The organism is Paenibacillus sp. A14, assembly GCF_036864815.1.
Taxonomy (GTDB): domain Bacteria; phylum Bacillota; class Bacilli; order Paenibacillales; family Paenibacillaceae; genus Fontibacillus; species Fontibacillus sanfengchensis.
This window is the reverse complement of sequence record NZ_JBAGJD010000009.1, coordinates 1-57,671: the sequence shown is the minus strand read 5'-3', so window position 1 is coordinate 57,671 and position 57,671 is coordinate 1. Positions and strand designations below refer to the sequence as shown.

41 protein-coding genes (1 of these 41 running past the window's edge) are annotated in these 57,671 nt (G+C 53.4%); 5 read left to right on the top strand and 36 right to left on the bottom strand.

Annotation, left to right across the window (positions count from 1 at the left end):
• From V4U88_RS20805 to V4U88_RS20665, 29 genes are all read right to left on the bottom strand, one after another.
• A protein-coding gene (locus V4U88_RS20805) for a hypothetical protein (RefSeq protein ID WP_334075172.1) crosses the window boundary here: on the bottom strand, positions 1-1,749 show its 5' portion. Its footprint begins 981 nt before the window's first position; 1,749 of the gene's 2,730 nt are visible here — the first part of the coding sequence; it begins with the start codon at positions 1,747-1,749; its stop codon lies beyond the left edge, outside the window.
• Positions 1,746-4,517, bottom strand: a complete 2,772-nt coding sequence (locus tag V4U88_RS20800) for a hypothetical protein (protein WP_334075171.1) — start codon at positions 4,515-4,517, stop codon at positions 1,746-1,748. The genes V4U88_RS20805 and V4U88_RS20800 overlap by 4 nt, the downstream gene beginning before the upstream one ends.
• A gap of 295 nt (positions 4,518-4,812) precedes the next feature.
• A complete protein-coding gene (locus tag V4U88_RS20795; protein WP_334075170.1) occupies positions 4,813-5,514 on the bottom strand; it encodes an ATP-grasp domain-containing protein in 702 nt (233 codons plus the stop codon).
• 205 nt (positions 5,515-5,719) lie between these two features.
• Positions 5,720-6,532, bottom strand: coding sequence for a 5-deoxy-glucuronate isomerase (iolB, locus tag V4U88_RS20790; protein ID WP_334075169.1), 813 nt, complete (start codon positions 6,530-6,532; stop codon positions 5,720-5,722).
• A gap of 25 nt (positions 6,533-6,557) precedes the next feature.
• Complete coding sequence (iolG, locus tag V4U88_RS20785) at positions 6,558-7,583, bottom strand: inositol 2-dehydrogenase (protein WP_334075168.1); 1,026 nt, start codon at positions 7,581-7,583, stop codon at positions 6,558-6,560.
• 30 nt (positions 7,584-7,613) lie between these two features.
• On the bottom strand, positions 7,614-8,510 hold the full coding sequence (gene iolE, locus V4U88_RS20780) for a myo-inosose-2 dehydratase (protein WP_334075167.1): 897 nt from the start codon (positions 8,508-8,510) through the stop codon (positions 7,614-7,616).
• Between the two features lie 29 nt (positions 8,511-8,539).
• Complete coding sequence (iolD, locus tag V4U88_RS20775) at positions 8,540-10,417, bottom strand: 3D-(3,5/4)-trihydroxycyclohexane-1,2-dione acylhydrolase (decyclizing) (RefSeq protein WP_334075166.1); 1,878 nt, start codon at positions 10,415-10,417, stop codon at positions 8,540-8,542.
• Positions 10,418-10,435: 18 nt separating this feature from the next.
• Positions 10,436-12,718: a glycoside hydrolase family 88/105 protein gene (locus tag V4U88_RS20770; protein ID WP_334075165.1), complete on the bottom strand. Its 2,283-nt coding sequence runs from the start codon at positions 12,716-12,718 to the stop codon at positions 10,436-10,438.
• 116 nt (positions 12,719-12,834) lie between these two features.
• Positions 12,835-14,592 carry a hypothetical protein gene (locus V4U88_RS20765; RefSeq protein ID WP_334075164.1) on the bottom strand — a complete coding sequence of 586 codons (1,758 nt, stop codon included), beginning with the start codon at positions 14,590-14,592 and terminating at the stop codon, positions 12,835-12,837.
• Positions 14,593-14,641: 49 nt separating this feature from the next.
• Complete coding sequence (locus V4U88_RS20760; protein ID WP_334075163.1) at positions 14,642-15,319, bottom strand: hypothetical protein; 678 nt, start codon at positions 15,317-15,319, stop codon at positions 14,642-14,644.
• Positions 15,319-16,281 carry a sugar phosphate isomerase/epimerase family protein gene (locus V4U88_RS20755; RefSeq protein ID WP_334075162.1) on the bottom strand — a complete coding sequence of 321 codons (963 nt, stop codon included), beginning with the start codon at positions 16,279-16,281 and terminating at the stop codon, positions 15,319-15,321. The genes V4U88_RS20760 and V4U88_RS20755 overlap by 1 nt, the downstream gene beginning before the upstream one ends.
• A 24-nt stretch (positions 16,282-16,305) precedes the next feature.
• On the bottom strand, positions 16,306-17,178 hold the full coding sequence (locus tag V4U88_RS20750) for a carbohydrate ABC transporter permease (protein ID WP_334075161.1): 873 nt from the start codon (positions 17,176-17,178) through the stop codon (positions 16,306-16,308).
• A 28-nt stretch (positions 17,179-17,206) separates the two neighbouring features.
• Complete coding sequence (locus V4U88_RS20745; RefSeq protein ID WP_334075160.1) at positions 17,207-18,109, bottom strand: ABC transporter permease; 903 nt, start codon at positions 18,107-18,109, stop codon at positions 17,207-17,209.
• A gap of 89 nt (positions 18,110-18,198) precedes the next feature.
• Positions 18,199-19,797 (bottom strand): extracellular solute-binding protein, encoded by a 1,599-nt coding sequence (locus V4U88_RS20740; protein ID WP_334075159.1) that lies wholly within the window; start codon positions 19,795-19,797, stop codon positions 18,199-18,201.
• Between the two features lie 683 nt (positions 19,798-20,480).
• A complete protein-coding gene (locus V4U88_RS20735; RefSeq protein WP_334075158.1) occupies positions 20,481-22,721 on the bottom strand; it encodes a helix-turn-helix domain-containing protein in 2,241 nt (746 codons plus the stop codon).
• A 604-nt stretch (positions 22,722-23,325) separates the two neighbouring features.
• Entirely contained in the window at positions 23,326-24,672 is a 1,347-nt protein-coding gene (locus V4U88_RS20730) for an McrC family protein (protein WP_334075157.1), read from the bottom strand.
• Between the two features lie 9 nt (positions 24,673-24,681).
• Positions 24,682-26,592 carry an AAA family ATPase gene (locus V4U88_RS20725; RefSeq protein ID WP_334075156.1) on the bottom strand — a complete coding sequence of 637 codons (1,911 nt, stop codon included), beginning with the start codon at positions 26,590-26,592 and terminating at the stop codon, positions 24,682-24,684.
• Between the two features lie 206 nt (positions 26,593-26,798).
• On the bottom strand, positions 26,799-27,611 hold the full coding sequence (locus tag V4U88_RS20720) for an alpha/beta hydrolase (RefSeq protein ID WP_334075155.1): 813 nt from the start codon (positions 27,609-27,611) through the stop codon (positions 26,799-26,801).
• A gap of 375 nt (positions 27,612-27,986) precedes the next feature.
• Positions 27,987-28,916, bottom strand: coding sequence for a glycoside hydrolase family 43 protein (locus tag V4U88_RS20715; protein WP_334075154.1), 930 nt, complete (start codon positions 28,914-28,916; stop codon positions 27,987-27,989).
• Between the two features lie 53 nt (positions 28,917-28,969).
• The gene (locus V4U88_RS20710) at positions 28,970-30,133 is read right to left on the bottom strand and encodes a GntR family transcriptional regulator (protein ID WP_334075153.1); all 1,164 of its coding nucleotides are present in this window, start codon (positions 30,131-30,133) and stop codon (positions 28,970-28,972) included.
• A 112-nt stretch (positions 30,134-30,245) separates the two neighbouring features.
• Positions 30,246-31,865: an extracellular solute-binding protein gene (locus tag V4U88_RS20705; protein ID WP_334075152.1), complete on the bottom strand. Its 1,620-nt coding sequence runs from the start codon at positions 31,863-31,865 to the stop codon at positions 30,246-30,248.
• A gap of 58 nt (positions 31,866-31,923) precedes the next feature.
• Entirely contained in the window at positions 31,924-32,820 is an 897-nt protein-coding gene (locus V4U88_RS20700) for a carbohydrate ABC transporter permease (protein ID WP_334075151.1), read from the bottom strand.
• Between the two features lie 28 nt (positions 32,821-32,848).
• Positions 32,849-33,760 (bottom strand): ABC transporter permease, encoded by a 912-nt coding sequence (locus V4U88_RS20695; protein ID WP_334075150.1) that lies wholly within the window; start codon positions 33,758-33,760, stop codon positions 32,849-32,851.
• Between the two features lie 307 nt (positions 33,761-34,067).
• On the bottom strand, positions 34,068-34,826 hold the full coding sequence (locus tag V4U88_RS20690) for a GLUG motif-containing protein (RefSeq protein WP_334075313.1): 759 nt from the start codon (positions 34,824-34,826) through the stop codon (positions 34,068-34,070).
• Positions 34,827-35,703: 877 nt separating this feature from the next.
• A complete protein-coding gene (locus V4U88_RS20685) occupies positions 35,704-36,771 on the bottom strand; it encodes a Gfo/Idh/MocA family oxidoreductase (RefSeq protein WP_334075149.1) in 1,068 nt (355 codons plus the stop codon).
• A 37-nt stretch (positions 36,772-36,808) separates the two neighbouring features.
• A complete protein-coding gene (locus tag V4U88_RS20680) occupies positions 36,809-37,891 on the bottom strand; it encodes a Gfo/Idh/MocA family protein (protein WP_334075148.1) in 1,083 nt (360 codons plus the stop codon).
• A 27-nt stretch (positions 37,892-37,918) separates the two neighbouring features.
• Positions 37,919-38,851, bottom strand: a complete 933-nt coding sequence (locus V4U88_RS20675; protein ID WP_334075147.1) for a helix-turn-helix domain-containing protein — start codon at positions 38,849-38,851, stop codon at positions 37,919-37,921.
• Positions 38,848-39,858: a Gfo/Idh/MocA family protein gene (locus V4U88_RS20670; protein WP_334075146.1), complete on the bottom strand. Its 1,011-nt coding sequence runs from the start codon at positions 39,856-39,858 to the stop codon at positions 38,848-38,850. The genes V4U88_RS20675 and V4U88_RS20670 overlap by 4 nt, the downstream gene beginning before the upstream one ends.
• A 140-nt stretch (positions 39,859-39,998) precedes the next feature.
• The gene (locus V4U88_RS20665; protein ID WP_334075145.1) at positions 39,999-40,826 is read right to left on the bottom strand and encodes an AraC family transcriptional regulator; all 828 of its coding nucleotides are present in this window, start codon (positions 40,824-40,826) and stop codon (positions 39,999-40,001) included.
• A gap of 184 nt (positions 40,827-41,010) precedes the next feature.
• On the opposite strand from V4U88_RS20665, the gene V4U88_RS20660 reads away from it, so the two are divergent.
• The 4 genes from V4U88_RS20660 (at position 41,011) to V4U88_RS20645 (ending at position 45,484) form a co-directional block, all read left to right on the top strand.
• Positions 41,011-42,180: a Gfo/Idh/MocA family protein gene (locus V4U88_RS20660; protein ID WP_334075312.1), complete on the top strand. Its 1,170-nt coding sequence runs from the start codon at positions 41,011-41,013 to the stop codon at positions 42,178-42,180.
• Between the two features lie 858 nt (positions 42,181-43,038).
• Positions 43,039-43,287 carry a hypothetical protein gene (locus tag V4U88_RS20655; RefSeq protein WP_334075144.1) on the top strand — a complete coding sequence of 83 codons (249 nt, stop codon included), beginning with the start codon at positions 43,039-43,041 and terminating at the stop codon, positions 43,285-43,287.
• Between the two features lie 98 nt (positions 43,288-43,385).
• Positions 43,386-44,465 carry a Gfo/Idh/MocA family protein gene (locus tag V4U88_RS20650; RefSeq protein WP_334075311.1) on the top strand — a complete coding sequence of 360 codons (1,080 nt, stop codon included), beginning with the start codon at positions 43,386-43,388 and terminating at the stop codon, positions 44,463-44,465.
• On the top strand, positions 44,462-45,484 hold the full coding sequence (locus tag V4U88_RS20645; RefSeq protein ID WP_334075143.1) for a Gfo/Idh/MocA family protein: 1,023 nt from the start codon (positions 44,462-44,464) through the stop codon (positions 45,482-45,484). Before V4U88_RS20650 ends, V4U88_RS20645 begins: the two co-directional genes overlap by 4 nt.
• A 102-nt stretch (positions 45,485-45,586) precedes the next feature.
• Here the strand turns inward: V4U88_RS20645 and V4U88_RS20640 are convergent, their stop codons facing one another.
• From V4U88_RS20640 to V4U88_RS20625, 4 genes are all read right to left on the bottom strand, one after another.
• A complete protein-coding gene (locus V4U88_RS20640; protein ID WP_334075142.1) occupies positions 45,587-46,090 on the bottom strand; it encodes an S-layer homology domain-containing protein in 504 nt (167 codons plus the stop codon).
• 210 nt (positions 46,091-46,300) lie between these two features.
• Positions 46,301-48,331, bottom strand: a complete 2,031-nt coding sequence (locus V4U88_RS20635) for a methyl-accepting chemotaxis protein (protein ID WP_334075141.1) — start codon at positions 48,329-48,331, stop codon at positions 46,301-46,303.
• A 195-nt stretch (positions 48,332-48,526) separates the two neighbouring features.
• Complete coding sequence (locus tag V4U88_RS20630; RefSeq protein ID WP_334075140.1) at positions 48,527-50,170, bottom strand: MDR family MFS transporter; 1,644 nt, start codon at positions 50,168-50,170, stop codon at positions 48,527-48,529.
• A 14-nt stretch (positions 50,171-50,184) separates the two neighbouring features.
• Positions 50,185-50,646 carry a MarR family winged helix-turn-helix transcriptional regulator gene (locus V4U88_RS20625; RefSeq protein WP_334075139.1) on the bottom strand — a complete coding sequence of 154 codons (462 nt, stop codon included), beginning with the start codon at positions 50,644-50,646 and terminating at the stop codon, positions 50,185-50,187.
• A 937-nt stretch (positions 50,647-51,583) separates the two neighbouring features.
• On the opposite strand from V4U88_RS20625, the gene V4U88_RS20620 reads away from it, so the two are divergent.
• Positions 51,584-51,925: a cupin domain-containing protein gene (locus tag V4U88_RS20620; RefSeq protein WP_334075138.1), complete on the top strand. Its 342-nt coding sequence runs from the start codon at positions 51,584-51,586 to the stop codon at positions 51,923-51,925.
• Positions 51,926-52,032: 107 nt separating this feature from the next.
• Here the strand turns inward: V4U88_RS20620 and V4U88_RS20615 are convergent, their stop codons facing one another.
• From V4U88_RS20615 to V4U88_RS20605, 3 genes are all read right to left on the bottom strand, one after another.
• Positions 52,033-52,989, bottom strand: coding sequence for a 3'-5' exoribonuclease YhaM family protein (locus V4U88_RS20615; protein WP_334075137.1), 957 nt, complete (start codon positions 52,987-52,989; stop codon positions 52,033-52,035).
• A gap of 83 nt (positions 52,990-53,072) precedes the next feature.
• Positions 53,073-55,535, bottom strand: a complete 2,463-nt coding sequence (locus V4U88_RS20610; protein ID WP_334075136.1) for a transglutaminase domain-containing protein — start codon at positions 55,533-55,535, stop codon at positions 53,073-53,075.
• Positions 55,536-55,992: 457 nt separating this feature from the next.
• Positions 55,993-57,671: WIAG-tail domain (locus V4U88_RS20605; RefSeq protein ID WP_334075135.1), on the bottom strand; the 1,679-nt coding region annotated here is incomplete at its 5' end.

Here is a 57,671-nt window from a genome sequence, read left to right as displayed (position 1 = left end):
CCGTGCCTCCTCAAATACAGGCGCAAATACTTGAACAGGCGTGTGGTTCTCTAAGCTCGCCGCATCCAGGCCAACAATAAAGTTTGTAGCCATGGGAACATTTTTACGCAGTTGTTGTATCACCTGTACTTGTTTGATGTAGGTTTCTTGATGTCCACCGAAATGAAGCCTTTTTAGAGTATGGTCACGCGCATCATCGAATCCTAAACTATCCTTATCCAAATTGTCTGGACGCTTAATCAAGTGATACACAATGCCTAACAAGGGAAATTCCGAATTAGGATCAATATTCACTTTGTAGTCCTCAATCAAAATTTGTTTGTACGACTCCAGAATGTGAAGCAGTTTCTTCCGGTTCTTAGCTTCACTATTTAATATTGATATCCGGAGTTCGATCTTTCGCAAGTATCTGTTTTGAAAAAGTGTTCGTAACATAATCGTAAAATACGCTTGATCTGCTATAATTCCATCCGTTGCTCGATCAAAGTATCCTCTAAAAAAATCCAAACCATGCAGAAGTGTAGGTTGTGTTACTTGCTGATAAAATTCATTCTTTATAGAGATATACATAAAGAATATTCGGAAGAACTGTTCAAAGTGGCCTGAAGAACCAACTTTGTCCTCTAAATTTCGTTTGTATGCCATAACTTGATGTAAAAAAATATTTTCTCCGTAAGTCTTAATATATTGATATTCGGGGAAAATCCAGCCGATAAAGTCCGAATGCTTTTCTTTCGTATTACTCATAAACGCGATCTCTAAGCGCTCAATGGCTTCCTGGAGCTGATCCAATGGGGCAAATTGACTGTCCGGATGATCATATAGATCAAGCAGAAGTTTGCATGTTTCAGGCTCACTTCCAAAGTTGGCTTTTATCCATTCATACAATGATTGGGAATATTCCGCTTGAGTATCCTTTAAATACTGAGACATCACCAAACGCAGTAGCCGTGCTGTCCATATATATTTTTGCACCTCTGGAGAGACAGCCAAATGATTAGTTTTAAACTTTTTGAAATACTCCGATGGGTAAAATCCATTCATTAACATTTGCCACAGAATTGAGAAATTGAATGCCGCTGAAGCATGTATATGGTTCTCCGCCACCCCTCTTGCAAGGATGTCGTCTAACGGCGCGTCCGCAAGATTGATGTGCTGGTAAAATTCATGAAGCTGTATTGGATCATGGATGTTATTCTTAGAGTGATGCACAGCGATCAATAGATCGACCGGAATAAATCGACTAAACGCATGGAAAAAGAGTACCTTTTCCTGGCCCTTAAATTGCTCCATAAAATTTATGAATTTCCACTGTTTGTCCTTATTCGCATCATTCTTCCAATACTTGAAGATGACATCACCGTCGCGGTAAGACAGAAGCGCATCCGCGAATTCTTCTAATATTTGAAAATAATGCTGGTACAGCTTTTTTTCGATAAAATGAACTCTGGATTCTGAATTTGCCGATTTGAATCCGCAGCTTTCAGCCTCTTTTTCACTGCATAACATGGGATAAAACTTTTGCATCATGAGATTAATCTCATCCACACTATTGGGCGCAGCTTTAGTAAGAATCTCCTTATATAGCTTGCTGCGAATGCTGTTAATCGCATTCTCCCGCTTTTTATTGGCTAGGGTTCCGGTTCCCGTATAATCTAAAGCCTCCACAAGATCCTGCTGACCGTAAAATTTAAGATTTTGAATAGGAAACAATGAGATGTTAATCAGTAGGTTAATTTTGGATATCATTCTACTTCACCGCTGGTTTCCTGTTGTTCTTCAGCCTCATCTAATCGTAATCCAAATTCACGAAGTTCGATCTCGGTTTGGCCCTTAATATTATTAAAGGCCTCATCCAGTTTCGTCCTAATCTTGGCCTTTGCATTTTCATAGACCCGATCATTAGAAAACTCCTGAGCTCTCGTATTATATTGATAATATAGACTCAAAATGAGCTCATCATTACCAGTAAAAAACAGGTTCTCTTCAGAATCGTTCGAATTGCCTTCAGCTATGATTGAAGTGTATCGCAAAGAATTATATAAATTTCTGGCTTCGCTTCGGCCGTACCACGCACGGTTATTTGAAGCTAACGCCAATAAACAATTTGTTACTATTTTATAATTCTCTAAATTTAGATGAATATATTCATTATTTCGATTAAGATATTCCCCGACAACATTTTTACACTCATAATAAATAGTTCTACTTTCTCCAGACTGTCCACTCAGAAATTCTTGATATACCTTGTCTATTGAATATGTCATTTTAATCTGCACCGTAATATTTAGCTTCTGAAGCTTGTCAAAAATATATCTACTAAATTTTACCATATTCGTCCCGATGGTTTGGGTCACACTCTTTGAAAATTCAATCGTCGGGTTCTCAGATAATTTTTTTGCAATGGACACCAAAGCTTTTGCCAAAGATTGATTTTGATCCCTTCTTGTAACTGTTAAAGTACTAACCATATCACCATGATATTTAGCATTATATTCCTCGCGTTGTCTTTTTCTGATTTCGGTAAGATTATTAATGAACAACGTCCTTCTAATTTCCTCGTCTCTTATTCCGCCTTGAGTTTTCTGAAAATTGAAATTACGTAGCACTTCGTCAAAAATGCGCTCGGTTACTTCATACTCCGAGGGTACGTTGCACAGATCGTGTAAAATATTGAGCGCTTTGTTGATTTCGAGACTCTTTTCATTCTGTGCTTTATAGTAAAGTGGCTCAAATATGGATGGATACTGCTCTAGTAATTGAGCTACACTCTCCACTACAAACTGATCCTTGTCCCTTTTATAATCACCTTTGTACTCATACTCATAATAGTAAGGATCATGTACAGAACTTGAAAGGTACTCTATCATCAACATTGCCTCTGGAATATCAGTATGTAGAACTATTCCCCGCATCAAATAATATAGTCTGTACGCATAATTAGGAATTTCTTTCCTTCTATTAACTCGGATAAACTTCTCAAACAAACTGTTTTTAAAAGCTGCAAAAGCATCATAATCATATCTCACTCTAGACAATAACTTCTTCACAATTTCTGCGATTAAGAAGATTTGTAGCTCCAGACTTTCTTCATCTTTATCCTTGTCCTTTTTCGCTCCCCAAGCAGAGTAATTTATGTAAGTGGAATTCTCATCACTTCCCCACTGCAAAAATTGCTCAAACAGCCACTGCTGGTGCTTGACCAATTTCGTATTTGAAAGAATTAGCGTATCTACAAGTGCCTTAACAGGTCTGAATAAATCTGTCTTACTAACCTCAATGTCATTTAATAACTGCACCAAATTATAATAGGCATGCACAAGCCCACGCGGTCTCTCGTCAAATACTGTGTAGCTCTTTTTTATTGGTAAATATCGATCTCGTTCATTCTTACTGTTGGTGTTAACATAGTTGAAGATTGACCGTTCCCCCATTAACTGAGCCATCCGATCCAGCAAATTATACTGACCGAATGAAAAGTATGGAATCGTTTCCGTATTCCAATTCACCAACTGATGCCTTCTGGCTGAAGGAATGATTTTCTTCAAGTATTCATGTGCCAGTTCCGACTTGCGCTTCATAATAGTAAGTAGCTCCGTTGTTTCTTCGCCCGATCTATTGTAAGGATAATCTAGAGCTTTTAATGAATCATACGGATTTAAGCCAATGTTTTGTAAAGGCTCATCTGCAAGTAACGCCAGCGTAAGCGATTCTAATAGAATATCATAATCTCCTGACAGTACAGTAACAATATTGGGGTGATCCGTATACTGCAGTACGGCCTCCATCAACTCTCTTGTTTTGGAAGTCTGGAGGTCAATGTCATCAACAAAAATAAAGATTAATATCGGTTCATTAGGTGTGTCCAATGCCTGTTTTACGCGAATAATTTCATCAATCAGTTCATTGAATTTCCTTTTGAAGGCAGTGTCCGGACTAAGCACACGTGAAGAGTTTTTTACATAAACGGCCAGGTCCTCATAATGCTGGGTAAGAATATTTCGATAATGATTTTCGGTATATAGGTAGTATTCAATCGTATCATTGATTAACTGCTTCAATTTATTATTTGGCTTATAGATCCCCGCATTATAGTAATCAGCCAATTCATCGATCAATTTCTCTCGTTCTTCATCCTTAAGTCTTCCTTTCTTTAAGGTTTCTAACAAATCCTCTCCCTCTTTTTTCAAAAAACCAACAATCGATCCGATGATTTTCGTATTCTCACCAAAATTATCTGGTTCAATCAAGGGGAATAGGATGCTAGATTTGCTATTCAAATCACTTTTCAAGGTAAAAAGAGCAGATGACTTCCCTGCACCTCTAGGCCCGAATATGCCAATTGTATTGTTATAGACTTGCTTTCTGGAATCTCGATCACTGTTACAATCTTTTAAATGTTTCATTGATTCTCTGATATCTTTTATTTGACTCACCATAATGTCATAAGTTGGCATGATCTTTGAGATTTGATCGCCTAAAGCTCTCGCTCCCAGAATTATTTCTTCTTGCTGCATTGCATTCATCCTTCCCCGTTTTAACATAGTGTCCAATAAGAAATACAAGCAGATCTCTCACACCTAACTTTTGACACAGATTGTTTGATGATAAAGACCTATTGACCTTTTTAAATATCTACATATAGATACACAATTCTACAATAACCCCCTGAATCCTTCCAAAGCTCGTGCTATACAATCTTCAGTGATTTCTAGATTAATAAAGATAAGTGGATTGCATAAACTAAAAAACACCGCGTCCTCTCAGTTGAGTTCGCAGTGCTTTATTCATTTAAGAAACAGGCGAACACCTTCAAAAATCACATTCATCCGCCGTATTCGTTAATTCGGCCCATCTTGCCGCCAGCAGTTTCGCATAGTCCACGCTTAACAAGCCGTAATGCCCCAGCGCATACCCATCATTAACTTCAATCAATAAGGTTTCCCCCCGATCCGTCAATCCAATATCGACAGCGTATCCACGGGGAGCGGACTTGAATTGGGCGACCATGTTTTGAACGGCTCGATGATCAAAATGCAGCCTCCAGTCTCCTCTGTACCTGCGAACATCCAAAATCTGCCCATACCTCACGAAGCATCTCCACTCCGCTTGAAATTTGACGACTTCCGAGCACCATACTTCGGGATCCTCACCAAAAGACCCGCTTCCGACCAGATCCCTTGTGCTTCTGACCACAACACCGGTAAATTTCTTATCTTCGACCGGCTTAACGAATACGTTCCAATTTTCCGGATGATTAGCAATCGTGCTCAGCCTTGATTTCCATACTTTTCTGCCTAAATAAACCGCTAATTCTTCGGGGTAATCTATCTCGGGTGCGGCAATATCGTATTTACGGAGCATGGATCTGACGTCATCGACATAACCAACCACGATGTCTTCCTTTTGATGATCGGACAATTCACTTACATCTTGAAAATAACGTAGTTCAAAGCCCATTTGCTTAAATCCGTCATAAGCGGCATAAAAATTAGATAACAGCAAAGCGTACACTATTGCACCACCTAACCAATTGGCCTAAATTAGCCTATTTAGAACGAGTCAAATGTATCCAAATTATAACATAGGATAAAATCTCGTCCATCGGTCAAGACCAATAGCGGCCTGCCGCAACCATAGCATTCCGAAGGACACAACAAAGTGCCCGCCAAAAGCAGGCACTCTGAACAAGCATTCTAACAAACAAACTATAGATATTTCAGCGTCTCTGCCCCATCAGCCAGGCATGCCCCGGATCATTGTAAAACTTCCAAGTCCGGCGCGGGCCCGCCATAACGTTAAGATAGTAGACTTCGTAGCCGGGCGGCGCGGAAACGGGATGATAGCCCTTCGGCACCAACACCGTTTGCGCGTCCCGAACCGTCAGCGTTTCGTCGATCGAAAGGTCCTCCGTGTAAATCCGCTGCACGGCAAATCCCTGCTCGGGAGCGATCCGAAAGTAATAGGTTTCTTCGAGCAGCGATTCTTCCGGAAGAGCGTCGCGGTCATGCTTGTGGGGCGGGTAGCTGGACCAGTGGCCGCCGGGGGTGAACACTTCGACAACGAGCAGACTGTCGGCCGGCTCCTGCTCCGGCAGGATGTTGTGAACCAGCCGGCCCATACTGCCGCTGCCCCGGTGCTCCACGCCCACCGCTTCGGGCGCAATCAACCGGGGCGGCAGCGTCCCCCGGCCAGGCGCCCGGCATACCGCCAGTTCCAGCTCGGTCAACGCGCCGACAGTAAATCGGGTGCCGGAAGGGACATAGACGGAGTAAGGAGGAGTTTTCTCGAACACACTCATCCGCCGCCCGATTCCCGTCCACACTTCATCTCCGGCACTCACGTCCGCTTTACCGCTGAGAAGGACGACGCAAGCTTCCTGGTCCCCGCTTTCTTGACTCAGGGTCTGGCCGGGACGCAGCCGGTACACTTCGAAGCCCACATACTTCCATTGTGCCGATTCCGGAGTCACGGACAGAATGCATCCGGATTCATCCGGTTTCCGAGCAGCCGAGATCAAATATTGCGACATGCTTCCACCTCCGCTATGGATGTTGTTATTCCGCCAGTTCCAGTTCGCTGAGCAGCACCGGACGACCGAGCCGGGCCGAGCGTTTGGCGGCATGGGCGATCCGTTCGGCCTGAAGCCCGTCAAACCCGTCGACTTCCACCGGGCTCCCCGTACGGATGCTATCCATAAACCCCCGAATCTCTTCCAAGAAAGCCTCCTTGTATCGCTCCAGAAAAAAGTAAAGGGGCTTCTCGCGGACAACGCCTTCTCCATGGCTGATCACCACGGAATTCGGAAAATCATTGTCCGCCGTAACGCTTCCGCCTGATCCAAAAACCTCCACGCGTTGGTCATATCCGTACACGGCGCGGCGGCTGTTGTCGATCACCCCGATCGCCCCGTTTTTGAAGCGCAGCGTCGTGATCGCCGTGTCCACATCGCCGCACTCGGCAAACATCGGGTCCACCAATACCGCGCCTTTGGCGTAAACCTCCTCGACTTCGCTGCCCGCCAGGTAGCGCGCCATATCGAAGTCATGGATCGCCATGTCCATGAACAGCCCTCCCGAACGCCGGATATAATCCGCGGCGGGCGGAGACGGGTCGCGCGAGGTGATTTTGACGATCTGCGGCTCGCCGATCCGGCCTTCCCGCACCAGCTCGCGAACCCGCTTGAAATTATGGTCAAACCGGCGGTTAAACCCGATTTGCATCCGGACTCCGGCGCACCGCACCGCCTCCAACGCCTCCTGGGTCCGCTGTAAATCCATGCTGACCGGCTTCTCGCAAAAAATATGCTTCCCCGCGGCGGCTGCCGCCAAGGTCAGAGGCACATGGGTATCCGTCGGCGAGCAAATGAACACGGCATCGATCTCCGGATCCCCGATCACCTCCCCGCTGTCGGTCGTGATCCGTCGGATTCCCCGCTTGGCGGCCCAAGCTTCCAGTTCCCCGCCGGCTAACGGATCGCTGATCGCCGCCACCTCCACGTCATCCAGCCGCAGTAAATTTTCCGCATGAATTTTACCAATCCGGCCGGCTCCGATAATCCCCACTTTTACCGCTTTCTCCATCCTGATTCCTCCCGTTCTCTCTCCTGCGGTTCAAAGAGAATAAAGATATTCTATCGCCCGTTTGGCGTAATCATATGGATGGTGCGTTGCCGGATCCTGCTCTCCCTCCAGCATGGCCCAGCCTTGATAACCGCGACTTCCCAGTTCCTGGACAATCGGGGCGAAATCGATGCACCCATCTCCCGGGACGGTAAAAACGCCCCGGCGAATGCAGGTGATAAAATCGCAGCCTTCTTCCCGGGCGGCCGCAAGCACTCCGGGACGGACATCCTTCAAGTGAACGTAAGCCACGCGCTCGTAATAGGTGCGCAGCAATTCAAGCGGATCGGCCCCGCCGTAAAAAGCATGGCCGGTATCAAACAGCAGGTAGACCAGATTCGGATCGGTCGTCTCCATCAACCTTTCGATTTCATGAGGCCTTTCCACCGCGGTGCCGGCATGATGATGATAGGCCAGCTTGAGGCCGAAGCTTTGGGCGATTCTCCCCGCTTCGTTCATCCCCTCGGCCAGATGCTTCCAGCCTTCGTCGTCCAGGCCCCGCTGCGGAGCCCCGCCCGCGCCGCCTCCTCCCAAAGCATCGGCAAAAAAAGAACCTCCCGTCTCGCAGGTACTGATCACCCTACTGCCGAAGCCGGCCAGAAAATCCGCATGCCGCCGGTAGGCTTCCAGCTCCGCCGCTCGCCGGGACGGATCGGAGAACCGCACCGATTTCCATTGGGACACGAGCTGAATACCGCGGGAATCCAGTTCCCGGCGCAGCACCGCCGGATCCCGGGGATATTTGCGGCCCATTTCCGTCCCCTTCAACCCCAGAGCCTGCATGTCGTCCAAGATTTGTTCATAGGAAGTATCCGCGCCATGCTCTGCGACATCTTCGCCTACCCAGTTAATGGGATGGGCGCCCAGCTTAAAACTCCATTTTTCCATTGGATAACCTGCTCCTTTACGATCGAATTTTAGAAAGGCCGGGCTTCTCCGGTTCTTTGCAGCATGCGCCGGTGGGCCGCGTTGACCTCGTTCGAGGTGGAATGCTCCGGCACGCCGACCCGCCACCAGGACTCGTATCCCCCGGTATGGGTTCCCGGCAGAACGGAAATCGCGATCAGCGTGGTGACCTCCTCTTCCTTGGCGAGCTTCAGCGCGGCTTCCAGTTCCTCCGCCGTTGTCGCGCTGTAGGCCTTCACGCCAAGACTCCGGGCATGGGCCGCGAAATCGAAGCTCAGATAATCCCCGCTCAAGCTTTCCGTTTCCGGGCTGCGGTAGCGGAATTCGTTGCCGAAGCCGCCGCTGCCGTTTTCCCGTTGCAGGTTGTGAATGCATTGATATCCATGGTTGTCAAAAAGCAATATGGTGATCTTCCGCCGCTCCTGCAGGCTCGTGATCATCTCCGAATGCAGCATCAAGTAACTGCCGTCACCCACCAAGGCATAGACGTCCCGGCCGGGCTCCGCCAAGGCGACGCCGAACGCGCCGCTCACCTCGTATCCCATGGTCGAAAAGCCGTATTCCATATGGTAGGTTTTCGGGTGGACGGAGCGCCACAGCCGCTGCAGGTCTCCCGGCAAACTGCCCGCCGCGTTTACGATGACCGCTTCCGGATCGATCGTCTGGTTGATGATGCCGAGCGCCCGGGTCTGCGACAAGCCTCCCTCCGTTTCGTCCGCGTACAGCCGGTCCACCTCCGCGTCCCACTCCGCTTTAAGTCTCGCCAGCTCATCGGGGTCATAGCCGCTCCGATAAGCCTTGGCGGAAAGAGCCGCCTTAAGCGCGGGCAGGCTTTCCTTGGCATCGGCGATCAAAGGCAAGCCGTCCAGCTTGATCCCGTCGGCCCCCTGAACATTCAGGTTCAAAAAAGACGCCTGCGGATTGCGGAACAGCCACTTGGACGCGGTGGTAAAATCGGAATACCGGGTGCCGACGCCGATGATCAGATCCGCATCCCGGGCGAGCAAATTGGCCGCCTTGGTGCCGAGCACGCCGATGCCGCCGACGCTTAAAGGATGGCGCCAGCTCATGGCGCTTTTGCCGGCCTGCGTTTCCCCGACGGGGATGCCGAAGGCTTCGGCAAAGTCGGTCAGCTCCCGGATCGCCCCCGCATAGTGAACGCCGCCACCGGCGATGATCAGCGGGCGGCGGGCGGCCGCGATCCTCCCGGCGGCCCGCTTCAGGCTTGAGGCCGCGGGAGGGCGGCGGTCCGGCACATGCACCCGCTTCGCGAAGAAGGAAGCCGGATAGTCGTACGCTTCCGCCTGCACATCCTGGGGCAGCGCCAGCGTCACCGCTCCGGTCTCCGCCGGGTCCGTCAGCACCCGCATAGCCTGGAGGGCGGCCGCCATCAGCTGCTCGGGCCGGGTAATCCGGTCCCAATAGCGGCTGACCGGCTTGAAGGCGTCCGTGGCGGAGACGGTGTAATCGCTGCCCACCTCCATTTGCTGGAGCACCGGATCCGGCTGGCGGCAGGCGAAATGATCTCCGGGCAGGAGCAGCACCGGAATCCGGTTGACGGTGGCCGCCGCCGCGGCCGTCACCATATTTAGCGATCCGGGCCCGATGGACGCGGTACAGGCAAAAATCTGCCGCCGGTTGGTCTGTTTGGCAAAAGCGGCGGCGGCATGCACCATGCCCTGCTCGTTTTTCCCCTGGATGAAGACAAGCCGTCCGTTTCCCTGCTCCAATGCTTCGCCCAGGCCGGTCACGTTGCCGTGGCCGAAGATGCCCATCACGCCTTTAAAAAAAGGAACTTCCTCCCCGTCCGCCTCAAGGTACTGGTTCTCCATAAACTTCAGCAAGGCTTGAGCCATCGTCAAGCGCAGCGTTCCCGTTTGCTCAGACATCGCGCTTCATCTCCTTTTTCACTTTTCATCCGCGGACGCGCCGCGTTCATCCCGAAGCGGAAGGGCCAGGCATTCCTTCATCTTCCCGACCTCCACGCCGGCCAGCATCATAATGCCGATACCATGGTTGTCGTTGATCACGGTCCTTAAATCATATTTGTAATAATCCGGGGTAAAAGAGTACCTCGACCCGCTGCACACGCCATGGACGTTGCCTTGACGGTCGATAGCCTCCCGCACCAGTCCCCGCCAGGCCCGGATGGCGGCTTCGCCGTAACCGTCTCTCGGCAGCCAGCCGAAACGGACGCCCCGGGCGAAAGCGTAGGCGAACATCGCCGTACAGGAGGCTTCTTCATAAGCATCCTCCTCGGTCAGCACCTGCCGCCACAGCCCGGATTCGCCCTGCAAGGCGGCGATGCCGCCGCACAGCTCGCCGAAGAAGTCCAGCAGTTCCGCCCGGTCCTTATGCTCCGGAGGCAGCGCCTCCAAAATTTCGGAAAGGGAAAACACCGTCCACCCGTTGCCCCTTCCCCAGGGAATATGGGTGGCTTTGCCCACCTTAAAATCAAACACATGGGACATAACCCTCGGCTCCGGCATAAACAGATACCGGCGGAACAGCAAAAACTGACGGGCGGCCTCGTCAAGGCAGGCCGGGTCGTCCGCCGCCCGGGCGTAGCGGGCCAGAAACGGGCCGCTCATGTACAGATCATCCGCCCACATCGTGTTTGCGGCATATTCGCCGGGGCACAGCCGGTAGAAGGCCCCGTCGTCCCTTCGTTCCAGCCGGTTTTTGATGAAATCGGCAATGGCGCGGGCGATGCGGAGAAAGTCCGGTGCCGGGCAGCGCTTATAAGCCTCCAGCATAGCCGAGCCGAAGGAGCCGCAGTTATCCAGCATCCGGATCAGCACCAGTTGATGATTGACGGACGGAAAACCGTAGATTTCTTTGTCCCATAGCGCATAGTCGTAAAAATCGGTGCAGGCCGTAATATGCCGGTAAGCATAATCCACGATATCCTTCCGCTCCAGCGTTTCCGCCGCGCGAAGCAAGCCATACATGGTCACGCCCAGGGGATAATCCCAGCGTCCGAAGTTGGTGGCGGAGCCGGTCGTCCACTTGTTGCTGAGCATGGCGTTTTCGTAGAAGGGCCGCACCGCGCACCCGGGCGCGTCCAGCGACCAGTACACCTTGCCATGCGCCCCTTCGCCGCCGTTCGCATGCTCGAACAGCCGCCGCAAAGAAGCAGCCTTCGCGGGGGCGGCCGTCACATCGGGAGCGAGCGGGCCGGCATAGAGCCAAGGGCCTCGGCTCCCGCGAACCCCGGCGGGCAGCGTCAGCGGGATCGGCCCCCGGGTACCGCTCAGATCGAGCTCGAATCCCCAGCCCGCTTCCGAAGAAGCGGTCTGCACCAACACCTCGCCGCCCCCTTCCCCAAGCGTCACTTCTTCCCGAAAGGTGCCCGCCTGCTCCATGCGGAGGACAGGGGTTCCGTCCAGCCAGAGGGTGGTCGCGCCCCAAACCCGGCCTTCCCATACCGTTCTCTCGCCCGGCAGGGCCCCGCCCAGTCGGCTCCAGGCCAGAGCCGACACGGGCTTCCCCGCGTCCGGGCTGCCAAAGAGCCGCTCACAATTGGGGCGCGCCAAGCGATCCGCGCTCCACTCTCCCGCGGGGAGCCAGCGGAGCCCGCTGCTCTTCTCGGATCGCCGGTAATCGGGAAACGCCCCGTTTCCCTGCTCTCCGAAGAGCGGCACGGCGGTGGGCTCGGAATACAGCCAGCCCGCCTCTTCCTTGCGCTCGGCGAAGGGGGCCAACACCTGGAGGATGCGGACCTTTGCCTCCTCCGCCCCAAACCGGCAGCCGAAGCCGGCTTCGGTACGGCGGGCCTCGATCAGCAGCGTGTTCCAGCCCCGCCTCAGCGTCAGCGGCACGACCGCCTTCGCCTGCGGATCGAGTTCATCCACCGCGCTCGAACGGTACAGCAGCCGTTCGTTCACGTACAACCCGATCGGCCCGAGCGGCATGATTCCCGTATCCAGCGAGCGCTCGTCGTCGCTCCACACCAGCCCGAAGACGTAAGCGTAATCGCCCTGTCCGGCCTCGGGCAGGCGTGCCGTCAGGTCCATGTCATACATGCCGTCTCCGGTCTGCAAAATGCCGTTCCGGCGAAATCCCCGGAAGGCGAACGGGAGCGGCGGATTCGCGCCGATGTAACGTCCGGCGAGGACGGGCAGAATATTCTCCGGATCTTCCCCCAACCAATAGCCGATGCTTTCCCGCGGTTCCATGTAGTCCGCCATCGTTTCATTTTCCCTCCATCTCTTTATCCGTTTGTCGCATTAAGCCGACAGTGACAAGGCGGATTTACCGCTTGAACCCGTCCAACCTGATACTGCCCACCGTTCCCGTTTTCCCCTCACTTTTCCCCTTTCGTTTCCGGCGAAAGCGTAAGGACGATCGTCTTCTCGAAGGGAGTCATCACATTGACGAGCAGGGTTTTGCAGTGAGGGGGGAGACCCGCTTCGCGGACGCCGGTCGATAAATGCGCCAGTTCTCCGCCCGTCAGTTCCACCCAGTCCCCTTCGCATTCGTACCGGGCGGTGCCCCCGCTCCACAGCAAGGTATCGCTGCCGTTATCCTGAAATTCCCCGGCGACGAACTCGCCTTCGCTGCCGAATACAAGCGATATTTGGGTCATGACATCCATCGGCTCCGCGCATGCGACCTTAAGCTCCCAGCCGCGATCCGTACGGAGCGCCTCCACCGTCATGCGGATTTTCTGCTCATGGGTGATGAGCCGGCTGTGATGGGGCAGGAGATACCACGGGCTGACCGGCTCTCTGGACCTGGCGGGGAGCAGCGTCTCCGCAACCGGTCCGTAATAGCCTTTCTTCTGTTCCCCTTCGAGCTTGTAGCCGTTTTCCAGCACGGTCATTTCCTGCATCGGAATGTAGCCGGGGTAGAAGTAGGAGGCGATCTGAACCGCCAGAATCCGGACTTTGCCGTGACGGAGCGCAAAGAACGAAGGGGTCTCCGTCATCAGCGTCACGCTGGTATCGCCGTCCCGGTAGCGGGCCACTGGTGCGCCAAATTCGGTATGCAGCCGGCTGTGGAAGATGCGGCCGTTATGTCCTGCCGCCTCCATCCCGGCCAGATAGTCGGCACGCAGAAACTCGCCGTTCAGCAGCTTTTCGTAACGGGTCGGAATCAGGGCCGGCTCCACGGCAGGTTGCCTTAATTCGGGCTCCAGCATCATCCGGACCAGCACATTGGTGGACACTACGCCGGGCCCCGTGAGGGCGTCCCCCGCCAGCCGGGCCATGCCGGCAAACACCGGATCGCGGTCCAGATGGGCCAGAATCGCATAAGGCAGATAGTACGGCGACAAATCATGATATTGGCCCAAATCCTGACGTCCCGAATAATCCGTGACGATTTCCCCGGACGGATGAACGAGGTAGGTCATCATCCGCAAATTCCGGCGGACCGGCTCAAGCAGTTCGGGACGCTGCAGAAGACGGGACGCGTGGATCAGCATAAGATCGCTGACCGCGCTGTAAATGCCGTTGCTCCGCTCGGTCCATTCGCCGTCCGGCGTGATGTCCATCCCTTCCGCCAGCCACTGGTCGGCCCGCTGCACGGCTTCTTCGAGGCCGAAGATGTCATGAAGAAATCCCAAAGCGGCGCACAATACCCAGCGATGATTCGGGGTGTGGCAGCCTCCGGTCAGCAGAACCGGTACTGTCCGCTCCAGGAACAGCTTCATTCGTTCCACAACGGGGGCCAGCGGCTCCCAGGCAGAGGCATCTCTGGCAAGCAATTGAACCAACTGCGCGTAGCCGACAACGACAAAGGCCGTATCCGGCGGGGAATGGGAGTTGGTCCAGCCCGGAGAAATCGAGCCGTCCTCGTGCTGAAGCCGCAGCACGAATTCCGCCGCCAGCTTGAGCCGCTCCAGCAGCTCCTCATCCCGGTAAAAGGCGGAATCGGGATTGACCAAAGCCGCCCCCAAAAAGGCCATGACCGTCGGTGTTCCCGTCGTATGGTTGACCCAAGCGATGCCTGTCGCCGGATCGATCGTTCCGCCGTAATAGCGGCTTTCCGGTTCCAATATTTGACGGGCCTTTCCTTCCTCCGCCCAGGCATCGTTCACAGCCACCAGTTTTTCGTACATCCTGCTCACTTCCCCCATGTTTAGTTCAGCGGATCATCCAACACCGGTGTTACCATCCGCGGATCAAGGCCAATTCTTTCCGCATGCGCTCGGGAATCTCCGCATACAATCGCTCCCACGGGACGAACCGCTCCGCTTCCTGTTCCCAGCGAAATTCCTCATATTCCCGGGAAGGCCGGAAGCGGAACCTTTGCAGATGCTCCCGAACCCGGCAGTCGGTTTCATCGTCCTTCCGGGTCAATCCGGCAAACATGTCCCCATAGATGACGCCGTCCGCCCCCGCTTCTTCCATCGCGCAGCGCTCGAAATCCGGCAGCCGTTCAAACCGCTCCGCTAGCGGCGCCATCGCGTGCTTACCGGGCTGCACATACAGCGTCACCCGGCCATGGCTTACATTGGAGCGGTCGGGTCGAAGCGCCTTCAGGTATTTCCCGTGAAAGCTGGCTTCCGCATCCACAACCTCGCCTTCCTTACCGATGTAAATCCAGACATGCTCCAGGTCATAGAGGTGCTGGATGTCGTAATCATAGTAAATCGCGTATTCGAGCACGCTTTGCACCTTCCGGTCCGCGAATGCCATGCGGCGCCGGAAAGAAGGGGAATCCTCTTCCGCTTCAAATTTCGTCACCCCGATCCGCACGGGGAAGAAGGGCTCCCGTTTATCCATTAGCAGCAGGGGCGCATACCATAAGGCGCTCTCGCGAACGAACGCATCCGATATCCGCATTACGTCAAACTCCCGTCGCCTTCGCCGGATATCTTGCTTAGGATCAGCTCATGGCTCTCGTGAATTTCATCCGGCCGGCAGGCCGCTTTCAGCTCATACACTTTGACCTTGGCCTTTTCGATCATGGGCAGAAAGCGGTCAAAAGCGTGCATATCCTTGCTTTGCACATAAGGGCACCAATGGTCGGAAAGACCGATCGTTTCGTGAATATGGACCCCCAGGATGGAATCCATCAACCCGTCCATTTCCTTGTCATTGTCGTACAGGCCCAAACGTTCCATCATGGTGGCGTGCCCGATGTCGTACCACAAGTACACCGGCGCGCCCTTCAATCTTCCGATGATCGTCTTTGCTTCCTGTAAACTTGGTATCTGATTCGGGCGGGAGCGGGTTTCGATGCCGAAGCCCACCTTGTAGCCCTTGGCCGCGATCCGGTCGCACGCTTCCTCCAGACTGCGGCAGATTTGATCCACATAACGGCCGCTCCCCGCCTGTCGCCGTTCCATCATCTCCCGCCACTTGGTCCGGTACATTTCGGAGTCTCTCCCCGACTCGTTGTACAATCTTTCCAGTTCTTTGATCGTCTCATGTGCCATAGGCACCTCTCCGGGATGGACGACGACCGCCTGCGCGCCGTAGCGATGGGCATACTCCGCGGACCGTACCAACAGCTCGATGGCCCGCTGCCGTTTGTCTTCCTCCTCGAACCCGAGCAGTACGGAATCCGTGCCGTAGTCCGGATCGGGGACATGGGGGAACGTGTTGTGCACGCTGGATACGCCGATTTCCCCCCGCTCGATCATCGGTTCGATCGTCGCAAGCATCTCCCGGGTTACGTTGTAATTCAGCTCGATATAGTGAAAGCCGAGCTCCCCGATTTCACGGACCATGTCCCGTCCAACCGTATGCCTTTTGATATTCCAGCTGGTCGAAAATGAATACGTTCCTTTATCGTTCTGCATTGCCTATCCTCCCTTCCGTTGCTTCTACCCTTTCACCGCGCCGAGCATGACGCCGCTGACGAAGTACTTTTGCAGCCAGGGATAAACCAGCAGAATCGGCACGGTGGCGAACACCACGCTGGCCGCCTTGAGGCTTTCCGGGGTCAGCGCCGTTCTGTTCGAGCCTTCCATCTGGGTCAATTCCGTGACCATGTTGTTCTGTACCATTTGGTACAGCTTTAGTTGAATCGGATAGAGGTCCGGATTGTTGATATACATCAGGGAATCCTGGAACCCGTTCCAGCGGCCGACGGCGTAGAAGAGCGCTAATGTCGCCATCACCGGCATGGAAAGGGGGAGCACGATTTTAATCAGCGTGTGCAAATGGGAACTCCCGTCGATTTCCGCGGATTCCTCCAGACTTGGCGGAATATTGTTGAAGAAGGAAATGAGAATAATCAGGTTAAACGGACTGATAAGCCCCGGCAAAATCAGCGACCACACCGAGTTGATCATGTGGAGATCGCGAATCAGGAGGTATTCGGGAATGATGCCGCCGCTGAAAAACATCGTGATAATGATCAGATACATGAAAAAGCGGCGACCCTTGAGATTCCCTTTCGTCAGCGGATAGGCGGCGGCGACCGAAAACACCATGCAGAGCAGCGTGGTCGCCACGGTCAGGATGATCGTAAACCCGAGAGAACGGATCATCGATACATCGGAGAACACTTTGCTGTAAGCCTCCCAGTTGAACTCGATGGGAAACAGCGTCACTTCGCCCGAAGTGATCGCCCGGTTCGAACTCAAGGAAATCGCAATAATATGCAGGAATGGAGCAAGGCAAAGCATGACGAAAATAAAAACACAAACGGTTAAAAAGGCCTCGAACATGCGGTTGGATGCGCGTTCGCTCACGAAAAATCAACTCCTTTCCCTAACAGGTCTACATGATGCCGTCTCCGGTCAGTTTCTTGGAAATGTAGTTGGAGCCGAGAATAAAGACAAGACCCACAACCGCCTGGAACAGACCGACTACGGTGGCCAGCGTGTACTGCCCCGATTCGAGGCCCACCCGGTAAACGAAGGTACTGAGTACGTCGGAATACTCCCGGACCGCCACGTTGCCGATAATATAGGGACGATCGAAGCCGATGCTGATCATTTTGCCCAGGTTGAGAATCAACAACGTCACGATGGTCGGCTTGATGGAGGGCAGGGTGATGTTCCAAATCCGCTTCAACCGTCCCGCTCCATCGACTTCCGCCGCTTCAAACAGCTCCTTGTTGACGCCGGTCAGGGCGGCAAGGTACAGGATGGTCCCCCAACCGGCGCTCTGCCAGACGCCCGTGAACAAATAGGTGAGCAGCCAGGGATTTTTCTCGGTAAGAAAAGGAATCGGATCGAGGCCCATGTTCATCAGCAGGTTATTGATCATGCCGGATTGGTTGCCGAACAGTTGGTAAACAATCCCCCCGATGATGACCCAGGAAATAAAATGGGGGATGTACAGAATGGTCTGCGAGATTTTTTTGAACCAGACCGATCTCATTTCAAACAGCATGATCGCCAGGAGGATCGGCGCCGGAAAAGATACGATCAGATCGAGAAAATTCAGCATGAACGTGTTTCGCAAGGTCACGTAAAAATCCGGCATGGCGAAGACCTGGCGGAAGGCGTCAAAGCCGATCCATTCGCTGCCCGCGATCCCCTGAAACAAATTAAAATCTTTAAAAGCGATTTGAACGCCGTACATCGGCCCGTAGCGGAATATCAGAAAATAAACGATCGGCAGCAACAGCAGCGCGTACAGCTGCCAATATCGCTTGATATAAGCTGATCCTTTCAACTTGGTCCCCTCCTGTCCGGAAAAAAGGAAGGGCGCAAAGGCATGACATGAGTCTTTACGCCCCGACATTCGTCATTTCCAGCTTCCGGCTATTTCAGCTCTTTGAGCGCCTCCTCAAGCTCTTTTTGCAGTTCGGCACCGCCTTTGGCCATGAAGTCTTTCATTTCCTGCTCATAGACCTGCTCGAATTCCTCCGGTTTGCACATCGTGCTTTTTACGATAATCACGTTCAATTTATCGAGCAGGGCGGTGCCGTACTTCGCTTCCGCTTCAATCGGTTTGCCGAAAGCGATCGGGCCGATCGTGTCCTGGTTGGCGATATCGATCGATTGCCGCAGCATCTCCTGGTTGCGTTCCGGGAAGCCGAAAATCCAGGCTTTTTCGTTGGTCTTCACATCGCCGAAGTTTTTCCCGTTGGAGATAATCGCCATGTCGCCGCCGTTGTAAATCCGGTCCACCGCTTCCTGGGGCGCATCAGGCTTCATAACCGGAATGCCGTCCACCAGTTCATAGTTCTCGCCTTCCACCCCGCTGTACATATGAACCAGGTTGTCTCCGGACGCCATCCAGTCGAGATATTTAATCGCTTCTACGGCGCGTTTGCTGCTTTTCGGAATCATGATGTAGAGGCCGTTGGAAGCATAGCGGGATTTGGCGTGCTTGCCTTCCGCATTGGTATAGGCGTCGATGGCGGCGAGTTTGCTACCGCTTACATTTTTCAGCAGGTTGTCAAGAATCCCTTCGTCATAGAAAATACGGTCCACATCGTCGGAGAAAAAGCCCACATTGCCGTTCTGGATATCCTTGACCAGTTGGCTCTTGTCTTCGTCCAAGCTGAAGTCCTTGCTGATCAACCCTTCGTTGTACAGTTTGTTCATAAATTTCATGGCATCCTTAAAGCCTTCGTGAAAAGGCATCTCATACCGCTGCGGGTAAGTCAAATCGCCCTTCACCGGCTTGATGAAGGAGTAAATCAACGGTTCGTACTGGGCGGGAGCCAGCGCCATCCCCATCGGGATGACTTTGCCGCCCACTTTGCCGGGGTCCTTCTCCTTAAACGCTTTCAAAGTGTTGTACAATTCCTCCGTCGTTTGCGGAGCCGGCAGGTTCAGGGCGTCGAGCCAATCCTGACGTATATAGGAAGCATAACGCCCGGTGATGGCCCGCTTGCCCGGAATCGCGTACATCTTGCCGTCCAGTTTGCCGTATTGCAGGGTTTCCTCGCCGAGGAATTTCTTCAGATTCGGACCGTGCTCATCGAGCAAAGGACCGACCTCCGTCAACCCGCCCTGCTGGGCATACCGGTAAAATACGCTGGAATCATAGACGAATACGATGTCCGGCACATCGGATGCGCTGGCCATCAGAACGTTCAGCTTGGTGACTTCCTCCGATCGTTGAATTGGGACGAACTGCACGTCGATGTTGTTCGGATCGCCGAATTCCTTTTGCACGAATTGAGTCAGATAATTGTTGGTAATCGTGTGAGGCGCGGGCGAATTCCCCCGATCGAACACTTCCACTTTCAAAGTAACTCTCTTGCCTGACTCCGCCGCGCCATTCTTTGAAGACGCTTCTCCTTCGGCGGATTTGGAGGAACAGCCCGCTAGCAGGGAGACCGTCATCGCCGTGGCCATCGCTAATGCCAGCGCCCTTGAAAGTACCCCTTTTCTTGCCTTTACTGCCATAATCCCATCTCCTTTGCAAGTGCTTTGTAAAGTGTGTCTTCTTCGTTCCCGGTAGGCTACTTATGATGCTTAAGCGGTGTTGTATCACGCTGAATCGCCCGCACCCTTACCGCTTCCTTGGGATGGCCCTAGTATGTCACACCGAAAGTTCCGGTGACAATAAACCAGTTTCGGATGGGAAAATCGGCGATATTTCTTCCTTTCGGATTGCGGCTGACCTTTCTCCGAGGCTAAACCGTTTTCAAAAATCACGGCCGGCGCTTCGTTAACCGAATTCAATAAACCGTTTTCGCGATAAGCCGATCCCACCGGAAATGCCCGGCCGAAACAGACAAACCCGCAGCGTGCCGCCTCCCTTCCCGGGCAGGTATCTTACCGGCATACTGCGGGTTATCTTTTGGCGCTGCCGACGGCAGCGTATACAAAAAAGACTGCTTTTTGTATTCTAACGGTCGTCACAGCCGTTATTTGCCCTGAAAACGACAACTTCTAAGCCTAACGGTCGTCACGGCGCTTATTTTGCATAATCATAGCTATTTGGCTGGGAGAGAAGGAAGATAACGGCGTTTACGACCGTTAGATTTTTGAAAGACTTCGTTTTCGCAAAATAGCGGCTGACACAACCGTTAGAATTCCGCCGCGAGCGGGTACCGGCCTGAACGCCTGCACCTTGATTCTTGCCCTCATTCCCGGGTCAGCGTAAAACGCTTGATCCTGCGGTAATCTCCCGGGGTCATGCCGACAATCCGTTTGAACACTCTGCCGAAGGTGATGGAATTGGCATAGCCCACCTTCCGGGCGATTTCCTGCAGCGGGTCTTCCGTTTCCAACAACAGTTTTTCCGCTTCTTTCATGCGCAGTTCCATCAGAAAATCGACGAATTTCATCTCGAATTCCGTTTTGAACAAATAGCTGGCGTATTTTCCGGAGACTTGAAAACGATCGCTGAGATGTTTGAGCGACAAATCGGGATTCGTAAAATTTTCCTCAATGTATTGTTTCATTTCGCACACCATCGCCCGGTAGCTTTTGGTTTCGCTGACCGATACATAGGTCCGAAACACGTCCGTGAGGTCCCCGAACAACAGCGCCTTCAATTGGCCGATGGACTCGGCCTCCTTCAGCGCCTGCTGGCGCTTCGCGGCTTTCTCCCCGGCGAATTCCCGCTGCAGTTCCTCCGACATCACGGCCACTTCCCTGCCGAGCATCTGCAGAAGCGCCTGAATCAACGAGCGGATATCGTCATCCTTCATAAAATCGGACTGGAAGGAGTCGAAGATCTCCTCAAGCCGAAGCCGCCAATTCCCGCTGGACATCCGAAATTCCCGCACAAAATCGGCGATCATCTGCATATACTTGTACGTCTCGATCAGATCGGTCCGGGCGCTCTCCCCGCCCGTCATAATGATGCTCTCGCCTACGAGGAGCTTATGCTGCAGCGCGGCCTCCGCTGCTCTGTACGAATCCCGTATCGCTTCCGGGCCTTCGGCCATCGAGCCGATGCCGAAGCTTAAGGAAATGCGCAAATGCTTCTCCACCCAATCCCGGCAGTCGTCGGCGACGATCCGCATCTTCTCCCGCATTTCGGCGTCGCTGGCGGTCACCGGAAAGATAATGGCCACCCGGTTCGTGGTTACCCATTCCGCCCAGCCCTGCAGCTCCGCGTTTCGCGCGAGATCCTGATAAACATTCATGAGCGCGAATTTTAAAGTGTTCTGATCTCCTTTGGAATAGGTGTTCTGAAAAACGGCGTCATACCGGTTAATTTCCGCGATCACCACCGCAAATCTGGCCCTTTGGGGAATCCCGGAGAGCGGACCGAGCTCCTCCATCCGTTGAAGAATGCAGTCCATCCGTTCTCCCTGCAGAATATCCATGAATAATCGGCTCCGCTGCAGGAGCAGGTTTTCCTTGTGCTGCTTTTCATAATCCAGCGTATGATTGATCAGACTCTCCAGGGTGTTCTCGATCAGCTTCATTTCGTCCCGGATGAATCCGCTTTCAGCATTGCGGAGCTGCAGCGATTCGATGCGGTTCATCATCACCTGAATCGGCTTGTAGTTTTTCCGGGTGATATAGATGATGTAAACGACTGCGCCCGTTACCGTAATCAACCCGAGAATGACCCAGATATACGAGATCACGGATACCCAACCGAACAGATTTCCGTCCTTGATACCGCTTACAAATGTCCAGCCCAACGTCTCCGAATGGATCGTGTTGAGGACTTTGCCTCCCCCCCGGCTTTCACCGTTTGCATGCGCGTTGTAAATCGTGTTGCCCTGCCGGTCCCGGATTTCCACAAAGGAAATTTGACCATCCACCATTTCGTCCACAACCCGTTCGATCCCGCTTATTTTCACATTGATAAAAAGAACGCCTTGCGAACCGAAAGGAAGCGGCATCCGCTTGTACATGGAAATGACGCGAACGGGCGTCTTGTCAAACATATCCTTGTATTCCCGGACCGGCATCCAGCCCTGCTCCTGTTGTCCGGACAAAACCTTTTCCACCCACGCCTTATCCGCGAAGGTCTGCAACTCGTTCAGTCCATTCTGGGTAAGAATGCTTTGGTCCGCTTGGCGGTACAGATAGATCGACTTAATGAAATCGGGATTGCCGGACAGCTTGCGAAGGCTGGCTGCAACCGCATACATCGAAGTGGTGTCGCCGACGTCTCTGTTGAAATATTCCTTGTAGCCGGGATTGCTTTCCACTTCTTTCAAAACACCCATCTCAATTTCCCTTAAAGTCCGCTGCAGGCTTTCCACGAGATAGTTGTTCGTAATCCGGTCCGCCTTCTTGGTCTCCGCGCGGGAGATTTCATTCACGAACAGAAAGGCGATAAAAATCAAAATCGTTACGGTAATCAGGAAAATAGGAAAGTAAGATAAGAGGAGACGACGATACCAAGTGCGAGACAACAGCTTCACTCCCTTATGATTCGTCTTGATTCACGGAAGAGGCTATAATGCGCCGATCTGTGGCCGAAATGGGCCAGCCTATCAAGCAGGGGCTTTTAGTTAAGCTAAAATACCACGTCCTTTAAGGTTAGTCAAGATTGCGGAAAGGCCCCGATCCGAGGCAAAATAACGAAACGGCGCCGCTATCGGGCTAGAAATCAAGAAAATCCGGTTGCTGAATACAGAACCGGATTCCCGCGTATTTCTATTTCATTCATGACCCAACTTTCCGTTAGGTTAGGTTGAACTAAAGAATTGGCGTTGGTAGATATTAGGCCACACGTCGGAGTCTACACCATTAACGGGAAAATTTCCTGTTAATATACCGTTCTTGGCTCTTCGATCGGATTTAGCTGGAAAAGCTCCATCTATTTTGCGGCCTTATTGCCGATATACACAATTTCAGGCAAATTAGCGGGAGGTTTTCCAGCTAATTCGCCTCCGCAGCCACATACGCACCAAGTTAGCGGGAAGAATTCCCGTTATTTCGAACCAAATCGTTAGTTGCAGGTCAAGAGTGTGATAAGAACCCTTTACACCGCTGTCTAATATGCAAATCAATAGTTCAACCTATATAACTTAAAACCCAATGCCGCAGCTCTTCAGCCAACTCGCCCACGCAGTCCGTACCCAAACCCAAATCCAAAAACACAACCCTTACCTCCACACCGTCCCCGCTGTCGTATACGACAGGCGATTCAAGCTCCGAAATACGGGGGACTCCGGGATACAAAAGATAGACCCTGCCCGCTCCGTATTTTTTTCCGTAGGCATAGGCCTGGTACATATCCGCTTGTGAAATGCCATAATCCTTGACTCGGGAAAGGATCTTCCACTTCGTATCAAGCACGGCGACCCCGGCGGGTCCTTGCACAACGATGTCCGGTTTCAGTTGAAACCTCGCCGGAGTTTGAAAAAGGCGGTAGGACCGATCCTGGGACTTGACCCTGATTTCGGGATGGGAAAGTCTTTTTTTAAGCTGCTTGGCCACGTAACGTTCATATATGTTTTCCATCGGAAAAAGGAGAGCGTATGCGTTATTTTCGCCTTTAAACGGCGTAAAGCTCAGACCGGACAAGAATAAGCGGCACCACTCCAGCAGCGTCCGGTATTCCTGTGTCGTTCGATCCATCGATATGCCCGCCCAGTCCCGCTCCGGCTGTTCGGATTTCTTGACCTGATCGAAGGCGGCCGACAGGATATGGAGATCCTTCCGATTTCTAGGGATGCTGCTTATTTTCATCAACAACTCGATTGTCGTTTTGACCAGTCGGTTTTCCGGCCGATCGACGCTGAATTCATCGAATTCGATATAGAAGCGCTCCTTGTGGGCGGCATTATGCTTGATATGCTCGGCAAATCGGAGCTTCCCTTTATAAAACGTTTCATTGTCCCGATGCTCCCGGTAATCCGATTTCAATCCGTGCTTCACCAGGATTACCGCCTCGTCGATAAACATCCGGATAAACAAGTCAAGAATGTGGTTCTTTCCTGCGTCGAGATCCGTATGGCGGAACACCTTCCCCGGAATATCGCCGACTGATTTTAACATGTGAAGGAAAATTCGCTTGGTTTGCAGCATCGAAATTTCTTCATTTCCGGTGTACACCTTGGGCAAAATTTCAATCCGGGTCCCCTCCGACATGGCGATGACACCGACGTAGTTTTTGGCGCTGATGATTTTACCGATTCCTTTCCTGCTTGCCACGGTCATCAGTTCCAGAGCCTCGGTCCCCTTCCCGTCTGCCCGATTTTCCAAAATAAAGCGCTCAAGCCGGTCAAATACGGACTCGTCTATGCATTGGTAGCCATAAGCCGCCCCCGCCGGATTTCGGCATAAGGTTCCGTACTCCTTCAGCGTAATGTCGGAGCCTTTTCGATTCTTATCGGTTAGATTCGTCCTCGCGTTCATGGGAACAACCTATTCCTGACCGCTGGAGCCGTAAATTTTCCGGTAAGCGCCGATTCGCCGAAACGCATGGGGATTTGTTCGGTAAGTCACGCTATCCTCCAGATCGGTCTCGCTCAGATCGCCGAACAGCTCGACCATGTTGACAGGGTTTACATGAATAAACTGATCTGTTTCCGGTTTGTTGTTGTCCCCCAGCACCAGGCGTATCTTCTCATAATCATCGTAGAAGTATTCCTGAAGCAACGGAATAATCGTATGCTCAAACAAATGCGCCAGTTTTTCCAATGTAGAGTCGCTGTTCAAACCTATAAAGTAGGCATGTCCAATCCTATGCTCCCGGTCGTATAATGCTTCGATGCGTCGGTTTATCGTATCCAGCATCCGACTCAGGTTCAGCATCTCCCCGTCAATCACTATGGCGGCCAGACACCCCGGATCAGGCATCATTTCGGCAAAAGAGAAACGCCGGCGCAGCGCCGTATCCAAGCGGGCGATCGAACGGTCGGCCGTATTCATGGTCGCCAGCAGATAGACGTTGCCGGGCACTCCGAAAAGTTTTTGCGAGTACGGGAGTTTTAGCCTTAATTCCTCCGGCATGCCGATTCGTTTCGTCGGCTCGATCAAGGTAATCAACTCGCCGAAAATTTTGGAGATATTGCCCCGGTTAATCTCATCGATAATAAAGACATAGTTATCGGTGTTCTGCCGGATCACGGAAGGAAGCTGCCCTTTCTTATGCTTCTGCAAAATCGCCATGACATCCGCCAGCGTAATCCGGTTCAGGCGATAAACGGACCCGAGCGTCATCACCGTGTTTCCGTTTAATTCCATAATGTTCTCCCGGATATCCTTGACCAGCCAGTTTACCTTCCGGGACCGCTTGTAATCCTCCATCTCCTCCAACCATTCGTAACCCCCGGTAACCACGCCAATCGCATCGATCGTCTCCTCGTCGTGCAGGACCAGCACGATATCCCCCGCCCGCATCTCCGTCATAAACCGGGCAAGAATCATCCTGCCCCCATGCCTGCTATAGTCCGTTTCTTCATTGACCGTTTCACCGTAAGAATCCCATCCAATGCGGATTCTTCCATTGTCGAAGCAATCCCGTTTGACGGGGTTCTCTTTGGAGCCGCCCAGGGATACCTTCCATACGGTCGGATCTTTCCGGATTCCGTAATCGTTGCTGGACATGACGATAGGCTCCTGTGCCGCTTCACAGAAACGCTTGAACACGCCGGGTGTAATTTCGTAAGCCACGTCCCCGGGTTCTGCGGACCCGTCGTCTTCTTGGGACAGCATTTTCGGTTTGATGCCTTCGATAAACTCCTCATATCCGTAGGATTGATGGAATGTTGTAAATTCAATTTGTCCTTTAGCCTTGTAGGCCTCGTACCTCTGCTTGATTTGCCGATAGCCGTCCGACTCCGATTCCTGCAGAACGGCGGACAGCGGCTTATTTTCGATGATCGCCACCGAATAAAGAACCGTATGGTAGGTTTTCCCGGTACCTGGAGGACCGTACAGAATGATATTTTTGTCAAGTGACAGCTCCGTTTCCGAGTTCTTTATCGCTGCGTCACCGTTTTCTGAAATAGCCCTGTTCTCCTGATCCCGCAGAAACGCTTCGTATAGAGAAAGTCCATATTGAAAAGCCCGGTTTCCCGCCTTTTTATTGACTTCGGCAAAATTCTCCGCCTGCTCCATCATGATTCGCATGCTCTGGAACCGATCTGCATCGGCGATCTCAAACACATCGACAGTTTCCAGTTCAAGGCCCGTTAATCTGGAAGGAGCTGTCGTCAGGGCGGAGACATAGGAGATCACCGTATTTTCGGAGTACGCCTGCCCGTTGTCCCGCTTCTTTCGTCTTAACCAATCGGTATATTCCTTTTTGCGCCATTTGGCTTGTTCGTTCATTCCGATTCACCTTTCACTAGCAAGTCATAACCAACGTACCATTTTTCGACACAAACTCCGGTTCTTCCTGCCTCTGACCCGGGAACTGACAGCAGCTCTGCCGGTAATTCCGCCGTTTGCCTTGGGAGGCCAGATGCCAAACTCCATAAAAGAACCGCCAGGGAATTTCACCTGACGGTCTAACGTTTTGATGGTCTTCAAACAACTCAATACTCAAACCCAAACTGCTCCCCAAGCCATTCCAGGCAAAGCGGAAACCAGGTAGCCAAATGCGGATCCGGGCTGCCCACCTCCGTGGTACACATCGACATCCCGTGGCGGCCCCTCTGATAAATGTGGCATTCAAACGGCACGCGCGCGCGTTGCAGTGCGGCGGCGAATTGCAGGGAATTCTCCACCGGCACAGTAGCATCTTCCACCGTGTGCCACAAAAAAGCCGGCGGCGTGGAAGAGTTAACATGTTGTTCGAGCGAAAACACCGCCTCTCTTTCCGCTTCGCTCAACCCGGAGCTCAGCCGTTCGATCGACCCGCGGTGTGCAAATTCGCCGGCCGAAAGGACCGGGTAGCACAGCACCATAGCGTCAGGTCTGCCTTGGCCGCTGTGGAGATCGGCCCGCTGTTTCAGCTTGGGATGATCCCACAACGTCCCAGCAGCCGCCGCGACATACCCGCCGGCCGAAAAGCCGCAGACGGCGATTTTATCGGGAAGAATGCTCCATTCGGCCGCATTTTCCCGAATCGTCCGGATCGCGAGAGAAATGTCCACCAGCGGCCGCAAATCGTCCGCTTCGTCCCTAATAGAATAGTATAGAGTAAGTACATTATAGCCTTTCGCAAAAAATGCTGTAGCCGGCGGATCCGCTTCCCGAGGAGATAGAATCTCGAAACCGCCGCCGGGACAGACCACGACGCAAGGACGCTCGACGCGGTTCCCCATGCTTTCCTTCTCGATATCATGCAAGTATCCGACCAGTCTGGCCCGGCTGCCGGGATTCGGGTTCAATTCTATGATTCTCATATATCGATTCCCCTTCGCTAAGTTATTTGCTTCAATTATACTCCAATACTGCTACCTTATGGGTAGAAGAAGAGAACCTGAAGATAGAGGAGGAAGGCGCAAACGAATTAAGCAGAAGTTGTTTTCTAGAATCGTTGAACCGCCGAGCATGGTGGACATTTACCGGGAAATCCTCCCGGTAATTTTGGCTAAACGGCCTGCAAGCCGCGATTACCTGGAAAAACTCCAGTTATTTTGCGCCGCAAACCCATTTTGCCGACTAAAGGGTGAAATTAGCGGGAGCTTTTCCCGCTAATTCGACTCCCGGAGGCGAGACCGCCAGAATTAACGGGAGGTTATCCCGTTAATTCTCGAAGAGCCGGCCTGCTACCCCTCCTAACCCTCCGGCCGCCGTGCTAATCTCCTCGGCCCGACCCCCTCGAAGGTCAGGCGGACCGGCCGGATTCTTCCCGCCTCGTCGAATTCCATCTTCTCCAGGCAAACCACGCGGTGGTTGGCCGCGGTTTCCCCCAACGGCCGCCGGTGATAGACGATATACCACTCATCCGTTCCGGGGATCTGGAGATAGCCGTGATGGCCCGCGCCGGTCGCAACGCCCGGGTCCTGGGACAATATCTTCTCGATGCGCTCAAAGGGACCGAGCGGTGATTCGGAGAACGCATAGGCGACGGAATAATCCGGACCGCCCCAACCGCCCTCCGACCAGGAGAAATAGTACAACCCGTCCCGCTTGAACATACAGGGGCCCTCCACATAGCCCTCCGGCGTGACCTCCTTGAAAACCTCGCCGTCTTCGTGCGTCCCCAGGCTGATCAGGTCGGCCTCCAGCTTGACGACGTTGCAATGTCCCCAGCCGCCATAATACAAATAAGGCGACCCGTCATCATCGATAAAAATATGCGGATCGATCGGCTGCGCCCCATGCACGAACCGATCGATCAACGGCCGGCCGAGCGGGTCCCGGTATGGACCTTCCGGCCGGTCGGCGACCGCCACGCCGATGCCGCCATGCTCGCGATCATTTTGGATATCGTTCGCCGCGAAGTAAAGGTAATACTTTCCCCGATGCTCGATAGGCGAAGGCGCCCACACCGCCCGCCGCGCCCACGGGACGCCCGATAAATCCAGAACCCGCGCGGCCTTGTGCCAGGTCACCAGATCGTCGGAGCAGAATGCGTCAAAAAACGTCTGTTCCTCATACACCGCCGAATACGTGGGGAAGATCCAGTACCGGTTTCCGAAAATCCGCGCCTCGGGATCCGCATACCATCCCGGAAACAGCGGGTTGCCTGTTTGGAAGCTCATCTTGCAGTTCCACCTCTCCAACTTGCTTGAATATAACTCACGCTCCCGACATGCTATTCCGCCTCCGCAAGCTGCGGCGTATCCGGCGCATCCGTCCCTTCAGACCGAGCCTCCGGGGCCGTCCCGGCAGCCGACTCCCGGCGGACCAGCTTGACGGGCACCGTCATCTTATCCCGGCAAGCAGTCCCTTGTTCCAGCCAAGCCACGACCATTTCGGCCGCCCTGCGGCCGATCTCGTAAAAGTTTTGCTCCACCGTCGTGAGCGGTACCGCCACATGCTCCGCCAGCGCATGGTTATCGTAGCCGATGATCGACAGGTCCTGCGGTACCCGAAGCCCCGCGTCCAGACAGCTGTTGAGCAGGCTGGCCGCAACCAGGTCGTTCTCCGTCTGCACGGCCGTGATCCCCTCGCTTATGTACAATTGCAGCAGTTCCTCAAAAAAGCGCTCCCGCCCCCGCTCCTCGATCATCATCCGCGCATCCAGGTGGACAAAGCGGCTATCCACAGGAATTCCCCCGTCTTTCAGCGCCTGACAATAACCGAAATAGCGGTCAAGCACCGATGAAGTCAATTCAATGGACACGCTGGACAGAAATCCGATGCGGCGGTGGCCAAGCGCAATCAGATGGGAGACCGCCTGATAGGCGCCGTCAAAATTATCCGAGACCACGCTGCCGATCGAGAGGCTTTCAAAGCTCTTGTCGATTGTCACAAGCGGGTAATCCTCCAGAGCTAGCTTATGAAGGACATCGAAATGGCTGGGCGTCCGCGGGTAATAGATGATCGCCGCAACCCCGCGGCGCGGCAGCTCCTCCAGAAGCTTTCGCTCCTTGCTGTTGTCATAATTGCTCTGATGCACGCTCAAGAAATAGCCATGCCGGTTCAACCAATCGGAGGCCCCGCGGATATACCCCATCGCCCCGCGATCGTCTTCCTCCGGCAGAATCAGCGACACCATCTTTCCGACCCGGTCTCCCTGCTGCTCGGCATGAAGCCGGCTTAGCGGCTTGACGAAGCTTCCGCTTCCCTGAATCCGGTAGATGTAACCCAGCTTCTCCAGCTCTTCCAGCGCCCGCCGGCTGGTCACGCGGCTGACCCCGAACCGTTCGGTAAGCTCGGCTTCCGTCGGCAGCTGCTCATCCGGCCTGTATGCCCCCGAGGCGATCTTCGCCTTCATTTCCTCTACGATTTTACTGTACAGCGTTCCTCTCATCATCCTTCTCCGTTCCATTTCCCATGATTAGCCTGCTATTGCTCATTTTAACATATTTTGCGTGCCGGGTTGGACCCCCGAAGGCTTCCTCCGGGAGCCGCCCAAGTAAGCCCATCTACTTCACGGTTTTATAGCGCTCATACTGACTTTTCTTGATTTCCAGATATTTTTGCGCGCCCATCCGGTCCAGCGTACTGACATAGTTGTCCCAATCGGCTTCCAGATTGGCTTTGCCGGTGATGAACTTGACCCGCATTTCCGTAATGTACTTGTTGATATCGGTCAAAATCGCGCTCTGCTCCTTGCTCTCCTCCGGCGTCGGGACGAAGGACGGCCAGATTTCCTCCGGCAGGAACTTCTCCAGCTCCGCGGAATTCGTTTTGAAATCCTCGTTCACGGTCTTGCCTTTGGCCGCGGAGCGAAGATCCGCCGGCGGTTCGACATAGGGATAATACCCGCCGTAGACATTATCCACGTACTGAAAGGCTCCCAACTGCTGTCCGCCTTCGTATTTCCGGATCTCGTCGATGTATGCCGGCTTGCCGTCCACCATATTGTACGTTTCTCCCTCGATTCCGAAGAAGCCGAACATCGAGCCTTCTTCCCCGTAAAAATAATCCACCCATTGGATCGTCTCTTCCGGGTGCGGATTCGCCTTCGTGATCGTGAAGGACGAAGTGCCTCTCGTCATCGGATCCATCCAGCTCACGACCTGATCGCCGCCCGGCCCCGCGAGCACATTGATGCCGACAAAGTTTTTGGGCCCGGCATTTCCGATATAAGCAGGATCGCCCCAGGAGAAGGCGCCCACTTTGTCATTCGCCGCGTCGCTTACCCATTTGGCGTATTCGTACTCGGAGTAATTGAGCAGCGGCAGCGTTCCGTCCTCATACAGCTGTCTCAAGTATTGCAGCACCTCCTTGTACTTCGGGTCGTTGAAGATCAGCTTCATCGCCCCGTCCTTATCCTTGTAAACCCAGTTTTCCGCCGCTTTGAGCCCGCCGTTCCCCATGCCGAAGCTGCCGAACAGCTGGCGTTCGAACATGCTGTTGATCGTGCCGGATGGCATGATCCAGCCCATCTCGTCATCCGCGTCTCCGTTGCCGTTCGCATCCTGCTCCTTAAAAGCCAGCAGCACCTGCCTCAGTTCCTCGGTCGTTTTCGGCAGTTCGAGCCCGAGGCGGTCCAGCCAGGTTTTGTTAATATAGAGCCGAATGGACCGGTAAGGCAGCGCGCTGTCGATATAGGGCAGCGAATAAATATGCCCGTCCGGCATCGTCAGCGTTTTTTTCACTTCGGGATAATCCTGAAACAGCTTCTTCAGGTTGGGGGCGTGCTGTTCGATCAGGCCTTCCAACGGCACGAAAATCCCCTGCTCTCCATACCGGATAAGTTCATCATTACTGAAACCGAGCTGGTAGAACGCGTCGGGAAGATTGTTGGAGCCGAGGATCACGTTTTTGCGCTCCGTCACGCTGGCGCCCGGGATTTCCTCCCATTCGATGCGGACACCGGTTTTCTCCTCGTATTTTTTCCACATCCACAGTTCCTTTGAAGGTGGGCGGACATCGTTATAGCTGATCCGCGTAAATTTCAGCGTTACGAGCCCGTCCGTTTGGCCTTCTTCCCCCCGGTTGCCGGCCGTTTGTCCACCGCCACCGCCGCTGCAGCCCGCCAAGCCGGCCGTAACAGCCAGCAGGAAGGCCAACAGCACCACGAGCTTTCTCTTCATCATTCATCCCCTCTTTCTCCAGTTCATTTCGTCGATGTATATCAACCCCAGCTGTTTAAGTTCAGCCTTTAATGGCACCGACCAGAATCCCTTTTTCAAAAAATTTCGAAAGCAGCGGATACAACACCAGCAGCGGAAGCGAGGAAACCACGACCACGGCATACTTGATCCCTTCCTGTACCATCATCCGGTCCGCATACCCGTCGTCGATGGCGATCGCGGTCATTTGCTGAAAATCGTTCTGAATCAGAATTTCCCGCAGAATAAGCTGGAGGGGATACAGCTCACGGTCCGAAAGATAGATCATGGCGTCGAAGTAAGAATTCCAGTGGCCGACCCCGTAGAACAACAGCATCACGGCGAGGATCGGCGTCGACAGCGGCAAGACGATCTTGTACAGGAGCCGATAGTCGCTGCAGCCGTCCACGTACGCGCTCTCTTCCAGCTCGACGGGAATTTGCGTCTGAAAAAAAGTCCGCATAATGATCAGGTTATAGGCGCTGATCGCCCCCGGCAGAACCAGGGCCCACATCGTGTTCACGATGCCGAGCGATTGATTGACCAGATAGCTAGGAATCAGGCCGCCGCTAAAAAACATCGTGAAGGTGAACAGAAACGTGAAGATATTTTTTCCGAAGAATCTCCGCCGCGACAGCGGATAAGCGCCCAGCACCGTCATGGTGACATTGATCAAAGTACCCACCACAGTGTATAGCAAGGTATTACCGTAACTGCGCCAAATGTCCTGATTCTCAAAGATCTTCGCATAGCTTTCCAAATGAAAGCCCTGCGGCCAAAGCAGCAGCGGATTTTCATAAATCAGGCGGGGGTCCGACACCGAGGCGAACAGCACGAACACCAGCGGGTAAAAAATCAGAAACGTTAGAAGCAGGACCAGCGCGAAATTGACCGCATCGAACACTTTTTCGCCCGCCGTCCTTTGGATACTGAGATTCATCTACACAACCCTCCCGATCTCACGCGATTTACCAGAGGCTCGTTTGCCCGGCCCGTTTGGCAATGGCATTGAACGAAATCAGCAGCATAAAATTGATGATGTTGTTAAAGAGGCCGACCGCGGCGGAAAAGCTGTACTGGGCGTTTAAAATCCCGCTCTTGTACATGTAAGTCGAAATGACCTCCGAGGTTTGCAAATTGAGGTCGGACTGCATAAGGAGCACCTTTTCAAAGCCGACATTCATGATGCCGCCGAGGCTAAGAATGGAAAGAATCACGATCGTCGGCATGATCCCCGGCAGGGTGACGTGCCAAATACGCTGAAACTTGTTGGCCCCGTCCATATACGCCGCTTCATATTGGTCCGGCGAAATGCCGGACATGGCGGCCGTGTAGAGAAGCGAGGACCAGCCGATACTTTGCCAAAGTCCCGACCAGACGAACAGATGCCAGAACGAACCCGGGTCGGCCAGGAAATCCCGGCTGGAACCGCCAAACCACTGGATTAGCGAGTTTATGACCCCTTGATTCGGAGAAATAAAGAAAAACAGGATGCCGACGGCGACAACGACGGAAATAAAGTGCGGAGCATAGGAGATCGTTTGAGCGACCGTCCGGAAGCCTTTCGATCGAAGTTCATTGAACATGAGAGCCAGAATAATCGGAGCCGGGATGCTGATGAGGAGTCCGTAGATGCTGATGCCCAGCGTGTTGCGCAGGATGTTCCAGAAATAATAGGCATTGAAAAAGCGTTCGAAATGCTCAAAGCCGACCCATGGACTCCCGGTGATGCCGAGTGCGGGCATAAAATCCTTGAAGGCGATTTGCACTCCGTACATCGGTAAATAGTGCCAAATGATAAAGTAGAGGACGGCGGGGGATATAATGACGTACAAGGCGATGTTGCGTCTGAATTGACCGCGGATGGCCGTTTGTCTCATTTTCCACGGATGAGGCATTCACATTCACTGCTCCTTTCCCAAGAGGTGATTAAGGCCGGCATGAATAGAATGAAGACCGAAAATGTAACCGCTATCAAAAGTAAATAGCCGCATCGTTTCCTTAAATTAGTTGATCAACTCCTTAATTAGTTTGGTAAAATTTACATTTTTGTTATGACATATATTATAATATATATACAATATGGTCAATGTGTTATTACAAATTCATTTTTTTCACTAAAAAAAGAAACGGCATTCGGAAGGGATTTCCTTGCCGAAGCCGCTTCAAGTTTAACTGACCTGCACGTCAAGGATGGGGCCGTCTTAATGTCGGGTAGTCGACGCCCTCCTTGATTTCCCACACCTGGATAAAATCCCAGTTTGCAAAAGTCGCCTGTCGCTTCATTTCTTCCGTAGTTTTCGGCTCGCCGCCACCGCCGATCACACGGGTTGACTCGCTGTCATAATAGCTATCGGTAATCAAGCCCTCACTGCCGGAAATACCGCCTGTTTTAGAATTTCCCTGAATCAACCCGGCTGCATAACACTTTTGGATCGTACCGAAGGAACCGCCGGCGATTCCCCCAACTTTGTTCGGGGCCGTCACTTTGGCCAAAGCATAGGAGTTAAGGATGACACTGCTCGTCTCCGCGCTGCCGGCAATCCCTCCCGCTAGCCCCGAAGTAGCTGTAACGCTTCCTTTTACGGCGGCGTTTTCAATCCTCCTGGTCACTTTAAGAACTCCGCTTACTCCGCCAACCCAGTAGCTCCCCGATACTTCCGCATCGATGGCGATGTTTTTGGCACTACCATACATCACCCCGCTTAAGCCGCCAACGGATTGGGCCGCAGAAGCAATGCTCCCCTGTACGGATACATTTTCAATATGACCGTAATACAAAATCCCTGCCAGACCCCCTACCTCCGGGGCGGACGATGTAATATCCACGCCGGTCAAATGAAGGTTGCGAATCTCCGCTCCTTGAAGGATACCGAACAAGCCCGCGGGAGCCTGATCCGTATTGCGAATCGTTAAACCATGGATCGTATGGCCGTCTCCATCCAGGCTGCCATATACCGGGTGTCTATCTCAATCACATCATCCCGTAAATCCGCTCCCACGAAAAGAAACCCCGCATTTATTTTTAATTATATGGGTTGAACTAAAGAATTGGCGTTGGGAAAGGATAGGATAGGGTTTCGGATACACGTTGCCAACATCCACAATTGTAGATATAAGATCCCACCATCGGGGTCTACACCATTACCGGGAAAATTTCCTGTTAATGTACCGCTCTTGGTTCTTCGATCGGATTTAGCAGGAAAAGCTCCATCTATTTTGCGGCCCTATTGCCGATATACACAATTTCAGGCGAATTAGCGGGAGGTTTTCCAGCTAATTCGCCTCTGCAGCCGCTTACGCACCAAATTAACGGGAAGAATTCCCTTTAATCGAATCAAACCCTTAGTTGCAGGTCAAGGGTGTGATAAGAACCCTTAACACCGCTGTCTAATATGCAAATCAATAGTTCAGCCTATATAGTTAGTACAATACGGCACTAGCGTGTTCATTGATCGCCATCGAATTTTTGTTAGCGGCAGTTTCCCTTTTAAGCCGGGCAGGGGAATAAAGACCTTTTCGGCCGCTATTTTGTCGAAATCGTCCCTTCGGTTTAAAATAGGGGTCCTTTAGGGCATTATTTTTGGAAAAAAACGGCTCAAACCTGATTTTGGAACTCGCATCAGAGTAATAAGGCCCTTTTTGACCGCTATTTTATCCGCGAAAGCGAATCGGGCCGAAATAGCGGCTCAAAAGGCCGCTATTTCAGTGGGCAGCCGGGTAATTTGCCGGGCATCGGCCCCCCTGTTCGCCACGACGCTTCTTAAGATGACGAATAAAACAGTCACCACCACCGGCTAAGCCGATGGTGGTGACTGTTTTATCAGTACAGATCGAATTCCTTCACCGTTTCGCCGGTGCGTCCGGAGCGGAAAACCGCCTCGATCAGGTTCAATACCCGCAGGACCTGATCGTTCTTGACCAGCGGCTCGGCCGTTCCTTCGAGTACCGAAACGTAGTTGTCGTAAAAGCTGCTCGGCTGGCGGAAAGGCTCCGGCAGTACGCCCGTCAGCGTGGCCGATTCCGAAGGCGGCGCCATCGTCTTGGTCAAGCCCACGCCCGCCTGGATCGGTTTGGGCTCGACATGCTCCGCCTCGCGGTTCCGGGTGACGGTCCGGCCGGTCATAGACCAGTCCTCGATCACGCCGGTGCCTTCCGTTCCTTTTACGTACCAGCGGGGCAGGGGAATGAAATTCGTCGTTCCGACTTCGACCAACGCGGACAGACCGTTCTCGAACTGCAGCACCGCTTCAAACCCGTCATCGACTTCATCGCCCAGAATAAAGCTGAGGCGGCCGGTCACGCTGGTAATTTTGCTGTCCACCATAAAGACCAACTGATCCAGCAAATGCACGCCCCAATCCAGCAGCATCCCACCGCCGTAGGCTTCGAGATGCCGCCAGTCCCCCGGAATCCCATTCGCTCCGTGGACTCTCGATTCGATGCGGAACAGGTCGCCTACCGTTTTTTGCTCATACATCTGCTTGATGATGAGGAAATCCTCGTCCCAACGGCGGTTCTGGTGCACCATCAAAACGCGGTCCGCCCGCTCGGCCGCTGCCGTCATTTCCTTGAAATCCTCCACGGACATCGTCACCGGCTTTTCGCAAATGACATGCTTGCCCGCGGCAAAGGCCCGCACGGCCAGCTCTTTATGCACATCGTTCGGTGTCGCGATCAGTATCGTTTCCACCGCGGGATCATTCAAAACGGCATCATAGCTCGAATACGCCGGATACCCGTCCTTTTCCGAGGCCGCTGCGCGCTGACCGTCGATATCATAAGTCCCGGCCACCTTCAGCCGTCCGTTGTCCTTGATTAATTTGGCATGGTAGCTCCCCATGCCTCCGTAGCCCACGATGACGACGGAATGTTTGGCATGCTCATTCATACAATTTCTCCTCCATGTTCCCCGCTGCTGTCGGGAATCAGTTCATATAGACGGCCTTCCCGGTCCGCGCCGATTCATAGATGGCCTCCAGGATTTCCGAGACGACACAAGCCTGTTCCGGCGTGACCACGGGCTCCAGATCCTTGTCGACGGCTTCGATCCAGCTTCTCATTTCCGTATCCGCCGCATTTTCGGCCTTTCCGTCATAAAAAGCGACACCGCCCGCACCGAGGTCAATCTCTTTGGTGTACAATCGTCCGAACTCCTCACCGTTGATGCGCAGCCCGTTCTTCATATCCGCTCCGGCTTCCGTACCGCTTAAGCTGCACTTCGATTCGTCCACTTCCAGCGAATTGAGGGCCCAACTGGATTCTAGCACAATCGTAGCGCCATTTTCCATGACAATCATTCCAAACGCGGAATCTTCCACCGTGAATTTTTTCGGATCCCAAGGTCCCCAGGCATTGGCCGCATTTTCCCGCTGGGACAATTCATGGTATTTCGTGCCCAGCACAACTTTGGGTTTGTAGTTATCCATCATCCAAAGCGTCAAATCCAGGGCATGGGTGCCGATGTCGATCAACGGACCGCCCCCCTGTTTCTCTTCATCCAAAAATACGCCCCAGGTCGGCACCGCTCTTCTCCGGATCGCGTGCGCTTTGGCATAATAAATATGCCCGAGCTTCCCGGCCTCGCACACCTTTTTCAAATACAGACTGTCCGGCCGGAATCGGTTGTTGTATCCGATCGTCAGCTTCTTTCCGGTCCGCTTGGCCGCTTCGACCATCTTTCTGGCATCCGCCGCCGACTTGGCCATCGGCTTCTCGCACATGACATGATTGCCGGCCTCCAGCGCGGCGATGGAAATCTCGGCATGTGAATCGTTCGGCGTCAGCACGTGCACGATATCCAGTTGCTCCTCCTTGAGCATTTCCCGGTAATCGGAATATACCTTGGCCCCCTCGCTGCCGTATTTGGCGGCGGCTTCCTCCGCACGCTCCGGAACGATATCGCAGAAAGCCGTCAATTCGACATTCGCCAGCTTGTTCAAGCTGGGCAGATGCTTCCCGTTCGCGATTCCCCCGCATCCAATAATCCCTACGCGATACACTTTGCTCATCTTTTTCTCCTCCTCATAAAATCGAACTCATTTGGCCTGTTTGGCCTTACGGTAAGCCGAGGGCGTTACGCCCATCCGCTTGCGGAACACCGAATGCAGGTACGTCGCGTTCGTGAACCCCTCCGACTGGGCGATCCGCTCAATGGATAGCGCACTTTCCTCCAGCCGCCGGCAGACCGACTTAAGGCGGATATCCTCCAGCACCTTGCTGAAGGGCTTCCCGGGATCCATTTGCCGGAAAATCCGCTGCAGCTGCCGCGGGCTGATGTTCAGCTTCTCGGCGACATTCTCCAGCGTCAGACTCGCGGAAGAATTCGCCTCCATATACTGGACCGCATATTCGTACCGGTAGGCGATCATATTGCGGATCGGGGCCTCCGTGCCGATTTCTCCCGAGTCATAAGCCCTTACCGCTTTCAGCAATATACTGATCACCAGCTGTTTAATGGAGGTATAATACCCCCGTTGTTTTCCCTCGCACACTTCATACGCTTCCAAAAAACAGTTCATCGCCCCATGACGGTCCAACTCCGGCTTCAGCGGCAGCTCCCGGAGCTTCTCCATGCACTCCTCCGCCTCCGCCGCTTCCCAAGGGTCGGTATCCGTTCGCTCCCTGGGCGCAATATCGACGTGGAGGCACAATTCGTACATCGCCTCCTCCGGCGAGGCCGCCTGAAAATGCATGACGCCCGGGCCCGTCAGATAAAACATCCCTTCCGATAACGGGAACGACTCATCCTCAAGGATCACCGTGCCTTTCCCCCGGGGAATGAAATGAAATTCAAATTCGGCATGGTTATGAAAATCAATGACCCTTCCGGGTTCAAACGAGGTCAGATGGAAACGCAGCACTTTGATCTCGTAATGGCCCCAGACGATTGTAATGTCGAGCCGCTCCAGGAGGTCCTGTTTCTCAAACATGACCTCATACGGAAAGGGGGTTAGCTTCCCGGCGCTCATATTTTCGGGGCTGCCGCTTCCGGACGAATCACGCGGCCTTCCCTGGCCGAGCGGTTGGCCGCTTCCATCAACCGGGTCAGCTCCACCGCCATTTGCAGGTTGCCGCGGGCGACCGTGCCGCTTTGGATATGCCCGACCCATTGCTCGAATGCGCTTTCACGCCGGCTTCGCGGCGACACTTCGATCCAGGCTTTGCCCTCGTTTTCCGCTTTGTTCGATTTAAGCAGCAGTTTGTCTTCCGGTGTTCCGTACAACACGGTTCCTTCCGTACCGTGGACCTCGACCGTAAACGGAGAATGGCTGTTCACGAAACCCGCTTCCACCACGCCGATGGCGCCCGATTCGGTAAACAGCGTCACAACGGCGTTGTCCTCGACCTCTTTTCCCGTGATATAGCCGTAGTTCGCGCTTACTCCCGTCACCTCCCGGCCCAGGAGCAACCGGGTCAGATACATCGGATGGCAGCCGAGATCGATCATCGCTCCGCCGCCGCACTGCTCCAGACTATAAAAATGCGCCGGAAGCCAACCGGCCAACGCTCCATTATGTGAAAGCCGGACCCGTACATAAGTAATCTCGCCAAGCAGGCCGCGCTCCAGAATTTCTTCCAAAGCGAGCGTATAACCTTCATTCAATCGGGGGAGGGAAACCGTGAACTTTACTCCGCTTCGCTCCACTTCCTCCATAATTTCACGGACCTCCTGCAGCGAGGGGGCGATCACTTTTTCCGTAAAAATATGCTTCCCCGCCCTTGCGGCAGCGGTGATCACTTCCTTGTGACGGTTCGTTGGCGCGTCGACGATGACGGCGTCCAGATCTTCCTCGGTCAGCATCGCCTCAAGCGATTCGTAGTAAGGAACGCCCAGCTTGTCGGCGGCCTCCTTCCCCCGGACCGGATCCTCATCCCATACGGCCGCAATCACCGTATCCGGGTGCTCCTCCGCCTGCCGCGTATAATCCCAGGCGTGAACATGCCAGAAACTCGCCTTGCCGATTCGAATACTCAATTCGGTTACCTCCCATGCATATATGATATCCTGACATCTATTCATTAAAGTAACACACCAGTTTGGATTTTTTTAGTAGGAGTATGCGACAAAACTATACAAAATCACGACATGTACCTTGGAAACTCAGGCTGTTGAAGTCAACGGGTCCACGCCCGGTAGGCCGTGGGTGAAATCCCGGTATGCCCTTTAAACTGACGGGAAAAATACGCCAGCTGCATGCCGAGCTGTTCGGCGATATTCGCAATGCTATCATCGGTGTAGGTCAGCAGCCGCTTCGCTTCGTCCATGCGCTTGCGCTGAACGTAGTGGATCGGCGTGATTCCCATAATTTTTTTGAAATACGGAATAAAATAATTCGGATGCAGATGCACAATTTCGGCCAAGGTTTCGATTTCAATCGTTTCGTGCAGATGGTCGTGGATAAATTTGAGCACCCCTCCCAGCTTGCTCCGCTCCGTAAACTGGAGATAGTCCTTCAAATGATCGCCGTAACCTCCTTCCTCCAGACAGGCGGCCAGCAATTGAAGCAGCCCGGCCTGCATCCGCAGCGCCGAGAAGGGACCGCCCGACTGGAACTGGCCGACCAATTCGTCGAAAGCGGCGCGAACCGCTACCGGCTCCTTGACATCGCTGATATAAAGCGGACTTCCCGCATGAAAAAGCGGCCACTCCCCCACATGCGCATCAAAATGGCAAAAATAGCGGGTATACGGATTTTCCGGCGAAGTGAACGTCACCTGACTCGCCCCGGCCGGCATAATCATCAGCTGATTGGGCCGGGGATAATATGTAATCCCGTTGAGCACGACCGATCCTTCCCCAGCGGCTATAAAATACAGACGGTTAAAACTCGGGGACTGCTCCGACCGGTTCCATCCGGGGAAGCCGCTTCTCAATTGAACATGCGTCACCGTCACGGCCAGGCCCTCAAGCAAGCGCCCGACAAATGGATCCCCTGCCTGCATGCGATATTCTCCTCCTTTTTGCGCAACGGACTTTTCACTCTATAAATTCTTATATTATCACTTTCATTTTCCGAATACACCTTAATTTTGTGCAAAAGTAACTTAACCTTTGCGATTCTATTTCACTGTGCTTCCAGCTAAGCTAAAAGCATCCTCGCTAAGATGGAAAGGCAGGTATGCTCCAATGGATCAAGTACGATTTGGTATTATCGGCATCGGAAATATGGGGACCTCCCATGCCAAACAGCTTCTGCAAGACATCCGCGGCGCCCGGCTTACGGCCGTTTGCGACAGCAACCCGGAACGGCTCCGGTGGGCGAAAGAGCACCTGCCCGAATCGGTGCTGACCTTTCCGGACGCGGACGCGTTCTTCGCCTCCCGCGCCATGGATGCCGTGCTGGTTGCCACACCGCATTACGATCATCCGGACTTGGCGGTGCGCGCTTTTGAAAACGATTACCATGTGCTGGTCGAAAAGCCGGCCGGAGTTTACACCAAGGCGGTCCGCGACATGAACCTCGCCGCCGCCAAGTCCGGCCGAAAATTCGGCATCATGTACAACCAGCGCACCAATCCCCTCTACGCCAAGCTGCGCGATTTGGTAAGCTCCGGAGAGCTGGGGGAGATCCGGCGGACGAACTGGATCATCACCAATTGGTACCGCTCGCAGAGCTACTACGATTCCGGCGGCTGGCGGGCCACCTGGGCCGGTGAAGGCGGCGGCGTGCTGCTGAACCAGGACCCGCACCAGCTCGACCTGTGGCAGTGGACGACAGGCATGATGCCGAAAAGGGTACGCGCCTTTTGCCATTTCGGCAAATACCGGAACATCGAAGTCGAAGATGATGTCACGGCCTATGTAGAGTATGAGAACGGCGCGACCGGCCTGTTCGTTACGACGATCGGCGAGGCCCCGGGCACCAATCGCTTCGAGCTCTCGGGCGACAACGGCAAAATCGTCGCGGAAGACGGCAAGCTGACCTTCTGGCGCCTCCGGGTGCCGGAGCCGAAATTCAACGCCGAGTACACCGGCGGATTCGGCCAGCCGGAATGCTGGAAATGCGACATCCCGGTCGGCGAGGGCATAGGTCAGCAGCATCGGGGCATTCTGCAAAACTTCACCGACGCCGTGTTGCGCGGCGAGCCGCTGCTCGCCCCCGGGGAGGAGGGCATTCTCGGCCTCACCCTCTCCAACGCCATGCACCTGTCCGCCTGGACCTCGGACTGGGTGGAATTACCTCTGAACGAGGACTTATTCTATGCCAAGCTGCAGGAAAAAATCAAGTCCTCGGCCTACCGCAAAACCATCGGTCCCGCCGGCGGCAAGCTGCTGGACGTCTCGGGCACGCACTAGCGGCCCAACAGACATGGTAGTATGCCAGCGGCCTTGCTACCGTGCGGGAGGCGAGCGGGGCGGGCGGGAAGCTAGCGGTGCATTACGGGCAAGCAAGCGGGGCGAGCTCTCCATAGTTGCTCTTGAGGACGTAATAGCCGTTATTTCGTGAAAAAGCGCTTTTGGGAAATCTAACGGAAGCCATAGCGCCCTATTTGTGACTCATTACCGCCCGCATGATCACCTTTAGCCAAAATAGCCGCTACTCTGTCACTGAAGTTGCATCAAACCTGACAGGATGCCGCTTATTTTGAAACTTGTCGCCTCGGTGTGGCGAGTTGGATCCGGCGCGAAGACGAAAATTACGCTAACGGTTGCCACAGCCGTTATTTGCCCTGAAAACGCCGACTTCCCATTCTAACGGTCGCCACGGCGCTTATTTTCGGATAAACAGGCTGTTAGGGCGAGAATCCAGGGAAATAACGGCGCTCACGACCGCTAGAATTTTGAAAAGGTTACTTTTCGTTAAATAGCGGCTGCTACAGCCGTTAGACTTCACTGGCGTTGCATTAACCCGAGGGGGCTAATGGCTGTAACAGCCTCCCTTTGAAGCCGGGCGGGTGGATAAGGGCCGTTTGCGTCGCTATTTTGTCGAATCCGTCCCTTCGGCGTGAAATAGAGGTCCTTTAGGGCCTTATTTTTGGGAAAAGCGGGCCGAAATAACGGCCCAAAATGCCGTTAATGTGGCGGGCAGCACTATGTGTCAGGTTTGATGCAACGTCAGTGCTACTCCGTCCGTTAGAATCTCGAATCGCCTTAAAAATACGAAATAGCCGCTATGGCTGCGGGGGAAGCGCCCTCTTTTTGGCGCCATAATAAATGCTCGATCGACCCGAACCTGCCCGAGGAAGCGTGGCTGCACTTCAAGGAAATTACGGCTCCCCGGGCTGGCGGTCAGGTTGGGCGCCCCTGGCCGAGGGATTTGTCGATTTCCGCCGGCTGCTGGCCGACTTGAAATCCGTCAGGTATGACGGGTATCTCGGTATCGAGGATTTCAGCGGGCAATACAGCTCCGGCGCTCTGCTGCCGGCGTTTGTGCAATTTATCCGCGAAAGGATGGGGATTTGATGGACACAAAGCCCACCGTAGGGATGGAATCGTCGCCGCAAGGAACAAACGAGCCCGGGCAAGTTCTCCGGCCCGAGGCTTTTCAAACGCGGGACGGGATGAACTACGCCCCGAAAGGCCTGCCCCGGCCGGTCGTGCAGCCCGGCGAGTTCACGTTTGCGGCCGTCGCTTTGGATCACGGCCATATTTACGGCATGACCGGCGGACTGGTTGAAGCCGGGGCCAGCCTGAAATGGGTGTATGATCCGGATCCGGCCAAAGCCGAAGCGTTCATCCGCGAGTTTCCGCAGGCGGTCCGCGCGGCTACGCTGGAGCAGGTGCTTGAGGACCCGGAGGTCCGGCTTGTGGCCGCCGCCGCGATTCCGTCGGATCGTTGTGCGTTGGGGCTTAAGGTCATGGATGCCGGGAAGGACTATTTTACCGACAAAGCGCCGTTCACAAACCTGGATCAACTGGAATCGGCCCGGGAAGCCGTTCACCGCACCGGCCGCAAATACGCGGTTTATTACAGCGAGCGCCTCCATGTGGAATCCGCCGTCTATGCCGGACAGCTGATTCGGGAGGGGGCGATCGGCAAAGTGCTCCAGGTCACCGGCTTCGGCCCCCACCGTCTGAATTCCCCTTCGAGGCCGGACTGGTTTTTCCGCAAGGCGCGGTACGGGGGCATTCTGTGCGATATCGGCAGCCATCAAATCGAGCAGTTTCTGTTCTATACCGGCTGCAAGGATGCCCGGGTGCTGCACAGCAAAGTCGCCAATTACCATCACCCCGAATACCCCGAACTGGAGGATTACGGCGACGCCACCCTGCTGGGGGATAACGGGGCCACACAGTATTTTCGCGTCGATTGGTTCACGCCGGACGGACTCGGCACGTGGGGGGACGGTCGGACGTTTATTCTCGGCACCGAGGGCTATATCGAACTGCGAAAATACACCGATATCGCCCGGGATTCGGATGGCGATCACGTCTATCTGGTCAACCGGGAAGGGGAGCGACATTTCAGCGTTCGCGGCCAAATCGGCTTTCCTTACTTCGGGGAATTGATCCTCGATTGCCTGCACAGAACGGAACGGGCCATGACGCAGGAGCACGCCTTTAAAGCCGCAGAATTATGCTTGAAGGCACAGGCGCAGGCGATGCTCATTTCCCGGGAAGAGGATGGGATAAGCAAATGAATGAAGCGTTAGGCGCGGCGATTATTGGCTGCGGGACGATCTTCCCGCTGCATGCCGAGGCGTTGAGACAAATGGACGGAGCCATGTTGAGGGTGGTCATCGATGAGGATCGAAGCCAGGCGGAAGCGGCGGCCGGGGAATTCGGGTGCGAGGCCGCAACCCGTTACCGCGAGCTGCTGGACCGGAATGATATTCAGGTCGTTCATTTGTGCACGCCTCATCATCTGCATGCCGAAATGGCGGTCGAACTGCTTCGGGCCGGGAAGCACGTGCTGAGTGAAAAACCGATGGCCCATAACCTCGAAGCGGCGCTGCAAATCTCTCAAGCGGCGGAGAGAAGCAACGCGCAGTTTGGAGTGATGTTTCAAAACCGATATAACGAGTCCTCCCAGATCATTCGAAATTTCATTGATACAGGTGAACTGGGAAACCTAGTTTGCATGAAAGGCATCGTCACCTGGTCCCGGAACGCGAGCTATTACAGCAACAGTACGTGGCGCGGGCGTTGGGAAACGGAGGGCGGCGGCGTTCTGATCAATCAGGCGATCCACACCCTCGATTTGCTGCAATGGTTCGGGGGCGAAGTTTCTTCCATTCGGGGCTGCGCCAGTGCTGACTTTCTCCATGAAGTCATAGAAGTGGAGGATACGGTACATGCCGCGCTTACCTTTAAAAATGGAACGCGTTGCCTCTTTTACGCCACAAACGCTTACTCGGTCAACTCGTCCGTCGAACTGGAGCTTATTTTCGAGCGCGGCAGTCTTCACCAGCATCGGAATCGCCTTATCCTGAACCAGGGCGGCCAGGAGAGTCTTCTTTGCGGTCCCCCCTTCCTCTCCGGGGAAACCGGAACGGCTGCCGGGAAATCTTACTGGGGCTATAGCCATGGCCGGCTGATTTCCGATTTTTACAACCATATCCGGGAAGGCCGGAAGTTTTGGATCGACGAGCGCGAGGGCCTGAAAACGATGCGGTTGCTGTCGGATCTCTATGCATCCCCGCAAATCCGCCGGCCGTAACAGCGCGGATAATCAAAAACCTCAAGCCGCTCGTGCGCCGGCTTGAGGTTTAATTATTTCCTTTCCGCTTACAATCGATTCAGGGTCAAAGTCGGTCCTTGCTCAGTCGCGCCTGTTTTCCGGAGGGAGATGTTCCAAGAACGCCTGCCTCAACTTGTCCAGCAGCAGAATCGCTTCCGCCCGCGGGATCGGGCGAAACAGGCCTCCCGGTACGGATCCTTCCGACAAATAACCGCCATATTGGAAAAAAAGAACCGCTTCTCTCGTATAAAAGGGAACCCGGTTCAGTTGCAACTCATCGGTTGCTCCCCTCCGGAGCCGCTCGGGCTCTGGCTCCAGCAGGTTTAATCCGATCAGGTACCGGTGCAGCATGACAAGATAGTCCAGCGTTCGAACCCTGCCCTGGGGGCTGAACTGCCGGAGGCCGGTTCCCCGGATCAGGCCCAACTGGCTTGCCGCCCCAATGGCTTCGGCATAGTCGCTTTCCTGCTTCACATCGTTGAACAATTCGTTCTTTCTTCCTTGAATACCGAACAGCCGGTTCAGCAGGACCACCGCCTCCCCGCGGGTCAATTCCCGGGAGCACTCCGTTTTTTCACCAAGCATCTCATTAATCACACCCTTAATTATGCATGAATTGGCCCCTCTTTCTCATGAAATTCATTCTGCCGTCCCAGTATCAATTCCGCATTAATTCCAGTTCGACATATTGTTAAACTTTGTGTAAAAAAACAGCCGTTCCCTAAAAAAAGGAAACGGCTGTCATAAAAATGTCTATCGACTTCCTCCCAAGGAAGCCACCGGCTGTTTTTCCGTTTACAGCTTAAATTTCTTAAGCTCGTCGTCCAGCAGCTCGGAAAGTTTTTGCAGCCCTGCGGCATGCTTCGTAAACTCCGTCATCGTGGCGGAGATTTCTTCGGTAGACGCGGACACCTCCTCCGAAGTCGAGGCGATCTCTTGCGATACGGAGGAAAGGCTCTCAACTTCCCGGACGACATTTTCCCGGTTCCGATCGCTCTCCATCACATCGCTTTTAACCGTATGGACCTTGTCGATCAAGGTTTGTACCGAAACGATGATCTGCTCAAAAATCTCTTTCGTTTCTTCCACGGCCGTTTCTTGCTCCCGCACTACCGTTTCCGTCCGGTTCATCGCGCTTACCGCTTCGCTGACGACACTCTGGATCCCGGCCACCATCTTGCCGATTTCCGCCGCGGAGGCGCTGGACTGCTCGGCGAGCTTGCGGACCTCATTCGCGACGACCGCAAATCCTTGGCCGTGCTCCCCGGCCCTGGCCGCTTCAATGGAGGCGTTCAGCGACAGAAGATTCGTTTGCGTTGAAATTTCGGAAATCGCGGCCAGCATTTGATGGATGTCTCCCATATGCTTCTCGATATCCTGTACTCTCCGACGAACCTCGTCCGTGGATTGTTTGGTCTGGCCGGATTTTTCGGCAAGCAGGGATACCTGTCCAAGACCCTTATTTCCATATTCCGCCGAGATTTTCGAGGCTTCGTCCATCTCCAGCGTGGAAGCCGATATACGTTCCAGATTTCCGGAAAGCTCCGCAATTTCATCGGCGCTCGTCTGCGAGTTTTCGGCTTGGCGGACGGTTCCCACGGCGATTTCCTCAATGGCCTTGGCCACTTGCTCCACGGAACGGGAAGTTTCCATCGTCATTCTGGACAAAGACGAGGAGGTCTCCAGCACGGTCTTGGAGGAAACCTCGACATTCTGCAGCGCTTGGGACAGTCCCTCCATCATGCTGTTAAAGCTGGCTTCCAGTTCCTTAAATTCATCCTGCGAATTTACGTGGATGCGGGTGGTCAGATCGCCCTGGGAGGCTTGGGCAAAGCCCGTTTTAACTTCCTGAACGTTTCGCCCAATTTTCCGGCTGATGAAATAGGCTACCATTACGGAAACCAGACCGCACGCGATCATCAGCCATAAAGTGAGGTGACGGATTCCCCTGGAGCTATCCGTAATTTCCTTCGTGTCCAACGTAGCTACGATTTTCCACCCGGTTTTAGCATGGGTCGTAAAGGCCGACGTTTTGGAAACGCCCTGGTATTCATATTGACTGAAGCCTTCCTCCCGGCCGGCTATGTCTTTCCACAGTTTTATTTTGCTCAATTCGTTCGTGCCGATCAGCTTCTGGTCCTTATGTGTGATCGCTATCCCGTTTTTGGAAAGGACCAGCATATAGCCGTTTTCGCCGATTTCAATCTGATTGATATCATTGCTGAGCGCGTCGATATCCAGGTCGATCGCGATGACCCCGGAAACGGCCTTATCTTTGCCCAGCACAGCCTGGGAGACTGTAAGGGTCATCTTTCCCGTGGCCTTGTCCGTATAGGGTTCGCTGATCGCCAGTTCCCCGTTCGCTTTGATGGCCTCTTTATACCAGTTTTGAAGCGTCGGATCATAATCCCCCAGCTCCGTCTCCTTCGGTGCAATCAGCAGTTCTTTGTCGACGGAGGCGAAATAAACATTTCTGAAATCTTCTCGGGTATTTCTCATATCTTCGAGGAGAAACTGTCCGTATGTACGATTGTTGGGATTTTTTGAAAACTCCGTAAAATCCACGTTATGGGCCAGCAAATTAATCGAGCCCTCTACTCCTGACAGGTAATTGACTACACTATGTCTGACTTCTTTGGCCAATTGCAGGGACGAGTCCTCCGTTTCAAGCATCATCGTGGTTTGGACGTGTTTTATGGAAATCCCCCCAACGATGATCACAGGAATGATCGCCAGCGCCGCCATAAAAACAATCAATTTCGTTTTCATACTTTTGAAGCGCGGCAGCCGAATCGTCCAGTTCAGCTTTTTCTTCTGATGGTTCATGATGTGGTATTCTCCCCTTTTATAAATATGTTTTCAAGTTACGTCACAAGATATCGATTATACCATCTCCCGGTAGATCGATCCATGTAAATTTTCTGTAATTTTAGTTTATTTTCATTATTTTCAAAAAAGAAACAAAAAGAGCAGCATGGCGCTTCTCAGCCCCACCCTGCTCTCATTCCCTATCTTTGGGAATTATGCTTTTACACCGGCTGCTTTGGAAGAAGCGGCTTGGCGTTTGGCTTCACCAGCGGGTTCTGCACCAACCTCGGACGAAGCCTGATTCGTCGTACGCAGCGGGAGTTCCTTCAGGAAGAAGACCAGCACGAAGGCGACGACCAGGACCAGCGTCCCCGTAAGGAACACGACGGACAGCGTATCGCCCAGCGCAGCCCGTATGCTCGCGATCATTTGCGCGAACAAGGGCTGCACGTCCCCAGGCAGGCTGGCTTGCGTCTGTTCGATCAGCGGCTTGTTCATCAAGGTCTGCGGATTGGCGAAAGCGGTAAGCTGTTTAGCCATCGCCGGATCCATCTTGCTGAAGTCCACGGCGCTGTCCGACTGGAGTGCGCTCTTCAGGTTGCCCGCCAAACTGTTGGACATGACCGTACCCATGACCGCGATCCCGATCGTACCGCCCAGGTTACGGAACAGTTGGGAGGAAGCCGTAACAACCCCAAGCTCCTTGTGCGGAACCGCATTTTGCGTGGCCAGCGAGAAGACCGGCATCCCCAGGCCCAACCCGATCCCGAAGACCATCATGCTCACCACCGCGAGCCAGACGCTGTTCATAATAACCATTAGCGCCATGCCAAGTATCATAACCGGCACGCCGATCAATGCATATTTTTTGTACTTGCCTTGCTTGGCGATCCATTGCCCCGTCAAGGCGCTCGTAATGACCATAAAAATACTCATCGGCATCGTTACATAACCGGCATACGTCGGAGTAATTCCCATGACCCCTTGCACGAAAAAGGAGATGTAGATCATAGCGCCCATCATGCCGAAGTTCATAATAAAACCGATCAGATTGGAAATCGTTACAACATCGTTTTTAAACAAATGCATCGGCAAAATCGGGTTTTTCGTTTTCAATTCAATGATGACGAAGATTACCGCAGAGACGACCGTCGCCGCCAATAGGCCGAGAATTTGTGCAGAGCCCCACTTATATTGGGTTCCGGCCCAGGAAAAAGCCAGCAGCAGCGGCACGATCGTTGTTGTCATAAACAGGGAACCCAGGTAATCGATCCCCTCCCCTTGCTTGCGGTCCACCTTCGGAAACAAAGTGAGGATCATAATAAAGGCAACGACCCCGAGCGGCAGGAAGATCCAGAACAACCAGTGCCAATCCAGATGATCGACCAGGTAACCGCCAAGCGTCGGTCCAAGCACACTGGAAAAACCGAAAATAGCGGTCATAAAGCCCATCCATTTCCCGCGTTCACGAGGAGCGAACAAGTCCCCGACCGCCGTAAACGCCGTGGACTGGATAATCCCCGCGCCGATCCCCTGAATCCCGCGGTAAGTGATAAACTGGAATACATTGGAAGATGTTCCCGTCAGAAAGGCGCCGGCCATAAACAATAAAATACCGATCAAGATAAACGGCTTGCGTCCGAAAATATCGGACAGCTTGCCGACCAGGACGGTCGCGATGGTCGAGGTCAGCAAATAAATATTGATCGTCCAGGTATAATAATCCATCCCGTCGAGAATGGAAATAATGCGCGGCATCGCCGTGCTCGTAATCGTTTGGTTAATCGCCGCAAAAAACATGGCCGTCATAATGGCAATCATAATGGTTATTTTGCGTTTTAATGATAAGTGCTCCATACTCTCTCCACCTCTTAGTTCTCTTTTTCCAAATAGGCAATCATCTGCGAAAATATCCGCTTCAAATGCCGAATATCTCTATCGTCCAGCATACTGAATATCGTCCGGTTCGACTCTTCCTGCTCTTGTATGATTTTATTTACAATGTCCTTACCCAGCTCGGTAATGGTTATATAAACAACTCTCCGATCGTCTTCGTCCCGGGCCCGGATTGCATACCCTTCGGTCACCAAACGATCGGTCAGCCCCGTAATGGCCGCCGAGGTAAGCCCCAGCTTTTCCGCAATCGTCGAAACCCTTTGCGGACCGCTTCGGCTCAAGATGTGCAGCATTTTAAACTGGGGAAAGCTGAGATTGTACTCGCCTCCGCGTTTGTTCCATTCTTGGGTAATGCCCTTGATCAAAGTTCTGAACATCGTCGTTACTTCGAGCAAGTCTTGTCCTTCCACGCCTGTTCCCCTCCATGATCTGTCCATCTAATGATTTGAACCATCTCCTTTCTCTATTTCATTAATTCATAACTTAATAGTTATATAGTTTAAATAATAAGCAGTAAAATATTAAAAAGCATTTATTAATATACCTGGAACTCAACGCTTCGTCAAGCAACAATCATAAAGAATTTTTTTCCCAAAAAAAGATTCTGTATAGGTTGAACTAACGAATTGGCGTTGGGGAAGGATATGATAGGGTTTCGGAGATACGTTGCCGACATCCACAATTGTAGATATAAAGCCCTACCGTCGGAGTTTACATCATTAACGGGAAAATCTCCCGTTAATGTACCGCTCTTGGCTCTTCGATCGGATTCAGCTGGAAAAACTCCATCTATTTCGCAGCCCTATTGCCGATATACACAATTTCAGGCGAATTAGCGGGAGGTTCTCCAGCTAATTCGCCTCTGCAGCCGCATACGCACCAAATTAACGGGAAGAATTCCTTTTAATTCAAATGTACACCGCTGCCTATTGCCCCATTAGACATCGTAGTAGGAGAAAATGAGAAACCGCTGCGTCAACTATAATTTGGAGGGAGTGAGGTGCCCGATAAGTACGCAGTCTCAAGCCCACAGACATCCAAGTCCGTATTAAGCCCGGGGCGATCAGGGTGCCTAGCCTAGTTGCACTTCCAACTCCAAATGAGGTAAATCTGCAGGTATTTCAGCAATTTTAGAGAAACGAGCCTACTTCGCCGAAAATTCCTGCTGAATTGCAGGATTCTTGAAATTTTTGTTCCGAACAGGAAAAAAACTTGCAGATATGCAGGAGGAATTCTTGTTAGTCAAGGTTGTCTGACGAGGCACTAGTATGCAAATCAATAGTTCAAACTATATGCATGATTTTTGCAAAAATTGATTTGAATCAAGGTTTGCTTCCCCACGGACGGGTAGGATAAAGGCAAGGAGGGATTCACATGGAGAAAAAAACATTGGCAAGTCTGCAGGAATATCAAGAGGGGAGATTTACGAAGCGAATCGCCTTTCAAAAAGGCGAGAGTGTGGTATTTGTTTTAAACTTCTTGCCAGGACAGCAGTTGCCCGCACATCAGCACCCCGGAACGGATGTTTATCTCCTCGGTCTCGAGGGAGAAGGAACGGTTTCCGTGGACGGCGTCGAGTCCGCATTGGCTAAAGGGGAAATCGTGCATTTGGAGGGAGAGGAAACGTTCTCGTATACAAATTCGGGCAGCGAGCCTTCCTCGCTGTATGTCATTCTGACCAAAGTTCCCGAGCCCCGTTACGCACAAAATATCTAGGTTCAGCCCGAGCTTCAAGAATAAGAAGGCTGCCGCACGGTGGATATTCCAAAGTGCGGCAGCCTTTTATCAGCTTAAACATATAAGTGCGGTAAGAGATTTTATGCCTACAACTTGGTCCGGTACACGGCCTTGTTCTCAAGCCCGCGAATCAACGGCGTCCATTCGTCCGTCTCCGGTGTTGTATTTAAAGCGTCCTCCACCATCTGCAACTTGGCATCCATCGCATCGATGTAATGCAAGGCGACCGCTTCGGCCATCTGCGGCTGAACGGGGCTCCCCCATTCGCCCAGGTTGTGGTGCGACAGCACCAGATGCTGCAAGCCGAGCACCCTGGGCGACTCCGGTCCGATTCCGAGCCGGACGGCGGCCTCCGTAATCCAATTCGAAGCCATGGCGATATGGCCAACCAGCCTGCCCTGCACGCTGTATTCGGACACGATGCCGAGCTGCGCCACCATCTCTTCCGGTTTGGCGATATCATGCAGGATGATACCGGCCTTCAGCAGATCGGCGTTTAAAAACGGCCGCTGGCGGCACAGGAAATCGCCGAGCTCCAGCATGCGCACCATATGGTACGCCAAGCCGCCAAAATAAGCATGGTGATGGGTCTTGGCCGCCGGAGCATGCTCCAGCTTCTCCTCTACTTTTCCCACACAGAACCGCACGATTTCCCGAATCTCTTCATCGGCAATCCCGTTCACGACGTGCAGGATCGTATGCATCAGCTCCTCCGACGAAATCGGCGCGGAGCGGATAAAATCCGTCAACTTCACCCCGTCCTCGGCCTTCGCCGGGCGGATTTGCATGATCTTTACCTGCAGTTTGTCCCGGTAGGTTTGGACCAGCCCTTTTACCTTTACGAGACCCATCGGAAAAAAGGTTTCCTTGTCGGTCGAAGACGCATCCCACAGCTTGGCCGGGAGCTCCCCGCTGGCGTCGCACAGCATCATATCGAGATAATCCTTGGGCGGCGTGCTGTTCGTCTGCTTGATTTCCAACGATTTCAGCAGGTAAAAACCGACAAATTCATCCTGATTCCCCAGTTGCCTGATCAATGTCACACTAGATTCCTCCATAGAAATGATAGTTTCATTATACTACGGAGAGGAACGGATGACAGCCCAACTGCCGGGTTGCCGCCACGCTACGGATAAATTACCACGTAATTTTCCATTTCGTAATAATCCGCATCCTCCGCCAGCTCCGGGGAAATTTGATAAAATGTTTCCGAGGCGGCCTCCATCAAATCGTTTTCATCCAGATTGGAAGCGACACGGAGCGAAATGACCTCATCTCCCCGCCGCAGGCCTTTCGCCAATTTCTTCTTGAACTCCGCCAGCGTTTTGACTTCTAAGCCATGGGAGGCATAATAATCTTTGGAGTTGGATTTGCCGGCGTAATCGTACAGCTCGCTGTCCAAAACATAGTCTTCGTCAAAATGAAAGTTCAGCTCTTCGGCCAACTGATCGCCGGCATTGTACAGGAAGTAAGGCACCCCCGCATTCGTGGCGCCGTTTGTCGCATCGACATTCAGCCAATCCTCGCCGATTCGGACTTTATTCCAGGCATGGGGAATATCGTCCAGCGTCCCGGTAACGACGATGCTTTCCAGCCCAGCAAGATCCCCAAGCAGCTTAAAAGCATAGGCGTAACTCATGCAGACGCCCTTTTGCTTGACCAGAACACCGTAAGGGGTATAGGCATCGGAAAATTCGTCATCGACATATTCAAAATCGTGAGCTTCCGAGTTTTCATAGGCTTCGTCGTCATATACCGAATTGTTGTCCAAATAGTCGTAAATGGCCAATCGTTTCTCCCCTTCGGTCATCCCTTCCCTGATTATGGAGGACAAAATATGCCGGGCCGCCTCCAGCGTCTCGGCTTGCTTCTCCTTGATCGTTCGCTGTGAATCATGGTAATCCACGATAAGGGCCTCACTGAAATAACTGTATCTGTAGCTTTTGACGCCAAGAATCATCGGGTTTTGATAATACACCTTGTTCAGCACATCTAAGAGCAGTTCCTCATCCTCCGCCTCGGAAAAAGCGCTCAAAGGAATTTTTCGTTGGCCATCGATCATGAATCTGGCCAGATACTCTTCCAGGGCCGAATCCGCGTGAATCTTCACTTCCTTCAGGATGGGCAGGTCGGGAACGAGCTGACGGTCCCAGCGTTTAAGCTCGGTCGGATCGTTATCCTCCTCCGGAAACCGCTGCTTCCAAGTCTTGATCTCGATTTGCGGCCCCGAGGGCTCCTCCTCGGCCAAACGAAACGCCTCCAATTCCGCTTGAGGAACGGAAGCCTGCCGGGCCTCCAACGCCTGGATTTCCCGGTCCGTCGGGCGGTCGTAGAAGCTTATCCAGCCTCTGAGAGCCGTCCCCGGAATTCTATAATAAACCCGACTGGAATCCTCTTCATTCTCCGGAGAAGACAGCCTCAACGTATCGTAGACAATCGTGCGGCTTGTCACACGCCCATCCACATTTTCGACGTCCACCTTTTGCGGCAGTCCCTCCAGCCTTTGGAAGCCCAGCAACAACCGGTCCGAGGCCTCCTCCGTCAATTTGGAAGGGAGCTTGCCCAACAGCGGGTACGTTTGTACCGCTTTGCTAAAGTTGGATTCCCGCTCTCCGTTGACGGCTGTCACATAATAGTTTCCGCTAACCATAAGATTTTGGGAGGTGACTCTATCCTTGGAGGAGAAATAGCTCAATGCTCCATGGCCGTCCATCATAAAATCGTCGAATTCGGTTTCGGTCGTTACTCCGATCAAAATCGGATAATTATCCTTAAACCCGCCCCCGGCGCCCGGGATAGGAAGCTGTTTCTTTCCGTCGCCGGCAAAATCGGCCATATCGTTGTAGATATGGTAGGCCTCCGCTCCCTCCACAGGCTTCCACCCCAGCTTCAATCGGCCTTCTCCGCTAATTTGGGCGGAAACCTCCGGCACGGGCAGCGCCGACTTCACCGTAAACGGAATGACAATCGGCGAATCAAGACGAACAGGGTCAGCCGCTTTCATATCGTAGTTTACACGGATATAGTATTTAGGGGCGTTCCCCCACACATTTTCACCAGCTTGATAAGTATAATTGGATGTTAAAACGCCATAAAGCGCTGGGGACAAAACCACCCTGGAACCGGGGGCCGCTCTCTCGTCAAATTCGGCCCGGTAATCGATTCGGCTCTCCGGAAGGGCCTTCGAATCGGTATGTACTGACACGATATCTTCGGGGCGCAGCTTTTTTCCGAAGACGGATTTGAAAGTTATGTAGAAGGTTTCATCGGGTTCAACCTGAGCCAGAGTCCCCGGCCCTCGAACCTCGGTATAGGCGTTGCTGTATTTGTTCTTTAAATCGGCAACCGTCAAAGTTCCGGTAATCGGCGCTGCCTTCGATTCCGAATCCTTTTTGGGCTTTGGCTTGGTCTGTTGCGTACTTTGTTCCGTTTCGGTTTCCGGGCCTTTCGATTTCTCCTGAATTGGCTGAAGGATCGCCGCGGTTTCCCTTACGATATCCTCCGCCATCCGGTCCGCCCACTGACAACCGGCCAGAGTCCAGCAGCACAGGATGACAAGCCCTAGTTTCCTCCAGACGAACCCATGCACGTCGCTCCCTCCGCTCTATAAGTAATAAAGTTATTATACAAAAGAGAGGGAAATACTGTATATAATCTGAACGGCTCTTTTTTGTCATTTTCGACAAAAAGCTATATAAGTTGAACTTAAGAAAGCTGCATCGGAAGCATAGGCTGCGTTCGCCTTTGTGACCGGATTTCTACCGTATAAATTTAATTAAGAAAACTGGGACGGGCAGCGATCGGAAGAACATTTCACACGGCTGCCTTACAGGTAAATCAATTGTTCAACTTATATATATTCCGATATCGGCGTCTCCCGTTTGTTCCCCACGACCTGATTTCCCGTAGTGATTTCCGGATGGTACGAATCTCTCCAAACCCCTGGTTCTAAAATCCCGCTCCCTCCTTTCTGTAAAACGGGAGACGGCCGCCCGGAAATTCCGGCGCGGCCGCTTTGTAGTCAAAAATTGTTCTTTGCATGCGGTTTAATCAAATGAACCTACGGCAATCCACGTGATATACCCGTAATTAAAATGGCTGTCTCTCAACCTGGTGACCTCCACCACCGCCAATTCCCGGGTCTGTTCCTTTAGCGAGACGTAATAAGCGGGCTGGTTTGTCATGGCGACGAGCACGTAATGCTCGTTGGGATAAGGCTGATCAAACATGACGGTAACATCGGTGGAAATCTCGTTCCTGGAGAGCAAGAACGGACACATTCCGAACTGCTGAAGTGTCGGCTGCCCGAACGGGGCTTGAACGGGAGTGATGCTCAAATGCTCCGGCCCGACCGCACCGGGCTTGATTTTTCCGGCACCGACCGACGCCTCGCCCAGATGCTGTTCCAGTACGGCCTCCGTTGTAATGTGCCGGCTGCTTACGGCGTCCGCTTGAAGATGGTCCGGGCCCACTGCCTCGGCGCCAAGGGCCTCCGCCGTCACCGCCCCCGCTTGCAAATGGCCGCTTCCGATGGAGCCCGGCTGCAAATCTTGGCCGCTAACTCCAGCCTGCGGCAGTAGACCGTCCTGCTGCAGGGCGGGGGAAAGATGCCAAACTTCAACGGCATGCGAGCCGATATGCCGCGTTTGGACCGCTTCCTCGGCCAGATGGTCCGCATCAACTGATTCCGCTGACAGATGCTGACGCTGTACCGCACCATCCCCGATATGGTGCTCCTGTACCGACCCCGCCGTCAGATGACGGCTGTACACGGCGTTTCTCTGCAGATGATCCGCGCCTACAGCTTCGGCCCCAAGCGCCTCCGCGTTCACGGCTCCCGGCTGGAGATGGTGCGGGCCGATCGATCCCGCTTGCAGTTGGTCTCCGCCGATTCCCCCCGCCGGCAGCAGACCGCTCTGCTGCAGTTCGACGGACAACTGCCAGGTTTCCACACTGTCCGGAGCGATGTGCCGCGTTTGGACCGCTTCGTCGGCCAAATGCACCGCATCAACCGATTCCGCCGACAGATGCTGACGCTGTACCGCACCGTCCCCGATATGGTGCTCCTGTACCGACCCCGCCGTCAGATGACGGCTGTATACGGCGTTGGCCCGCAGATGGTCCGAGCCTACAGCCTCGGCCCCAAGCGCCTCCGCGTTCACCGCTCCCGGCTGAAGATGCTGCGGGCCAATCGATCCCGCTTGCAGTTGGTCTCCGCCGAGCCCCGCCGACGGCAGCAGGCCATCCCGCTGCAGTTCGGCGGACAGCTGCCAGGTTTCCACGCTGTCCGGAGCGATGTGCCGCGTTTGAACCGCTTCATCGGCCAGATGGCCCGCTTCAACCGATTCCGCCGACAGGTGCTGACGCTGTACCGCACCGTCCCCGATATGGTGCTTCTGGACGGAGCCCGCCGTCAGATGATGGCTGTACACGGCGTTTCTTTGCAGATGATCCGGGCCTACCGCCTCGGTGCCAAGCACCTCCGCGTTCACCGCTCCCGGCTGAAGATGCTGCGGGCCAATCGATCCCGCTTGCAGTTGGTCTCCGCCGAGCCCCGCCGACGGCAGCAGGCCATCCCGCTGCAGTTCGGCGGACAGCTGCCAGGTTTCCACGCTGTCCGGAGCGATGTGCCGCGTTTGAACCGCTTCATCGGCCAGATGGCCCGCTTCAACCGATTCCGCCGACAGGTGCTGACGCTGTACCGCACCGTCCCCGATATGGTGCT

Bases quoted from the DNA above. Each gene is read 5' to 3' on its own strand.
- V4U88_RS20800 (WP_334075171.1), bottom strand. From the start codon at position 4,517: ATGCAGCAAGAAGAAATAATTCTGGGAGCGAGAGCTTTAGGCGATCAA.
- iolB (WP_334075169.1), bottom strand. From the start codon at position 6,532: ATGTCGCAATATTTGATCTCGGCTGCTCGGAAACCGGATGAATCCGGA.
- iolG (WP_334075168.1), bottom strand. From the start codon at position 7,583: ATGGAGAAAGCGGTAAAAGTGGGGATTATCGGAGCCGGCCGGATTGGT.
- iolE (WP_334075167.1), bottom strand. From the start codon at position 8,510: ATGGAAAAATGGAGTTTTAAGCTGGGCGCCCATCCCATTAACTGGGTA.
- iolD (WP_334075166.1), bottom strand. From the start codon at position 10,417: ATGTCTGAGCAAACGGGAACGCTGCGCTTGACGATGGCTCAAGCCTTG.
- V4U88_RS20770 (WP_334075165.1), bottom strand. From the start codon at position 12,718: ATGGCGGACTACATGGAACCGCGGGAAAGCATCGGCTATTGGTTGGGG.
- V4U88_RS20765 (WP_334075164.1), bottom strand. From the start codon at position 14,592: ATGTACGAAAAACTGGTGGCTGTGAACGATGCCTGGGCGGAGGAAGGA.
- V4U88_RS20760 (WP_334075163.1), bottom strand. From the start codon at position 15,319: ATGCGGATATCGGATGCGTTCGTTCGCGAGAGCGCCTTATGGTATGCG.
- V4U88_RS20755 (WP_334075162.1), bottom strand. From the start codon at position 16,281: ATGCAGAACGATAAAGGAACGTATTCATTTTCGACCAGCTGGAATATC.
- V4U88_RS20740 (WP_334075159.1), bottom strand. From the start codon at position 19,797: ATGGCAGTAAAGGCAAGAAAAGGGGTACTTTCAAGGGCGCTGGCATTA.
- V4U88_RS20730 (WP_334075157.1), bottom strand. From the start codon at position 24,672: ATGAACGCGAGGACGAATCTAACCGATAAGAATCGAAAAGGCTCCGAC.
- V4U88_RS20725 (WP_334075156.1), bottom strand. From the start codon at position 26,592: ATGAACGAACAAGCCAAATGGCGCAAAAAGGAATATACCGATTGGTTA.
- V4U88_RS20720 (WP_334075155.1), bottom strand. From the start codon at position 27,611: ATGAGAATCATAGAATTGAACCCGAATCCCGGCAGCCGGGCCAGACTG.
- V4U88_RS20715 (WP_334075154.1), bottom strand. From the start codon at position 28,916: ATGAGCTTCCAAACAGGCAACCCGCTGTTTCCGGGATGGTATGCGGAT.
- V4U88_RS20710 (WP_334075153.1), bottom strand. From the start codon at position 30,133: ATGATGAGAGGAACGCTGTACAGTAAAATCGTAGAGGAAATGAAGGCG.
- V4U88_RS20705 (WP_334075152.1), bottom strand. From the start codon at position 31,865: ATGATGAAGAGAAAGCTCGTGGTGCTGTTGGCCTTCCTGCTGGCTGTT.
- V4U88_RS20700 (WP_334075151.1), bottom strand. From the start codon at position 32,820: ATGAATCTCAGTATCCAAAGGACGGCGGGCGAAAAAGTGTTCGATGCG.
- V4U88_RS20695 (WP_334075150.1), bottom strand. From the start codon at position 33,760: ATGAGACAAACGGCCATCCGCGGTCAATTCAGACGCAACATCGCCTTG.
- V4U88_RS20685 (WP_334075149.1), bottom strand. From the start codon at position 36,771: ATGAATGAGCATGCCAAACATTCCGTCGTCATCGTGGGCTACGGAGGC.
- V4U88_RS20680 (WP_334075148.1), bottom strand. From the start codon at position 37,891: ATGAGCAAAGTGTATCGCGTAGGGATTATTGGATGCGGGGGAATCGCG.
- V4U88_RS20675 (WP_334075147.1), bottom strand. From the start codon at position 38,851: ATGAGCGCCGGGAAGCTAACCCCCTTTCCGTATGAGGTCATGTTTGAG.
- V4U88_RS20665 (WP_334075145.1), bottom strand. From the start codon at position 40,826: ATGCAGGCAGGGGATCCATTTGTCGGGCGCTTGCTTGAGGGCCTGGCC.
- V4U88_RS20660 (WP_334075312.1), top strand. From the start codon at position 41,011: ATGGATCAAGTACGATTTGGTATTATCGGCATCGGAAATATGGGGACC.
- V4U88_RS20655 (WP_334075144.1), top strand. From the start codon at position 43,039: ATGCTCGATCGACCCGAACCTGCCCGAGGAAGCGTGGCTGCACTTCAA.
- V4U88_RS20650 (WP_334075311.1), top strand. From the start codon at position 43,386: ATGAACTACGCCCCGAAAGGCCTGCCCCGGCCGGTCGTGCAGCCCGGC.
- V4U88_RS20645 (WP_334075143.1), top strand. From the start codon at position 44,462: ATGAATGAAGCGTTAGGCGCGGCGATTATTGGCTGCGGGACGATCTTC.
- V4U88_RS20640 (WP_334075142.1), bottom strand. From the start codon at position 46,090: ATGCTTGGTGAAAAAACGGAGTGCTCCCGGGAATTGACCCGCGGGGAG.
- V4U88_RS20635 (WP_334075141.1), bottom strand. From the start codon at position 48,331: ATGAACCATCAGAAGAAAAAGCTGAACTGGACGATTCGGCTGCCGCGC.
- V4U88_RS20630 (WP_334075140.1), bottom strand. From the start codon at position 50,170: ATGGAGCACTTATCATTAAAACGCAAAATAACCATTATGATTGCCATT.
- V4U88_RS20625 (WP_334075139.1), bottom strand. From the start codon at position 50,646: ATGGACAGATCATGGAGGGGAACAGGCGTGGAAGGACAAGACTTGCTC.
- V4U88_RS20620 (WP_334075138.1), top strand. From the start codon at position 51,584: ATGGAGAAAAAAACATTGGCAAGTCTGCAGGAATATCAAGAGGGGAGA.